Origin of the sequence: Streptomyces sp. NPDC058663, from assembly GCF_042716745.1 — a bacterium.
Classification (GTDB): Bacteria; Actinomycetota; Actinomycetes; order Streptomycetales; family Streptomycetaceae; genus Streptomyces.
In genome coordinates this window covers 90,449-135,675 of sequence record NZ_JBHXRV010000021.1, presented here as the reverse complement: position 1 = coordinate 135,675, position 45,227 = coordinate 90,449, and the positions used below count along the sequence as shown (strand labels likewise).

Sequence of the window (45,227 nt, the reverse complement as noted above, 5' to 3'; positions counted from 1 at the left end):
GTTGCACATGCGGCAATCGAACTGTCCCCCCCCGCCGCCTGCCCCGCCCGTTCCCCCCCCGGGGGCGGAACGGGCGGGCAAGGGAGCGACCCCCGGGGGGGAACGGGCGGGCAAGGGGGCGGCCCCGGGGGCGGAACGGGCGGGCAAGGGAGCGACCCCCGGCGGAGCCGAGCCCACCCGGTCCCGCCCATCCGGCGTCCCGCCCCCCTCCGACGCCCGGGCCCCGCTACCGAACCAGTCCGCCCCCGAGCCCCCTACGCCGCGATCAGCAGCGCCTCCGCCCCCACCGCCCGGTACCCCGCCGCCTGAAACGCCCGCACGCTCCGTGCGTTCCCCGGCGCCTGCTGCGACCAGACCACCTCACCCGCCGGAATCATGTGCCGCGCCGACTCCGCCAGCGCCCGCCCCAGCCCCCGGTGCCGGGACTCCTCGTCGACCTCGATCGCCGTCTCCCAGCGGCCTGCCAGGCCGCGGCCGATGACCAGGATGCCGCCGCCCTCGGACGACCAGACCCGTACGTCGTCGCGGTAGCGGCGGGCCCGCGCCACCCGCGGGTGGTCCGGGTCCTCGATCGGGGTCAGCTCCAGCGGCGGCGGGCCCTCCAGGGCAGGAGCCAGTGTGAGCGAGCCGACCGTGTCCATGCGCCGCCCGGTCCGCTCCATCAGCGCGGCCAGGAAGACCGGGTGCAGCGAGGCCGAGAAGGGGTCGGGGCAGGCGGCCTGGAGCTGTGTGCGGATCCACTCCGGGTCCTCGTCCGAGAAGATCACCGAGTGGGCGGTGAAGGCGACCACGCCGGCGTCCCGGCGGCTCGGCTGCGGAAGGACGAGCGTGCGACCGTCCGGCGGCGGGTAATGCCCCTGCGCCACCGAAGTCAAAATGTCGCACAAAGAGCTGGGCACGGAGTTCCTCTGGATCTGGTCGTAAGGCGGGCAAGTCGGAAAAACAACCTTTCCACTCTACGCGCATCAACCCCGTGCCCCGCACCGCTCGGCCGCCCGCACCCCCTCAGTGGATCTGCCGCACCACCACGTCCAGCGCCCACGGCTTCCCCGCCCCGGCAGGCTCGGACGCCTCCACCACGTGCCCCAGGTCCCGCAGCGCCTCCACCAGCCCGGCGGGGTCCTTCGGCGCCACCCCGGCGACCAGCAGGTCCCGTACGATCCGGCCCTTGGTCGCCTTGTTGAAGTGGCTGACCACCGAGCGCTTCTCCACGCCGTCCACCGTCTGGGCGTGCAGCACCCGTACCGTCGCCGTCCGGCCCGCGACCTCGCCCTTCGGCTTCCAGGCCGAGGCGTACGCGGCGGAACGCAGGTCCAGCACCAGCCCGTCACCCGCCGCGGCCGGCATCACCTCGGCCATCGCCGGCCGCCAGTACGCACCGAGCGCTCCGAGCGCCGGCAGTTTCACCCCCATCGAGCAGCGGTAGGAGGGGATGCGGTCGCCGACCCCCACCGCCCCCCACAGCCCCGAGAACACCAGCAGCCACTGCCGTGCCCGCGTGCGGGCCGCGGTGTCGAGGGAGGCCAGGTCCAGGGCGTCGTACAGCACCCCGGTGTAGATCTCACCGGCGGGGCGGGTCCCCGCGGTGAGCAGCCCGGCGTTCTTGGTGACCTCGCCGCGCAGGCCCTCGCTCAGCCCGAGCGCCTCGCGGGCCTTGTCCTCGTCGCCCCGGCACAGCTCCACCAGCTCGGCCAGCACCGCCGCCCGCGCCTGTGCGAGTCCCGGCAGCGACAGGGACTCCGGCTTCAGCGGGGCGCCGCGCCCCGAAGCGGCCTTTCCTTCGGACGGCGGCAAGAGCACGAGCACGGGGTGACTCCTCACAACGACGGGACGAACCAAACAACGGTAATCCGCCGCGATCCCCACCCGGACCACCCCCTTGCCACCCCTGCTCCTCTTGGGCTGCCGCCCCGCCGAGCCGCGGTCCCGACCCGCCCCCCCCAAGCCACCCCTGCTCCTCCCGGGCCGCCGAGCCGCGGTCCCCCACCGGATCACTCCCGTCCGCCATGCCGCATCCCCTCAACCGCCCTACGCTCGACCCATGCCCCGCCGCCATATCCATGTGACCGGCGCCGCCGAGGCCGCCCCCCTGCGGGCGGCCCTGCGCGAGCTGCGGACGACGCTCGACCTGCCCGCCGACCCGGCCGGGACCGACGCCTTCGCACCCCAGGTGCTGGCGGAGGCCCGGGAGGCCGCGCAGCACCCCAGGCTGCCCGCCGACCCGTACGACGCCACGGACCTGCCGCTGTTCACCATCGACCCGCCCACCTCCACCGACCTCGACCAGGCCATGCACCTGGCGCGGCGCGAGGACGGCGGGTTCCGGGTCCACTACGCCATCGCCGACGTGGCCGCCTTCGTCGTGCCGGGCGGCGCCCTGGACACCGAAGCACATCGCCGCGTCACCACCCTCTACTTCCCGGACGAGAAGGTTCCGCTGCATCCGCGGGTGCTCTCGGAGGGGGCCGCGAGCCTGCTGCCCGACCAGACCTGCCCGGCGCTGCTGTGGCGGATCGACCTCGATGCGGACGGGTCGACGGTCGCGGCGGAGGTACGGCGGGCCATGGTCCGCAGCCGCGCCAAGCTGGACTACGCCGGCGCGCAGCGGCAGATCGACTCCGGCACCGCCGAGGAGCCCCTCGCGCTGCTGCGCGACATCGGACTGCTCCGCGAGGAACAGGAGCGGGCCCGCGGCGGCATCTCCCTCGACGTCCCCGAGCAGGAGATCGAACTCCGGGACGGCGCCTACCACCTCGCCTACCGCACCCCGCTGCCCGCCGACGGCTGGAACGCCCAGATCTCCCTCCTCACCGGCATGGCCGCCGCCGACCTGATGACCGCATCCGGCACCGGCATCCTGCGCACCCTGCCCGCCGCCCCCGACGGCGCGGTGGCCCGGCTGCGCCTGACCGCGCGGGCCCTGCGCATCGACTGGCCGCACCACACCTCGTACGCGGAGATCGTCCGCGGCCTCGACCCGGCGGACCCGGCGCACGCCGCCTTCCTCCAGGAGTGCACCACTCTGCTGCGCGGTGCGGGCTACACCGTCTTCACCGGCGGCGAGGTCCCCGACCCGGCGGTGCACGCCGCGGTGGCCGCCCCGTACACCCACTGCACCGCCCCGCTGCGCCGTCTCGTCGACCGGTACGCCGGCGAGCTGTGCGTGGCGGCGGTGGCGGGCGAGGACCCGCCCGAGTGGGTGCTGGCAGCCCTGCCCGGCCTGCCCAAGGAGATGGCGGAGGGCACCCGCCGGCAGAACACCGTCGAGCGGGAGTGCGTCGACATCGTCGAGGCGGCCCTCCTCCAGGGCCGGGTCGGCGAGCGCTTCGACGCCCACGTGGTCGACGTCAAGGACGGCGAACCGACGGTCGGCACCGTCCAGCTGACGGGCCCGCTCGCGGTGATCGCCCGCGTCGAGGGCGGCGGCAGCCTGCCGCTGGGCGAGCGGATCGAGGTCAGACTGACGCAGGCGGACCCGGGATCGGCAAAGGTCCTTTTCGCCCCTGCCTGACCGCGTCCACGAGCCCCCGGGCGTCGTCCGCGTGGAACCGCACCGTCGTCACCGGACGCCGCCTGCCCAGCAGTGACACCGCCTCCACCGGCTCGCTCAGCTCCACGGTCACCGAGGTCTGCGAAGCCACCGCCAGCTCCAGCAGACCGTCCTGCTCCGCCCCCGGATTCAGTCGCAGCTCGTACCGAAGGGACGCGATCCGCTCCGCCGGGAGGAACAGGTCCACATGCGCCCCGGCCCGCACCCGCAGCCCACCGTCCGCGGTGACCACGTGCGGCCGGGTCACCGCCGCCGCGTGCAGCCCCAGCACGAGCACCACGGTGTACCCGTCCAGCACCAGGAACACCATCTGCACCACGGGCACCCCCGCCAGCAGCACGTGCAGCCCCACCGTCTCCACGAGGCAGACGAACGTGAACCCGTAGAGCAGCGCCGCCTGCGCCCGCGCATGGCCGAACGCGACGTCTCCCGGGCCGACCCCGTGCCTGCGCCGCGCGGCCCACCGCCCGAGCGCCGCCCACAGCCGCAGCTCGTGCCCCACGAGCCGCCGTACCGGCTCCGGCACCAGCTCCGCCACCGCCTCCCGCGCCCCCAGCCCCCGCCTCCGCAGCGTGACGAAGGCGCACACCTCCGCCACGACGACCGCCAGCACCACCGCCTCGGCCGCCAGCAGCACCGTGCCCGGCACCCGCACTCCCGCCAGCAGGCAGACCAGCAGCACCAGTTCGGCGGGCAGCGCCGCGTACGCGATCCCTCTGAGCAGCTTCATGATCCCTTCCCCTTGCGTTCCGAGACCCGCTGGACGGCCTGCCGTACGGCCTCGGCCTGGGCCGGTGCGAAGTCGGCGAAGAGGGCGCGCAGGAACGGGTGGTCCTCGTCCAGCGCCTCGGTGCCCTCCCACATGCCGTCGGGAATGCACGCGGCCAGCACCGCCGCCGCCCGTGCCACCCGCGGATCGTCGATCTCCGCGGCCACCAGCGCGTCCAGCAGGTCGTACGCCTCCTGGGCCCGCTCGGCCGCGCCGGGCAGGGCCGCCGCCTCCCGCAGGGCATCCACCATCGGCCCCCGCGCAACCTCCGGCGCGGTCGTCTCCAGCAGCGCCAGCATCTCGCGGTCCTTCGCCGCCATCGCACCGCGCGCGGGCAGAGCGCGCAGCAGCTCGCCCAGCTCGGGGGAGACGGGCCCCTCCGGCGACAGTTCCCCGTCCCTGGCCTGCGCGAGCAGCACCCCGATCCGCAAGCGGCGCTCCCGGACCGCGGCCTCCTGCCGGGCGAGGTCCTCGTCCAGCTCCTGCAGTACGACGGCCAGTTCGCGCCCCGCGTCCTCGCGGACCACGTCCCGCACCTCGTCGAGCCCGAGGCCGAGCTCGGTCAGCCGTCTGATCCGGGCGAGCACGACGGCGTCCCGAAGGGTGTACTCGCGATAGCCGTTGGGCCGCCGCTCCGGTTCGGGCAGCAGCCCGACATGGTGGTAGTGCCGCACCGCACGCGTGGTGATCCCGACGAGTGCGGCGATCTCTCCGATCCGCATGCCTCTCATTGAAAACGTTGACGCTGCGGCAAGGTCAAGCGGAACCGGGGGCGCCGCGCGCGGCGGCGGAGCCCCCGGGCCGTGCGGCCCCCCGCCCCGGGTAGCATGGACGGCACAGCAGATGAGGCGACCGGGCGGTCGCGTGGAACCCTCCAGGGGGTTCCCCGAGGAACGTCCGGGCTCCGCAGAGCAGGGTGATGGCCAACAGCCACCCGGGGTGACCCGCGGGACAGTGCCACAGAAAACAGACCGCCCGGGACGCAAGTCCCGGGTAAGGGTGAAACGGTGGTGTAAGAGACCACCAGCGCCTGAGGTGACTCAGGCGGCTAGGTAAACCCCACCCGGAGCAAGGTCAAGAGGGACCGTCGCAAGACGGTCCTGCGCGGACGTTCGAGGGCTGCTCGCCCGAGTTCGCGGGTAGACCGCACGAGGCCGGCGGCAACGCCGGTCCTAGATGGATGACCGTCTCCTCGGCGACCGCGAGGTCTCCGAGTGACAGAACCCGGCGTACAGGTCGGCTCATCTCTCGCCTCCGTCCCCGCAAGGGGACGGGGGGCCGTGTTAGGGCCCCTGACCAGGTATTTTTCCTGGTCAGGGGCCCTTTCTTCATGGGCCAGGGCATTGGAGCGGTCCCCGGTTCACCCCGGTTCAAACCGGACCGCACGGCTACGTAGGTAGCCACCAAAGTAGCCGCGAGCCGTGTGACAGGTGATGAGGCGGCGGCGCCCTCGTCTGGGCCATCTGCCGTCTGTCCTGGGCCGAGTGGGCGGGGCCGTCGTACGCGAGAGCACGAGGTTCAACCGCTGGTGCTTGAACCTCTCCGATAGCCCTGCTCGATGAGGATGGCTTCTTAGCCAGTAGCCAGTGTCCGACTGGACGCCTGGCCTGGTCCAGGGGTGAGTGCGCTTGCCCTGCTTGGCTGCCGCACCGGGACGGGGCGTAGCCCGGAGCCGGTGTACGCCACTAGACTTGAGCCCCGCCGATCGAGGCGGTGACCTCTGTACCAGGGGATGAAAGCCACAGCGCCCTGTACCAGGGAATGAAACCCACAGCCCAACGCCGCCAAGACGGCGGGGCCCATTCCCCCGGAGACACTGTGCCTGAAGCCGAGTCCGTTACGCCTGAGCACGTGCAATTCATCGTCGAGCGGCGCTCTGCCGGAGTCCAGTACGCCCTCGTCCGGTACGCCGACGGTTCCCTCGACCACCGTCCCTCCGGGGGCTACCCCGACCAGCCGCCCCACCATGTCGTGTGGAGCGGTGATCTGGCAGACCTCGGCGAAGGCTGGGAGTACACCGACGACGACAGTCGGCTGACTGACGACGACGCCGCATACGCCGCTGAACTCCTCAACGAGGACGATGGCGAGCAGTGACCCCCACCGCCAAGGGCCCCGGGAAACGGGGGCTTTCGCCCAATGGATGAGGAGCCTCATGAGCCATCACACCCACACCGACGTAGATGTCCAGCCGGGCACCGTCACGCTCTGCGTATATCACGATGAGTGGTGGGCCCATACGCCCGTAGATGCCTACCTGTGGGCACAGGCGGGGGAGGAGTCGCGGGAGGGGTGGCGGGACGTTGCCCGGCGCGCTCTCGGGGGAGCCGGGCTCCCTGTGGCTGTCGTCCGCCGTGAGGACGTTGAGCGGCCGATGGCGAGCGCGTAGCCCGAGGCGGCACGCGGGGACCGAGAAGGGCGGCGGGGCGAGACCGGTCGCCGGCCTCGCCCCGCTGAGGGTTGCCCGCTCGTTGTGAGGGCGGGCGTGACGCCCATTACGCCGCGTTGCGCACGACGGTCAGTTTCGGGCGTGCCGTCAGGCCAGCGGCTACGGCCCCGTGGGTGTCCACGTGATCCTTCAGGAGGTGGCTGTACGTTCGGCGCAGCTCCTCGACAGAGTCGCCTACCCATGCCGCCACGGTGTGCTCGGGGATTCCGTTCTGGAGGCACGTGGAGATGAAGGTGTGCCGAAGGTCGTGGAAGGTGGGAAGTTTGCCGTTCTCGTCCTTGATGCCCAGCTTCAGCAGCACGGGCTTCCACAGGTCCTCGTTGAAGGTGGTGCGGTCCATCAGGTTGTTGCGCGGCGTCCAGAAGAGGGCACGGGCCGGGGCTCTCTTACAGTCGTCGATCTTCTTCCTGTGCTCCCACACCACCGCATCTGTTACCTGAGACGGGTAGCGCTCCTGGTGCTCGGCCACGGCCTCCAGGAGGTACAGAGGCATCGGCGCCTCTTTCGAGTTGAGGCGCGGACTCGTCTTCAGGCGGTTCACCATGAGGGGCTTGTACTGGGTTTCCTTCGTCCTGAGCACCTGACGACGCACGTTGAGCACGCTTCGTTGCCAGTCGATGTCGTCGTCGCACACGCCGAACGCCTCTGCCTGCCGGTTGCCGCATCCGAAGCCGAACATGGGGATGAGCCGGTAGCGCTCAGGGAACTCGTCGTAGATCGCCCAGCACTCGTCCGGAGAGAAGACGTACGAGGTGGACTCGCCTACGTAGGGCCCCTCGACCTCGTAGGTCGGGTTGGATGCGATCTTCCCGTTCTGGAGCGCGTCCTTCATGACCATCTGGAAGACCTTCCAGTGCCCCTCTCCGGTGGAGTTGGCGACCTTCTCGTTGTCCTCAAGCTCTTGGACCCACGCTTCGACCTGGGCCTTCTTGATGGACCTGAGACGCTGCCTGCCCCAGCGGGGGTTGAGGTGTACACGGATGGCTATCTCGTACTTCTCCAGGCTGGTCACCTTCACGCGGCGTCTGCTGAGCCAGTCAGCCGACCACTGTTTGAAGGTGAGGTTCGCTTCGACGGGTTCCGGGGCAATGCCGGGAGTCATACCGTCCAGAACTGCCTGTGCCTGGGCCTGAGTCAGGCCAACCGACTCTGGGAGGGTGGCGCGGGTCCGCTTGCCCATGCTGTTCGTAAGGTTGTAGCTCCAGCTATGGCGGCAACCGTTCGGCTTCGGTCTGTTCTGGTCGGTGCACTCGCACCGCTTGTAGGGGGTGGGCTTGCGTGCCACGGGGGCGCCTCTCGCAATTTCGGAAGGTTCTCAGATGACTCCCTGGCCAGGGGAGTTGGACTGTACGTAGGCGTGTCCGTGGCTGGTCAAGCCGTTGAGCAGGGGGCGTCGCCGAAAGCGGCACGCCCCGAATTGCCGGTCATAACGCCTGTGGCAGGGAGGGGATTTCACTCAGTGCGGGCGTCGAGCCATGCTTCGAAATCGCGCTCTCGGACGCGGAGAATGCGGTCGCTGACGCGCACGATGGGGATATCCCAAGTTCTGTAGTTGTCGAGCACGGTGCGCTTTGTGAGTTCCATCCGCTCAGCGATCGTTTCGAAACTCAGCAATACGTTGGAACCACCGCGAGGCATGCTCTTCCCTGTCCACTCGTATGTGTCCCCCGGCGGACCGTTCCGGCCGGACGGAGCCGGTTTCATTCAGTCCGGCACCGGTACGTACGTGGATCACTGAAATCTGTTACACCCGCGGCGCCGTGGGCGTCTTCTGCTGGGCTGCTGCCCGGCGTTGCGGCCCAGTGGTGGGCGGGTGGCTTGGCCGCGGCGGAGCCGGGCGGGGCCGGCACAGGAGAGCTGCGGCCCTCGTGTCCGAGGTGTGGGCTACTTCTGCGCGGGGGCGGAGCGGAGCCCGGGGCGGCGGGGTGCGGGGTAGATGCGCATGACCTCTTGTGCTGCGCCCTTGCCGCGAGTGCGCAGGACTCCGCGGCGACGACCCTCGCGTACGACGCGGGCGGCGGACTCGTGGTCGCTCGCGGTGTGTCGAGCGGTGGCGTCGACGGAGATCCATTCCTCGAACGGCAGCAGCATCAGGGTTCGGTCGGTGGCGCTCGTGGGTGTGTGCATGGCTGTGGTTCCGTTCGCTTCGGGTCTCGTCGCGCCCGGTTGCTCTCCTGGCACGTGCTCGCACCATATAGCACAGCAAGCGTCACGCGGTATCGACTACTCGTTCGATGAGTCCGCGAATGACCGGATATGCTGCCTCAGCGCTGAAACGGAACATGGCCCTCCTGTGGAGAAAAAGTGAGGGAATCATGGGCTCGGCGTTGCGGCGACGATGCTGCACCCGGTTCTTGTTCTTGGGGGGACATCACGCCGTGACTGACATTCTGGAAAGCCTCGTCATCCATGCCGCAGCAGGCGGGGACGGCGCGGGCGACGCCATAGCGGCGCTGTACGACGAGCTGAACGACACGGTGTACCACTGGGTGCGCTTCTACATCCGAGATGGACACGTGGCGGAGGACCTGAGCCAGGAAGTGTGGCTCAAGGTCTCCCGGAACATCAGCAAGTACCGGCCGGGAACGAACTTCCCGGCCTGGCTGCGCACGATCACGAAGAACACTGCGCTCGACTACCTGCGCTCAGTGCAGCGCCGCCCGTCCGAAGTGCTGTACGCCGACCACCTTGAGCTTGACCGCCCACGAGTGGGTCAGGGGCCCGAGGAGTACGCCGAGAGGCGCGCTCTGGCACAGGCGGTGGAGGCGCACCTGCACAAGCTGCGATCCGAGCAGCGGCAAGTCTTGATCCTGCGGTTCTTCGACGGACTGAGTCCCACGCATGCCGCGCACATCATGGGCAAGACTGACGGTGCTATTCGAACATTGACGGTACGGTCACTTCGCAGGCTCGCCGAGGTGATGCCGGCCGGAGACTCCTCCTCACAACTGGTGGAGGAACTGCTGACGGCCGCCGTGAGCATGAGCAAGAGCAGAGTTGTTGGGGCACGGGTTGATACACGAGGAGCGAGGGCGCATGTTGCGACGCGCTGACCACAGCGAGCGCCTGGAGCGGGCGCTGGACAACGGCCCCGTTCCCCACGACGAGGAGAGCCGCCGCATGCTTGCGGCCGCGGGCGCACTCCGGCCCGGCTTCCACCGCAGCCCCGAACGGGTGCGCGCGACGAAGGAGGCGATGCTCCGCGAGTTCGAGCGTGTGCAGAACCCGCAGTCCGTACGCGAAGACGCTGGCTCGGGCGATGGCCTGGACGAGCCGGAGATCCACCGCGAGGAGATCGAGCTGCCGGACGGCGGCCATCTCGTCCTCACGGACATCGAGGCCATCACGCCTGAACGCGCGGAAGCCACGGCCGCCCGGATCTCACAGATCCTGCAAAGCAAGGAGAGGGACCGGCAGCGGTGAGCTGCGCCATACCCGACGGCCTGGAAGTCATTGTCAGCGCCCAGTTCGGCACTCCGGCCCTCTACTACGCCGACGAGGGACACGAACGCATCTACCTGCACCCCGAGCAGGACGGCTTCGCGACCTCGGTGGACCACGTCTGCCGTCATGCCTGAGCTCTCGCTTCAGCAGGCAGCGCAGGTTGTGCGCGCTCACCTTCCAGCCCTTGAAGAACGGCCATGACCCTTCCTCCCCTCCAGATCCACGTTCTCGACCCGGACGAGCACGACGGTGTTCCTCTCACGGACGTCGGTGTCGTCAACATTGACGGTGAGCGACACCTCTTCCTGAGTCCGCAGTCCTTCGGGTCCGCCGTGCGCCAGGTCAGCGCCGCTATGCCTGATCTTGCGATGGAACAGGTCGAGCGCTTGGTACGCGATCACTGCGCGGAGTTCAAGGATCTCGACGAGTTGCTGGGAGCCGAGCCCGTTCCGCCCGTAGATGTGGAACCGCTTCCGGAGGAACCCGAGCAGCCTTCCCGCCCCCGCAGCCGCGCGAAGCAGTGGGTCATTGCCGCAGCGATAGTGCCGGCACTCGCTGGGAGCTGGGCGTTGGGCCACTTCACCGGGGGTGGTACGTCCCGGGCCGCAGCAAGCGCACCGGACACCGACCCGAGCCCGGACCCGGACCATTCCGGCTCCCGTGGGGTGACTTCCGTTCAGCCGTTCGATGACCCCGAGTTCAAAGGCTTCTCCGAAGCAGGGAAGATCGACTGCCACCCGATCGACAACCTGGAAGCGGAATGCACAGACTCTGATGGCATGGTGATGGCGACGCAGGCCGCTACCGGGCCCCATTCCACCATCTTCACTTTCAGCTACGGCTCTGAGCGCATCGGGCTGCGGATCTTCGGGGACGCCAGGTACGCGGCCACGTGGTCACAGCAGGACGGCTCGAAGGTGCTGTACCCCAACATGGCAACCGTAGGCCGATACGTGCTCTGGGGCACCGACAAGGAACGGCTCAAGGAATACGTGTCCTTGCTGCGTACGCCGTCGCAGAAGACGTTCGCCGCGCACACCATGGGCAGCATGAGGGCTCTGCCGCCACGGCTCGCCGCGCTCACGCTGGGCACGCTGGGGCTCGACGAGTCGGACGTTCGGAGCATCCTGTACACGCCGGAAGACGGTTCGGTGAGCTCGCCCGTACTCATGGCCGCTCAGGCCGTTCTCGGCGTCAGCGACCCTTCCACAGCGATGCGCGCGGGCGAGGACGACATCGTGGCGCTTGCTGCGGGGATCAACCCGCCGGTGGGGATTCCGGTAGATCGCCAGAACGGCTCAGGCAGCATCGAACAGGTCATCCGTCCAAGGCCGTCGAAGGACGGCGAGACCTCAAGGCCGACTCCGAAGCCCACGCCGGTTGTGGAGAAGCCGGAAGTGCCCGAGGTCGAGCACCCTGTTCCTGTGCCGACGCCTCCCCCTGAGCCGAAGCCAGAGGAGAAGTCGCCGGAGCCGGAAGAGCCCAGTCCGCCGCCGGTCAGGCCGGTGCCGCCGGTGACTGACCCGACGACACCGCCTGTCGACCCCACGCCGCCGGTTGTCGAGCCGACGCCCCCGCCGGTAGTTCCGCCGATCGTCGAGCCGACGCCGGTTGAGCCGTCCGTCGACCCGGTAGTACCCCCTGAGCCGGTGCCGCCCATTGTGGAACCGCCGGCACCGTCTCCCCAGCCGGACGTTCCTGCACCACAACCGTCTCCGTCGGGCGACGAGCACACCAACGAATCCGTGGTGCCGCTGACGCCGGACATCGCCGATGGAGAACTGCTCATGCTTCCGCAAGCCTGGAATGCGCGCGCCGCGTAGAGGTTGAGGGAACGTAGTCGAAGAGGACGGCCGCGGAGATCCGGGCCGTCCTCATTGCGCACGGTTCTGGTGCGAGTGTCCCTGGGGACCTTGCGCAGGTCAGAACGGTGGCTGTGGGCCTGCCCACTGATCGTCCGCGACAGGACGGCCCGCAGGGGCGGCGTTGCGCTGCGTGGCGGTCCTGGTTACCTTCGCCGTCGCGTTCTTCAGGCTGACAGCGACATCGTCGACGTCGAGTTCGAACACGATGCGCTTGATGCCTTCGCGGTCCTCGTACGAGCGCTGCTTGAGGCGGCCCTGCACGACGACGCGGGTGCCACGCGTCAGGGACTCGGCGGCGTTCTCCGCCGCCTGGCGCCAGACTGCGCAGGTCAGGAACAGGCTTTCGCCGTCCTTCCACTCGTTGGTCTGCCGGTCGAAAGTACGCGGGGTGGAGGCTACGCGGAACTTCGCGACTGCTGCGCCGGACGGAGTGAAGCGGAGCTCGGGGTCGTCGACCAGATTGCCGACCAGGGTGATGACGGTCTCGCCTGCCACAGGTGCGGGCCTTTCATTGAGGGGGGTCGGCCCGCCGCCGGGGCGGGCCGACCTAGGTGCGTGGGTCAGGAGAAGAGGAGTCGCCAGGTGAGCGGGCCGGGCAGGCCGTCGGGGATGCCGCGCAGCTCGTTGCGGGAGCGCTGGAAGTCGGCGACATTCCTTCGGTCCGCTTCGCTCCACCGTGGGCCCGGACCGCTCGTGTAGTGCCGGCCGAAGCCGGTCTTGACGAGCTGAGTGCCGAGCAGGGTGACGTGGGCGTTGTTCGCGCCGGGACCGAAATAGGAGGGGCCCGGGTACGGCGGCATGGGCTTCGGGTTTCCGGTTCCGCCGGAGCCGCCGGTCAGCTTCGCCTTTACCTTGGCCAGAGCAAGGACCTTGGCGAAGTCCAGGTTGCCGGGGTCGCCGTGCAGGTTCTCCGGAACATGGGCGTGACCACACCATCCGACGAAGCGGGTCCAGGCGGAGCCCGACATTCGGGCCTTCGTGGCGCCGTACGAGGACGGGTAGGCCAGCCACGTCGACGGGCCGGCGAGCGCGACGCCGTTGTTGCGGTACTGCCAGGCCATGAACGCGGCGAGGCCGTCCAGCGCCCACTCAGGCGCGGACGGCCAGTAGATGTAGTCCTGGCCCGCCTTCGCCCCGTTCCACGTCGACTTGTACTGAGGGTCGCAGGTGCCGATCAGCTCAATCTGAATGGCGCCCTCGGTGTTCGTCTCCACACCGCCAGAGGCGTTGACCAAGGCACGGGCCGACCGGTTGAACGGGTAGTGCTGGAAGAAGTCCAGCTTCTTCTGCGCGAAATTGGGCCGCGCTGTGATGTTCGGGGCCGACGCGCCGTCCCCGTACGAAGGCAGGGACGTGCCCTCGGTGGTGTGGATGACACCGCGGCCCGGGGTGATCAGGGAACCGGTGTACTTGTTCGAGTAGTCATACGCGCGGCTGGCGCCCGGATAGTAGTTGGCGGTCACAGTGCTGCCTCCGTTGCTGGTGAGCTGGGAGGGAGCACCGTGAAGGGTGCGCGGTACTACTGTCGCGCGCTGTTCGAAGGGGGTGCGCCGGTGACTTCACCGGCGCTCTGGGGCTGCGCCGTTCGACGGCGGACGGTAGTCACAGGAGCGGCCCGCCCCTCAAGGTCTGAGGAGCGGGCCGTGGAAGAACTGTTCAGCGGGAGCGCAGTTCCTCCGCCAGCTCCTCAGCCCTTTCGGACTTACGCGTGTTCAGATTGCTGAAAAGACTCAGCAACTCCACGATCTCCGTGCGCTCAGCGTTACTGATCTCCACCACGTCCTCTTTGGCGGCTGCGGCATCCGTGCTGTAGGAGACCACGGAGGGCAGGTTGCCCGTCTGGATTACCATCCCGCCGACTGTCCCGGTGATGGAGTTGACCACGGTGCTCATGCTGTACCTCCAGAAGATCGACGTTCGATGGCCTGAAGGGTACGGTGCGGTCAACTCGCCTACGTATCAGGGGGGTTCGCTGCTGCTGGCTGTCCGGGACTTCCTGGCTTCCTCTTCCAGGCCCCTCGCGGTGGGCTCATCCCTCGACCACTTCGGCATCGACGACGCTGCCGTCCTCCAGTTCCGGCGGGTCGGGATACTGCACAGCGAACAGGCTCTGGTTCAACCGCTCGGCGAGGGCGGCCAGGTCCACGCGCTCCTCCTGCACGGGTTCGCCGCTGTCGAGGCCAGTGATCTCGACGGCCAAGGCGGCGTCCTTTCCGTAGTGGCTGCGGTGCTGCCGCTCCAGGTACCAGGCGTCGGCGCGCCAGTCCGGGGCCGTGCGGTCCTCGGTGACCTCCTCGATGATCTGGCCGGTCTCGGGATCGCGGTGCTTGCGGGTGGTGATCTTGGTGGTGATCCCACCGTCGGCGACTCGGCGGATATTCGCCATGGCGCGGGCAGCGGCCATCGCGCGGGCCGTACGGACCCTCTCGAACAGCTCGACGTACTGATCTTCCTCCGGGTCGGGCTCCTGTCCGTCCTCGCGGGCGGCAGCCTCGGCGCGTCCGCGCGCCATCCACCGCCGGTAGGTGGCACTGGAGATGCCGGCGGCCTCGGCGGCGAGTTCCACGGCGATGCCCGTACGGGAGGCGACCAGGATGCGGGCTTCGACCTCCTCGGACAGCAGGGTGGGGCGACCCGTGTTTGATCGGCGAGGCTTTCTGCGGGTGGGCACGGGGTGGCTCCTCAGCGGCCGGGAGCGAACGCGTGGCCGCAAGCAGGGCAGGAAGCCAGCCGGGCGCGTCCGTCGTCGTCGGGGCTGAACCCGTCGGCGGCGCCCGGGGCTGCTTCGTCGTCGCGGAGGTGGAGCATCGGGGCCTGGTCCTCGTGGATGGCGCCGGGCAGCGTCTCCGGGTCCACCTGGCGCAGCAGCGTTTCCAGTTCCGCGTCGGGGATGGCGAGCGAGTCGTACAGCTCGGCGTCGGCGGTCACGATGTCTTCGAGGTAGGCGGCAAGGGAGCGTGGCTTCCATCCGCCGTCGGCGCCGATCTTGTTGAGCTTGATGTTCAGGGTCTTGGCGTCGGCATCGTTGCGGGAGGACCAGCCTCGCTGTACGGGGACCAGCCATCCGCCGTCGTTGTCCAGGAGGAGCCCTGCGGGCAGGGTCTCGCCGCGGGCCTGCATCTCGATCAGTGCTTCGCGGCGCCCGTGCCCGCCCAGGATGGTGTGGGTGCGCTCGTCGGCGATGGGCTGGTCGACGAATCCGTGCGTGCTGATGCTTTCGATGATGCGCTCGACCTGGTGCTTTTTGGGGTTGCCGGGCGAGGGGGCAAGGTCGGTGAGCGGCACGTAGGTGGTGTAGCGGGGGGCAGGCACGATCTCGGTCACAACAAGGTCCTTCCGGCGTTTCGGGATGCCGGCGGTGGGCGCGTTCTGCGAGCCCGCGGACTTCAACCGCGGCGCCCCGCCTCGCAAGCGGGACATGCCGTCATGGCCGGACCGCGCTCACCGCCGGGCCGGGGCCGCCCTCGTTCCGGATGGGATGGCCCCGGGGTCCTCTTGCCTCTGGTGACGTCACGAGTGGCGCGAGGACCGGGCTGGAAGCTAGGGGGTGCGACCAGGTTGTGTCGCGCCGTACCTGCGCAGTCCCTGGGCGTGGTGCGCAATCCTCCGCTGCCTATGGGTGCCGTGCGGTCAAATGCAGGCGGCCCGGGAGGCATTCGCAGTCTGTGAGGCATCGTCACTCGCGAATGTGTGGGACCCCTTCCGCATCATGCGACGCGTGCTGTACTATTTGCCTCACGGCTGGGAGAGCGACCCAGCCGCCTGGGCCTAGGTGTAACGGATTCCGCCGGTTGACGTACTTGCTGGCAGGACCCGTTACGCACCACCCAGGACAGACCCGAAAAGCCCTGGGCGCTGCCATGGGGTGAGAAAGGACCACGATGTCGAACGACGACGCCGAACAGATTCAGGAGTCCGCCCTGTCCCTGGGCGATGCCGCGTTGCTCTCCGTTTTCGCCAAGCTGTTCAAGGAGCGTGTCGTGCCCGCGATCGACGAGCGGATTGCCGCCGTCAAGGGCCCGCTCCTCAGCGCGTACGAGGGGCCCAGCGGGCAGGGGCGGGTCGACGCCAAGGTCAACGGCTTCACGGTCGCCACCCACACCGTGGCCATCTCCAAGGACAAGTACACCGTCAGCGACGAGGACGCGTTCACCGCCTTCGCCGAGGAACACGACGAGATCGAGGCCATCATCCGGGCCCGGCCCGCGTTCCGTGACGCGATGCTCAAGCGCGCCAAGTTCGATAAGGCCAGCGGAACCATCGTGGACAAGCTGACGGGCGAGGAGATCCCCGGGATCTCGCGGACCCCCGGCGGCAAGCCCACCGGCACCGTGACCCTCTCCTGGAAGGAGGGTGGCGAGGAAGCAGTGCTGGAGGCGTACGCCAACGGGCAGTTGGACGGACTCCTGCGGGGTGTCCCGATGCTGCCCGTCGCGCCCGCCCGCGACGGCGAGCAGTAGCCGCACCTACCGCCCGCCGTACGACGGCCCGGCCGCACTCCCCGCGCGGCCGGGCCCCTGCCCCGAGGATCACTACCTTGTTCACCCGCACCGCTGACATCGTCCCGGCGCTCGCCGAAGACATATCCGACCGCGCGTTCCGCCTCTACTGCCACCTCGTCCTCGATAGCCGGGACACCTGGATCACCGTCCAAGACCTCGCCGACGCCTGCAACGTGACCAACCACCAGGCCCGCAAGCCGCTCGCCGAGCTTCGCGGCGCGGGCATGGCCGAGTCCCGGCGCGTGTACGAGATGGGCGCCCAGGGCCGCAAGACGTGGCACACCCACTTCCGGCTCCCGCTGGACACCATGAACGAGGCCACGGCGTGATCGACCGCAGTGCAGTACGAGTCAACCGCCGCGTCCACTTCGTTCAGGTCGAGTCGAAGACCGCCCGCGATACCCGCATCAGCTTCCGGGCCCTCGGGGTCCTGACGTACTGCCTCGACCAGAGCGATGGGTGGAAGGTGCGCTCGGAACAACTCTCCCGCGGGGAGGGCCGCGAGGGACGCGACGCCGTGCGCAAGGCTTTCCACGAGCTGGCAGCGCACGGCTACTACCGCCTTGAGAAGCGCCGCTTCGTCGACGGGAAGACCGCCATGGGCGCGGCCATCAGCGAGTACCCCGTCGAGCAGTGGGCCGCCGACTACGTAACCTTCGGCGGCAACCTGGACATCCCCGTCGTGGAGCAGCGAGACGGTTCGTTCCTCGTTCGATACCCCGACGACAGCTTCGGCCCGGACGGCTTCGCGCCCAACGAGGAGCCGACCGCGCCGGACACCGAACCGGCCGCGGAAGAGCCGGAGCCCGAACCGCAGCCGGAGCCGGAGCCGGAGGAGAAGCCGGTCAAGATCCCGCCCGCTGCCGCCCGCTCCGCCGCCAAGAAGCGCGCCCAGAAGGAGGAGGCACCGCAGGGCGAGACGAAGGAGCCCAAGAAGAAGTCACCCGGTGAAGAAGTCGCCTCCTGGTACTACGACCACGCCGTGAAGCACCTCGGGCCGTACGCGGGCAAGGCGAAGTCCGGTTGGTACTTCGCCCTCGTCAAGTTGAGTAAGCAGGCCCTCGACGCCGACTACACCAAGCAACAGGTCGCGAAGGCGTTCCAGCGCACCGGCGTGCACTTCCCGAGCGCGCACCAGTTCCAGCGGGCCTTGAGCGATGAACGGAACAACAAGCCGATGCCCGCCCAGTACGGAGGCCGTCCCGCGCCCTACAGCGATGCCGCCACCTGGGGAGCGGACGCCGTGGGCAGACAGTTCTCCCCGAGCACCCCCGACCACCTCGACGACGACGCCACATTCGGCATCGTCCCCGTCTGAAGCAACTAGGAGAACGAGCGGTGAGCACCATGGCAGCCGAACGCTTCATCCCCGAGCGCGAGCCGAAGCGCCTGTTCGAGATCACGGACCGGCTGCGGGCCGCCCTGGAGCGCGGTGGCGCGGACCTCTCGAAGCTCGGCGTGCCCGACCGGGCCGAAGAGGGAGCCGTCGAGCTGTGGGAGAACGTAAGCGTCCCGCAGGCGCACGCCCGCAGTCTTGCCTGGACCAACAGCATGCGCAGGGCCGCGCACGACGACTACCTGAAGTGGAGGTTCACCGACCTGGACGACCACCAGCGTCCCCAGGCGCTCCACGGGTGGCTCGACTCCCTCGTCGAAGCGAAGAAGAGGAAGGCGCGCCCGGACACGATGCACTTCATCGTGTCCGGGAACATCGGCTCGGGGAAGACCACGTCCGTGGCCGCGCTCGGTAACGAGGCCAGCGCCCGGGGACTCCTCGTCCGCTTCGTGCAGCACTCCACCTACCTCTCCTGGCGCCGACCCGAAGGCGGCCCCGACGGCATGAGCGCGTATAAGGTCTGGGCCCGGCACGTGGAAGATCCGGACTTGCTGATCATCGACGAACTCGCGGGCGAGATGGACGGCATCCAGACGGAGTTCGTCCGCAGGGAGACCACCGATCTCATCGGCTCCCGCCTCGCGTCGAACCGTCCGACGGCGTTCTCCACGAACCTGCGGCGTGACGGCATCGCCGCCGTGCTCGGCGAGCGGCTGCTCTCGCGCATCGAAGACCGCGCGTACCTGGCGAAGGTCGTCGGACCCGACCGGCGCGCTCCCAGCAAGCCGCTCGACTGGTGAACTTGCCGCCCCGACAGGGCGCATGACGCTCTGTACGGGATCAAGGGAGCGGCACGGCGAGGGAACGCTATATCGTTTGGGCAGTCCGAGGGCCGACGAGCATAGGTCCCCGGTAAGACCCGAACGAAAGGGACGAGCCGTGCCCAAAATACCTGCGCTGCGAGCAATCACCCAGGGCGAGCGGGAGCTACGCGACTGGCACCGCAACCTCCGGATCGGAGCTGCGGCGGCGGGCTTCGGCATGATGCTCGCCTCCCTCTACCAACTCCACTGGGCAGGGACCCTCATCGGTTTCCCCACCCTGGCAGCCGCGGCCATGGCCGGATCGCTGGAACTGCTCCTCGCGTTCAACGCAGGAGCGGTCACATCGATCCGCCGGCGCACTGAGACGGGCACCGAGGGCAGCTACTACTGGTCGCTGTGGCTCATCTTCGCGTTCCTGCTGTGCATCTCGATCGCCGCGAACGTCGGCCACGCCATGGTCGCGCTCAGCGAATGGTTCAGCTCAGGCGGTGCCCCGGCCGTCATGGTCAAGAACCAGGTCTACGTGTACGCGATCGGCAGCGCCGTGGCCGCCATGGTCCCCCTCGGCGGCAGCTTCGGACTGCACATCTCCGGATTCGTCCGAGCCCGGGGAGCAGGCTCCGACTGGGTCGACGAGGACGGGACCGGAGCACTCCTCGACACGGTCGCATCCGCTTCGGCGACGTCACCAAGGACGGTTCCGACCGCGTCGCGCCCCGTGGCGAAGGGCGCCGTCCCCCGCTTGGCCCCGGCGACCGAGCGACCGCGAGTCGACCTGGTCAAGAAGCCGGTCGAGGTCCCGAAGGCCGATGAGCCGCAAGCACCCCAGGGGGGCGTGCCGGAGATTGAGCCAGTGGAGGCCGTACCCGAGGAAGTCCTCTACGCCACGTTCAAGAAGGCTAAGGACGCAGGAGAGCAGCACCGGTTCGGCACGCGTGGCGACCTGAATCCCTCTCAGCTTGGCCGCCTTCTGGGGCAGACTCCGCAGAACGGCCGGAAGAACGTCGGCCCGCGCTTCGAAGCCCGCTACCGGGCGGAGAAGCAGGCGGAGCGCGGCGACGGCGTGGACATAGACGGACTTGAGGCCGGTAACGAGGCGACTCAGGCATCCTGACGATCCGCACCTGCACGACCATGCGGCGGGCACCCGAAAACCGGGGTGCCCGCCGCCGGCACGATCGGACCCGTCATGACACCGGAGACCCTTGCCCGGATCGCCGCCGCTCGCGCCTGCCGCGACTTGTCCGACCTCGCACGGCAAGCAGTTGGCGACGCTGGCTCGGCATCCGGCCCGCAGGAACGGATCGAGGCTGCACGACGGCTTCGCGTCATGGCCCACGAAGTGGTCGACCTGGTGGTGCTCGGCGAGGCCCTGGGCGGGACGCCATGGGGGGCGATCACGAGGGCGCTGCACCGCAGGGAGACGGCGACGGTACAGGCCGAGTACCAGCAGGGGGTCAACGAGTGGCGGGCCGCTCCGGCGCCGGGGTGCGTGATGGTCGCGGCGGATGCCCAGGCACTGGACGCCTGGTATCGGCAGCACCGCGAGGACACCGACCTGGCGACGGAGAATCCGGTCTCTGACCTGCTCTGAGTGGGTTGATTCGCAGCCCAGACGCGCTAAAATAATACAGCGGACGTCAGGGGGAGAGGTTAAGGCCCCGTACGCCGCAGCATCCGGGAGAGCAACCCGGAAGACCCGAAGCGAAAGGCCCCCCGTGGCTGGAACCACTGCGCCCCAGCGGCCCCGTACGAGCCGCAAGCCCACCGGCAGGCCGAACCCGCCGATCGTGCTGCTCACCGGCCCGGAGAAGTCCGGAAAGAGCTTCGAAGCCGCACTCGGCTCCGGCTCCAACCTGATCGGCATGACGTACTGGATCGAGATCGGCGGCAACGAAGGGACCGCCGACTACTACGGCCGTGTACCCGGGGCCCGGTACGAGATCGTTCCGCACGACGGCTCCTACCAGGACATCCTTGACGCGATCCGCTGGGTGAACGCCCAGCCCCGCATCGACGGCAAGCCCAACATGCTCGTCGTCGACTCCATGACGTCGCTCTGGGACATGCTCAGCGACGAGATCGCCATGTACGCCCGCAACCGCGCTATCCGCAAAGCGCAGCGAAACAAGTCCCGCATCCCCACCCTCGACGACCCGGTCGTCATCGACTCCGACCTGTGGAATCGGGCCAAAGACCGGTGGGGCGAAGTCCTGTGGCTCCTCCGCCGACACTCCGGCCCGTGCCTGCTGATCGCCCGACAGGAACTCGTCGTCGCCTTCGAGAACGACAAGCCCACCAAGTCCACCACCCGCAAGGTGAAAGCCGAGAAGAACCTTCCCGCCGCGGTCGACGCAATCGTGGAACTCCACGCCATCGGTGAAGCCTGGCTCACTGGGGTGCGCACCCTGCACATGGAGATCCAGCCCGGCGAAACCCAGCGCTTCCGGGACTTCAGCGTGGACACCCTGCTGCGCAAGCTCGGCCTTCAGGACGCGGTCGAGAACCGCTCGACGTCCGAGCTGCGCCCCGACAGCGAATTGCAGGAACAGACGCAGCTCTCGCAGGGCACCCCGGCCCCGGCCTCCACCCGGCAGGCCCCGACCTTGGGCAGCGAACAGGCCGCCAAGCTCATCCGCGACGCCCTGATGCACCCCTCCGAACCGGAGGACGCGCTGCGCGACGTACGCGCGGAGTACGGCCGACGCGCGCTCAGGGCCGTGCAGACGAAGACCGGCTGGGGCCAGATGAGCGCGGACGACCTGATCACCAAGTCGCTCGACCACCTGAAGGAGAAGGCGAAGCAGGCCCAGGCGGACGCGACCGGCGAGCAGCCCGGCGAGAATCAGGACACGTCCGGCCAGCAGCAGGGCAACCAAGAGCCGACACCGGCCGGAACGCCCGACCCGGACGACCACGAAGTCCCGCCGAGCCTGGAGGAAGAGCCGCCCCCGCCGGACCCCGAGGAGGAGCTGCCCGCGCTGGAACAGCCGGAGGAGATCAGCGAAGCCGAGGAGCCGCAGGACCTCCCGCGGCCCCGCCCCGCCCAGACGCGAGGAGTCGACAGGGTGATGGCGGTGCTGCTCACCGAGGCGGAGGTCCAAGCACGGGTCCTGGGCACGACGATGAATGAACACCTCGCACCGATCGCCGGTCCTGACGAGGGCACGCCGCCGCCCATGACCAAGCTCCGGACGTACGTGATTGATCACCGCAGCATGGTGCTCGCCCTGCTGGAAGAGCGGGGCGAACACGAGGTGGCCAACGCCTACCGACGCGCGGGCAAGCCGGAGCTGAAGATCGCCCAGATGTTCGCGCCGCTCTTCAGCGACCTGACCACCGTCGGCGAGGTGACGTGATGTGACGTCCTGCGGGCGCGCCTGAACCTGGCCGAAAGGAGGGCGCGGACGCGCCTGTGGCGTCACGTCACGTCACCTGCCGAAGGCGCGCCCGCGCGACGTCAGCCACCGCACCGGCGCGCCACCGGCGCGCCCAAGCGCGCGCCTCCCGGTATCGGTGGCGCGCCACAGCGGCAGGGGCGCGCAACTGGCCTCGGGCAGAGGCGCGCCCGTCGACGCTCCATCGAGTAGCGCGCCCGGTCCGCGCACCTTCCAGGCGCGCCCTCCCGACCCCGCGCGCTCGGCCGGGCGCGCTACCAGGGGGTTGCGGCGCGCGCTCCTCAGCAGGCGCGCCCACCGGGAGGCGCGCGCGCCCACAAGAGGCGCGCCATGCTCTGACCTGCGGTTTCTCATGGCGCGCCCTACACGGGCGCGCCTATCCGGCAAGCGCACCCGCTCCTCGACCGCTCTCCGGCGCGGGCGCACCCGCCTTCCACGATGGCGCGCCGCGCCCTCTACCGTGGCGCGCGGCGCGCTCGGACATGAGGAAGGGCGCGCCCTCGGCGGGCGCGCCCCTACGTTCTGGTGGTCTCGTCAGCTCGACGGGCGCGCCTGGTTGCGGCGCTCGAACCGCCGCTGCCGGCGCACCTCCTCGCGCGCCTTCCGCGCATCCGTACGCACTGCGTTGAGCAACTGGGAGAACTCCTCCGGATGCTTCTCGGCGAGCAGCCGCATCGCCTGAAGGCGGTGGTTCGGCGCGGACGGCATCCGGCCCCAGCGTGCCGTCGAGTAGTTCAGCGTGTACTGGAGGAACCTCAGCTCTGCCTCCAGCCGTGAACGGATCTGCGAGACGCGCGCCTCGCGCGCCTTGGGCCGCTCACCGGCCACGTCGGGCAGGTACTCCTCCGGAGTACGCATCATCCGAATGGCCAGAGCCTGGGTGCGAGGAGCGACCTCGGACGACCGGAACGCGAGGCCCTGGACGTAGTTGTGCCCGGCCCGCGTACTGCTGCCAGCAGCCTGTTGGACGAACGCCGACCATTCCGCCGCGAACGCCTCGTCGTCGAGCTGTGCCAGGTACTCGGCCTCGTCCACGGCCAGGTCCTCCACCGCGGTCACGATGGGAAGCCGCGCCGCCTGGAGCTGCGCACGGAAGACCTTCGTGCGGGCCTGGTACTGGGCCTTCGACTCACCCTCGCCGCGCGGGAGGACTTCCTTGAACTCGCGGGAGGCACGATCGGCTGCCAAGAGAGTGCGGGTGGCAAGATCCGGTGACCGGAAGGCAGCCGCCTGTACGTCCCGTGGGGTCCGCCGATCGACGCCGCCCTGCACGTACGTTGTCCATGCCTCGAAGAACGCCTTGTGCGACATCTCCTTGAGGCGTTTGACCTCTGCCGTGACCTGCTCGGCAGGTGGCTGCGCGTCGGCCATCGCCGCGGTTCCTCCTGGTCGTCGCGGCTCGCTGCTCACGAGCCGTGGTGCCGCTTGTTGCGACCGGTACGTAGACGGTGGCCGCTTCGCAACCGAACCCACCCCGTGTGCCGGGTCATCGCAGGAGCAACCACTCTCCGGCCCTGGGCGCTCTGCACGCGCGCAGTTGTCTCGGGCTGTGATCTGCCAGCAGACCCAGGAGGAAAGGGAATCCCAAACTCCCGGAACCAGCAGCAACCCTCAACGCAGTGAGTTCGGCGGCGAAGCGGCCACCTTGTGCGGATGATACCCGCCGGCATCCCGGCGGGTATCCGGCCGGAGGGTTAGCCGGCCTGCTCCGACGTGTCCTCCGGCTCGCCCTGTCGCTTCGGCGTGGTCGCCGACTCGACAAGCGGGGCGATCTTGCTCGGCTTCCAGAACAGGTCGTAGGTGGTCTGCGAGGCGGCGAGAACCGCGGTCAGGGTGGCGAAGGTGAGCGCTCCGTGCTGGAACTGTCCCCAGCCACCGGAAGCTGCCACGGTGACGACACCCGCCACCAGGGCCAGGATGACCGCCACCCCCTTCTTCACCTCCGCGGACCAGGACGGGCGCTGCACGATCGCGGTGAGCAGCGGGAGGAGGGCGCCGACCTGGGCGCCGGTGGTGAGGGAGTCGATTGTCGACATGGGGGTTGTGCCCTTCTGCTGGGTGTCGTGGAAGGGCAGAGCGTGCAGGTGCCGACGTGCTTGTGTCGTGCGCTGCGCTACGCCGCGTCGCGGCGCTCAACGTCGGCGGCGATCTCCTCGGGCGGGGTGGGAGCCGGCCGGTGCAGAGCGTTCTGGACGAGGTCACGCAGGTCGTGGATGTGCTCGATCGCGGCTGCCTTCCAGCGCTTCCACTGCCGCTGCTCCTCCTGCATGTGCTCGATTCGGCGCTCCAGGTCGCTGTACTTGGCTTCCAGGGACGTCATCCGCTCCAAGGTCTGACTTGTCGCTGCCCGCTGCTGTTCCAAGAGGCTCGTGAAGCCCTCGGTGACGGTGCGTACCGCCGAGACCTGGGCGTCGCTGTCGTTCTTGCGTTTGGCCTGCCGGTACACCAGCCAAGCGCCGCCCAATACGCCGAACATCCCGAAGAGCGGAGCGAGAACGGGAGCCAGAGCGGGGGCCAGCGAGACGAGTCCATCCACTGGTGCTCCCTCGGTCGTTGGGTCAGGGGTGCGCGGGAGCGGAAGCCCTGGTGAGAGGGCTACCGCTCCCCGCGGGGCGTACGGTGCAGTCCGCGGGGGGCTTGTGTCGCGCGGTCAGCCGGAGGAGGACGCCGCAAGGGCACCGATGTCCCCGGCGGCAAGGACTGCTTCCAGGGGGGATGGCGCACTGAGCGGGTGCCGGTCGGGTGGAGGACCAGTGCGTCATGGATCTCGTGCAGGGGCAGGGGGAGCTATCTGCGGCTCCGATCAGTCCCCGTCGATCAGCCGTTCGGCGAGGAACGGCGAGAACGTGCCCGCCGGCACGTCCGGAGCAATGCCGCACATGCCGTCGGAGTCACCCGGAACCTTGATCCACAGCAGGTACTCGGCCCCGCCCACGCCGATGCTGCTCGGCACCCCTAGGCGCCGCCCGGCAGGGTTGCAGTAGTCGACGTGCTGCCCCGCTGCGTCCATTGCACCGTTTCCGTTGCGGGCCGTGTCGATGACGAACCGCACCCCAGGAACGCCCAGCCCCGCCAGTGCCTGGGAGACCTGGGTGCCATACGTCACGCTGATGTCCGTGGCGTCGAAGTTCGAGACCCCCACCGCGAAGCCCTTCGTCGCGGCGACTCCGGCAGCAGCCAGCCGTGCAGCCATCTCCTGCGGCTTGATCCACGTTGCGTTGCCGCCATCGAGGTAGGCCCGCACGTGCGGCAGCTTCCCCAGCGCCTGGGCGGCGTAGTCGATCAGGCTCAGCCGTTCGGCCCGAGCGGCGTCATCCCGCAGGCCCTGGATCTGGGCGAGCGCGTCCGGCTCGACGATCACCAGCGCTGGACGGTCTCCGATGCCGGCTGCGACGGCATCAACCCACGTGCGGTACAGCTCTGCGGACTTCGCGCCACCGTGGCTCTCCCCGCCGTTGTCGCGGTTGAACACGTTGTAGACGGCGAGGATCGGCAGCAGCCCGGCCGCCGCTGCGGCGGACACATAGGCATCGACGTCCGTCTTCACGTCCTTGTTCCAATCGCCGAACCACTTCGCCGTGGGGCGCCGCACCAGCCCGCGTGTGATCTTTGCGGCCCGCTGGTCTTTCGGATTGGCTCGCACCCACTTCGCCGCGTTCGACTCCGGGTCGACGAAGAACCCCTCCCGCGGGGTGGAGCACGTCAGGCGGACCTCGGTCAGATGCACGGTAACGCTGGTGCCCTGCCCGATCTGAAAGCTCACCTGCCCGACGGGGGTGTCGAGTTCGGACGTGAACGAGTAGTAGAAGTGCCGGTTGACCGCGGACAGGGTCACTGTCTTGTCGAGGGCGTTGGTCCAGGGGTCTGCGCCCAGGCCGACCTGGGCGCGTAGCGCGGTGCCCGGCTGGCTGGCCCGTGCGGTGAACGAGAACGTGTACGTGCAGCCCTTCCGCAGCACGATGCCGTCCTGCCCGAACGGGGCATCCCACAAGTTCACAGCATCTGTCGTGGCGGTGGCCTCTCCGCCGGAGTCGGTGGCGGTGAGCGTCACCATCGCGGGGTCGCCCGCCCACCAGCCGGTGGTGCCGTTGCTGAAGTTGGAGTTGGAAACGAGATCCGCGTACACGGCGGCCATCAGATGCTCTGCTTTCTCAGGGGTTACTTGACGAACGTGACTCGCAGCTGCGGCGGGTGAGCGGAGCCCACGCCGTCGAACTTGCCGTAGAACGTCCTGTTGGTGGTGTTGGGGTCCAGGGAGATCCCCCGGAACGTCTTCGGGTCGAAGATCGACGTGATGTCGACCCATTTCCCGCTGGAGCGCGCCCAGTTGCCGACGGTCTTGGCCGCGGCCTGGGTAGCGAACTTGGCAGGCCGGGCGCCATGCGTGTGGGTCCTGACGACTGCGGTGCCACCGGATGCGAGGTACCAGTGGTTCGCGTACAGGTAGACCTCCGCCTTGAGGACCTTCGCCCCTGCAAGGTCTCCGGCGATGTTCCCCGCGAACCCGGCGAGGGCGGCTTGGATGCCGTTGTTCGTGGAGTAGAAGCCGGCGGCCAGGGCATTGCCGTGGTAGGCGTTGAATCCGGCCCGGTTCGCGTAACTCCCGGACCAGGCGGCCTTGTAGGCGCGGGTCATCTTCACCGGGGAATCGGGGACGACCGCGCCACCCGTGTTGTACGCTCCGGTCTCCGGAATCCGCTCACCGACGTCTTCGACCGTCAGATGCCCCAGGCGGCCCGAGGCGCCGGTCAGGGTGACCTGCTGTCCGGCTGGTGCGCCGCTGTCGGACGTGAACGTGAGCAGCAGCCGGTTCCGGCCCGGCCTCACGTAGTCCTCCGTCCCGCAGTGACTGACCAACCTCAGCTCCACCTGCCGGCGGGTTGTCTGCGTCAGCGGGAATCGGGCCTCCTGGATCTGCGGTGACGACACCAACGGGGCGCCCTCGTACCCCGACCGCAGCCGCAGTACGAGCGACCCGCCCGCGGCCGTGCACTCGGCGGACCCGTTGAACTCGATCCGGTACATGCGATCCGGGGAGGCGTCGAAGGCCAGTTCGACGTACCCCATTTCGGTGCCCGTGGTCGTCTTCACCGGGGTGGCCATCCAGTCGACCGCGAGCATCCCGCGGGGCCCGTTGTACAGGGACGACAGATCATCTCCGCCGATGCTGAGCGTCCCGGCGACGGCCAGGTTCTGGAACGACGCATCCCCGGTCGAGCCGATCGCGGCGACACGGGCGGTCCCATCGCGGAACGTCAGCGCGTTCGGTTGCCCCGACAGCAACGACACGACCTCGTCACCGTCGTCGTCGAACAGCCGCATACCCCGGGGCCCGATCTCCGCCCTCGCCCCACCCGTGGCGTCGCCGAAAATGGTGTGACACTCAGCATTGTCAAAGACGCACCACCCGCTGGTCGCGGCGGACGCCTCCAGGAACAGCACCACCCGAGTCGTGCCCTGGGGGGCTGCGACCTGCCCCGATATGCGCCGCCACTCACCCGCCACGTACTCGGCGGTCTCCGCGACCCCGTAGCCCAGCACGTTGCCTGCGGAGTCCTCCCACCTCGCGAGGATCTTTACCGCCTCCGCTACGAGGTCCTGCGACGTGAGGATGTCCACCCCCAGGAACAACTGGGAGGCGGCAAGGATCGGGGCCGTCGCCATGGGCAGCGTGAAGTAGGACGGGCTGTCTGCTGTTGCATCGACTCGCACCCCCACACCGGTGCGGTTTCCCGGAGCGAACGACCAGGCGGAACCGGCGGCGGCCAGGCTGTTCGCCGTGCCCGCTCCTTCAAAGCCCGCGTCCGGGATCAGGTTGGTGCCTTGCCCGACAGAGAGCTGGTCCGGGGTGACGGACCCCACCGCGATGTGTGCCGTCTCGATTGCCCCGGCCGCGATCTTCCCCGCCGTCACCGCGTTTGCCGCGAGCTTGTCCGTCGACACTGACAGGGCCTTCAGCTCCCTGCCGGTCACGGTCTCGGCGGCGATCTTCCCCGCCGACACCGAGTCAGCGGCCAAAGATCCGGCCTGCACCGCACCGGCGACCAGGTGGGCAGCCTGTATGGACCCGGCAGCGATGGATCCCGCCGTCACCGAACCTGCGGACAGGGCGTTCGCGGTGATGCCGCCCACGGCGATCTGCGCGGCCGTGATGGTGTTCACGGTGATCTCCCGCGCCGACACCGCCCCCGCAGCGATCTTCCCCGCCGTGACGGCATCAGCGGCCAGAGCCGCCGTCGTGACCGCTCCCGACACCAGGTTCGTGCCGTCGACGACCCCGGTCCGCAGCGCCTCCACCGTCACCAGGTCGACCTGCATCACCGACGGTGCGCCCGGCACGTCGGCGGAGACGAAGTTCAACCACAGGTAGGGGCTGATGAACCTGACGTCCTGGTGCACCATGCCCGGGGCGCGGGCGTCGGGGTTCGGGCCCGCCGACCCCAGGCCGCCGGCCGGGGCACGGTCCTTGAGGTAGCCGACGATCGTCACCCACCCGTCCGCCGCCGCGATCGTCCGCCCCGACGCCCCCACGTAGTAGTGGCCGGACGCCGAGTTCACACCCTGCCGGTTCACCAGCGTGGACTTGTCCGCACCCAGACCCAGGACACCGACGTACACGTTGTCCGGGCCCGCCGTGGGCTGGACGGTGGCCCGGATGCGGGCACTGACCCGGTACAGAGTTCCCGGCTCGTAGGGGATCAGCGTGTTGCCCCGCACCCGTATGTGGCCGTTGGCCTGCCCCACCGTCTGCCCGGTCGGTGCGTCCGTCACCCCGGATCGGTGTGCCCAGGAGGCACCGGTGCCGGTCTGGACGACCTGCCATGCAGCGGCATCGCCCATAGCGTCCGTGTACCGCTGGACGGCACTGTCAGAGAGGGCACCGCCCAGGGTGCTCAAGTCGACGGCACCGGCGGCGATCTTCCCCGCCTCGACAGCCTTCTGCCCGATCTTCTCCGCCGTGACCGCACCCGCCGCAAGAGCGTTCTTGTCGATCGCGGCCACCGCCACCTTCGCCGCCGTCACCGCCCCCTCGGCGAGCTTCGTCTCGTTGACGATGCCGTCGAGCAGGTCCTGGGAGACGGCCCGCCGTGGCGTGCCCTCCACGGCGGCCGATGGCGAGCCGGTCACCACCGCGGTGTTCTGGCCAACCAGCCGCACCCACACGGAGGCGTAGCCCTCGACGGCGATGGACACGGTTCCGCCGGGCCGCGAAGTCAACGTGGCGACCTGCGTGCTCGTATTCGGAGTGAAGTCCGCGGTGGGCCCGATGTGGACCTGGGTGAGCGCGAAGTCCGAAGGTGTTTGGTATGCGTCGTCCCACTGACCGTCCCAGCGCACCAGGAGCCCGGCGAGGACCGGTTCAACGGTGGGTGCCGTGGGCGTGGGGGGCGGCTCCGTATTGACCGGTACGAGTGCGACACCGCCGTCCGGCTGGACGCCGACGCTGCCCTTCAGCGAGCCGTCTTCTGCGTAGATATCGAGGCTGCCACCCGCCTCGATGCTGGTGTATCCGGCCTGGGTGCTGCGTTCCAGCGCCTGAATTCGGCGTTCATAGTCGGCGAGGAGGGCGGCGAAGCGCTGTGCGTCCGTGCCTGTATCGAGAAAGTTCGCCATGGGCGCGGATGGTGGAGGAGACGGACTGCTTGCGTCTTGTGGTCCGTTCCCCTGGGGAACAGTCCTTCCGTCTGGGCCTGGCCCCGGGTTCGCTGATGGTGTTCCCCAGGGGAACAGGCATCGGCGGCTCAGTAGGTGAAGGCGTCGCTGCGCTTCAGGGTGAGCACGACCAAGCCGTCGGCGCTGATCTCGTCGGAGATGATCCGATGCCACACCGCTACGTCGCCGACCCAATCGACGTGGACCTGGACCAGGATGTCATCGCCGAGCTGCCATGAGCCAAGGGGTGCGTTGGGGTGGTCGATGATCTGGATGGCGGGGATCTGAAGGGCGTTCGTGCGGCCGGCCAGTTCCTGCTCGCCACGGGTACGGAGTGAGCTGGCGGAGCTGAGAGTTTTGTCCGTCACGGTGGCGACACGGCGCAGGCGCCCGTCGTACCGGTGGACCTGTGCTCGTGTCATCTTCTGGCCCTCTCCTTTGCCCAGGACCACGATTTCGTTCGCGAAGGAGTCGCCCATTCCTTCGGGTTTGGCGATGGCGGCGACATTCTCGCCGTCGGCGAAGCGGAGGTCCGTGCGCCGTCGACCGAGGCGCGGTCGCCCCAGGGTGATGTGGTGGGAGATGGTGTTGCCGTTGTCGGCCCAGGCGTGGTTCTCGACCCAGTCGAAGGGGGTGTCACGCGCCAGGGAGTCGAGCGACTGGCCGCAGTCGGGGTTGTTCCACCAGGCGAGTTCCCAAGGATCGCTGCCGTCTTTGGCGCCGAGGAGTACCCCCAGTTTGTGGCTGTCGATGGTGAGACCGATATTCCCGTAGGGGCGGGTCTGGACGTGTTTCCAGATTTCCCTGAACGCGTCGAAGGTGTCGATCCGCGCCCCGCCGTAGGGCTTGGGTGGGGGCGGGACGCGCTTCTTCCCTTTCTGGCCGTCTATCCATCCGTCGTGGTTCTTGTCCCGCCCGGCGTATGGGTCTTTCGGGGTGATGAGGGGGCCGGAGACGATGCGGCCCTCGAAGGGGATGCCCTGCGCGTAGGCGGTGAAGCCTTCGCAATTGACGGTGCATTTCGGGCCGTCGTAATGGGTCTTGGTGACGATGCCGCCCCACCGGATGCGCCCCTCGATCTCCAGGTACAGCATCGTGTTCCAGTCCTGGAGGATGGGCTCGCCGTCATCGCTGATCATGCGTGCGTACTCGGGCTCGATCGTCCCGGCCATCGACCCGGGCCCTGAGAGGTCCCGCTTGGGGTTCGAGGCCAGGGCGAGGGGCACTTCCCAGTCGACGATGGTTCCCGAGAGAGCCCGCTGCGCGATGAAGCGCCAGCCTTCAGGCATTCCGATACTCCTCCTCGTCCGGAGCCTCCACGAATTCCACGTCCGCGACGATCGAGGTGCCTCCGTCCACCGAGAGGTCGCCCGAGCTGCTCTTGGGCATGTAGGTCTGGAGGTAGAGGCGTTGCGTTGTCCCACGTAGGGCTGCGGCAATGTAGAGGTTGTCGGCCAGGACTATGGTCTGGCGTCGGGTGCCGGTGCCCGAGTCGTCGTCGATGACGGTGTCCTGGCCCGTGATCGACCCGAAAACGTTTTGCATCGACGCGAAAATATTGGCCCTGGTCATGCGCAGGCCCGCCAAGGTCGTGACGATCTTTACGCGCGTCGCCCAGGTCGGCACGTCGATGTCCCATCTGGCTGGCTCTGCGGGCCAGTTGTGCCACTTGTTGTCCGAGTAGGTGAGCGAGGAGAGCGCCGGAGGGAATCCCGTGAACAGGCGTCGGTCGCGACGTGGGCTCACCATCGACCGCAAGTCTTTGATCATGGCCGCAGTGATCGCGGTGGTGTTGGCGGGGATGTCGATGCGGGCCAGGGCAATGGCCGAATCCGAGGACCGCACCTGACTGACCCGGGTGGTGGTCTTCGGGACGTTGCTGATGACCCGGGTGAACACGTAGGGGCCGGTCCGCGGATTGGCCGGGTTCGGCCAGGTCTCACCGTAGGAGTTCGGGTTCTCGATCCTGGCCACGATGAGGTCGGACCTGGCCGCAACGCCGGTTGCCGCAATGGGTACCTGCTCGGCGACGGGCATGCGGGCCGCGTACGACTGATACGCCGACCCAGAGGCGCGGTTGGTGATGGCGCAGGCACCGGAGTAGATCTGCACGGCGGACCCTGGAGTGGAGAGTGCGCGCACCTGGAGGTCGGCGCTGCCGACGATGCCTTCGGCGCCCCCGAAGGCCGCGTAGGCCAAAAGCCGGGCCACTTCGGAGGAGTGCTCTGCGCCGCCCTCGGTGAACCACGGAACGCTGTCCCAACCCATGAATGATCTTCCTCCGCTGCTCAGGGCGATGAGCGGCGAACTGTTCCCCCGGGGAACAGCTTGTGTCTCGGGCTGCGGCCTGAGCGTGTCTGCTGTTCCCCGGGGGAACAGCGGTCAGAGGTAGGCGTACGCGTCTCTCCACGCCACCGTCATGTACGCCGTGCCCGTCGCGTCGATGCCACGGAGGACTACGTCCTGGCGGCCCACCGGCAGCCGCATGTCTGCCAGCCGGGGTGACCCCCGGTACAGGGAACCGGCGACGGACGCATTGCCGTTGCGCAGCACAGTGCGTGCCCAGGGACGAGGGTCGATCACCACGCGTTCCCCGGCGCCCAACGTCAAGTTCAGGCTTGCCTTCCAGCGCCCCACCACTTCGCACACGGGCTGAGTGATGGGGCCGTAGATCGTGATGACCGGCCACGCCGCTTTGGTGCCGCCCACCACCGCATCACCGGTGGGGCGGGATGCGCTCTCGCCGACCATGGTCAGCGGTGTCCTCAGCGGCCCCACGAGGCCGCGGTGCGGCGGCGGCACAAGGTCCACGCGCAACCGTTGCTCCACGTCGTCGTAGGCGGTGTCGTCGACGCAGACGAAAGTCGCCACGACCGGGGTGTACCCCTGGCGGGTCAGCCGGCTGGCGGTCGGGGCACATTTACGGGGGCGGCCGTAGAAGAGCCGGGCCCGGCCGCCCTGCACGGTGCGCAGGACGGCAGGCGTCGCGAATCGTCGCCGTACGGCCTCGGCGTCCCACGCCTGGACCATCGCGGACACGGCGTCCAGATTCGCCGCGTGCCGAGCGAGCACGGTCCGGGCGGCGGACACGGTGTCCACGCCCACCTCGAACGTCAGCGTGGACTGGCCCCGGTAATCCTGGCCGAACCGGGACCCGTCTTCACGAGGCATCGGGACATCGCCGGCGTCTCCGTCTCCAACCGTGATCTCGTACGGCTCCAGCAGGTAGTACCCGGTGCGGAACGACCCGAAATCGAAGTCGGCCCCGGGATGGACCCCGTTGGCCCCGTACGAGAGGTTCCACTCACCCTCAGCCAGCGGCATACGCACCTCCGCGGCGGATGCGGCGCAGCTCGAACATGGCGTCGGTGAGCGCCTGGCTGGGGCTCATCGGCGCACCGGTCATGGTGAGGTTGAGGTCGCCGCCGATGAGTGCACCGTTCCCCGCGGGAACACCCGGCTGCTGAGGTGTGGAGGCGGTTGCAGCGGTGGCGGTGCCTCGGTAGAGGGGCATGGCGCCCTGGGCCTGTTGTCGCAGCGCACCGTTGGCGAAGTAGACGACCCGGCCGCCGAAGGATTTGGCGACCTGGTCGAGGATCGCCGCACTGCGTTTGCGCTTGCCGGGCGCGAGCGGGATGTACGCCTCGCCCCCGGTCTCGGGCTCGGCCCACAGCCGCCATTCGCCGGGCCGGGCGATCTGGGCGATGTGCTTCTCGGAACCGGCGGCGAATGCCTTGACGCGGTCGGCGGCCCGCCGGATGCCGCCGTCCGCGTACCGCAGGATGCCGCCGTTGGCCTGCTCGTTGACGTACGGCTTGCCCTGCGTCGAGTACTTGATGGTGACGTGAACGGTCTTGCCGGTCAGATTGTTGATCTTGTTCTGGATTGACTGGACCTGTTGAAGGGGGGTTCCGGTCGGGGCGGTGATCTTGACCGTCTTGCCGCCGCTGCCGTCGACCTTCTCGATCTTGAACTTCAGGTCCTTCAGTGCGGCTTGCGCCGTCTGCGTGGGGGCCTTGATGTCGATCGACTTGCCCGGCGGGATGTCCACGACCTTCCGCTGGACGTCCTTCAGCTCGCCGGCCGCCTGGTTCACGATGGCATTGACCGTGACCGTCTTCCGATTCGGTGCGTTGGCGATGTCCGCAGCCAGGGCGGAGAGGTTCGCGCGGGCGCTGCCGGTGGGTGCCGAGATCTCTACGTACTTGTTGCCCGGCAGCATGGTCACCTTGTAACCGAGGGCTTCCAACTGCCCGATGGCGCCAGAGGTCGGAGCCGTGATCTGGATGGCCTTGCCCTTGGTGACCGCGGACAGCTTGCTGTTCAGGCTCAGGACCTCGGCGGTGGCCTCCGGTATCCCCTGGGTGGTCATCAGCGTGGTGATCGTGGACGGGATGAATCCCATCTGGTCGGCCAAGGCCCGCGCCTGGGCTGCCGGAATACCCATGTCCATCGCGAGCTGGATGGCCTTCGTACGGGCCTGTTCCATCGCTCCTTGCGACCTGGTCATGGCCTCCGACATGGGCAAGAGGCCCTGCTCTGCCGACGCCATGGAGCTGGTGGCGACCCCGAGCATCGCGTCGCGCATCTCGCCGAGCTGGGAGTTGAGGGCCTGCCCGTTCCTGGTGGTGGTGTTGACCATGCCGTCGGTGGCGACGAGCGACTGGCCCCAGCCGTCGGACTTGGCGATGTTTCCCTTCATCGTGTCGCCGACCTGGAGCATGACCGCGTTGAGGCGGGTCTCGGCATCGTGCAGGGACTGTGTGTTGCCGCTCAGGGCGTCGAGCGCGGCCTTAAGGGAGTCGACGCGCTGGTCCGCCGCCTGGGTCTTGTCGCCGAAATTCTTCACGGCGGCCTGAAGCCTGTCGTAGGCGGTGGTCCCGACGGTGGCGCCGTCGTTCATCGCCTTGGCGGCGTCGGTGGCATCCTGCTTGCTCTTCTTCAACTCGCCGTTGAGGCTCCCCAGGGCGTCGGCGGCAGCCTTGTACTTCAGGCCCTGCTCGTCGTAGCGCCGGACGGTTGCTCTGCCCACCTGCGTCAGGGGCTTGTTCGCCTCGGCGAGGTCCAGGAGCTTCTGCTTCAACCCGTCGACGGAACCACCCTGTTCGAGGTAGGCGTCGGTGAGGGTCTTGAGGCTGACGTCCGCGTCCCTCATGACGTCGACGAGCCGCTTGTTGCCGTCGGCGAGCTGGGTGTCCTGGAGTAGTTGCACCGTGCGCGCGCGGACGTTGGCGTCGATGGCGCCGCCCGAGTCGGCCAGAGCCCGCGCGAGGGACTGCACGCGCTCGCGGTGCGCCTCAGCAGCTCGGGCGCTGTCCTGCTGCTTGGAGGCGAGGAGGCCCAGCCCGATCGTGACGCCGGCAATGGCGAGCCCGAGGGGGCCGCCGAGGGCGGACATCATGCCGCCCATCGCGCTGCCGACCGTACGGTTCGCAGCACCGATTCCGCGCAGGGTGCCGCTGAGCCGCCCGCCTTCGGCAGAGGCGGTCCGGTACGCACTTGAGGCGCGTTGCCACAGCGTGGCCTGCGGCCCGATGACACCAGGGCCGACGCCCCGCATGGTCGAACCGAGGGCTGTCAACGACGTACCGGCTGCGACGACGGACGTCCCGAAGCCGCGCAGCATGGTGGACACGGCCGTGATGACCTTGAGGGCGAGCAGCGTGCCCAACAGGGTCGCCAGGGCAGTGTTCGCACCCGGGACCACGGTCATGATCGTGTTGAAGACGGCCACCAGGCCGTTGAAGGCCATGAGCAGGACACCCAGCCCAGTACCCGCAGCAGCCAAGTGCCCTACGGCGGTCGCGATGTTGGAGATGACGCTGACGACGGCCGGACCGATGCTCTGGCCGATCGCGGAGAAGAAGGTGCCCAGCGCGGGCATGAGCTGGGTACGGATCTGACGAATCAGGTCGGTGACCCCGTTGTCCTTCATCGCGCGGCCCATGCCGCGCACGAAGTCCCCGACGAGCGCGTTCAGTTCGGTGAACGCCGGTGCCGCGCCGGAGAAGAACTCCTTGATCCCCTCCTGGCCCGCCTTGCTGTTGGCCCAGCGCTCGAAGCGCTTCATGGTGCCTTCGAGACCGTCCAGCAGGGCGTTGCCGGTCTCCATCGAGGCGCGGCCGACGCCGCCCAACCCCTTGATCAGGGAGCCCGTGGAGCGGCCGAGCTGTGCGGCCTTGTTCCCGGCGTGATCCAGGAACTTGGCAAGGGAGCCGGTCTCGCGCCCGGCCTTAGCCGAGGCACGGACGTACGCGGTGAACCGCTCACCGCCCTTGGCGATCCGCTCGACAAAAGGGCCGGACGCCACCAAGTAGTCGAGGCTGGCGCGGCCCAGGTTGCCCAGGCTGCCCGTCAGGCTGCCGATGACCTTGGAGTTCGTCCCGGCGATGGTCTTGAAATCCTTGCGGAAGACTCCCGACCGCATGAACTTGGCGCCGCGTTCGGCGAAGGAACCCATCTGGTCCGCGCTGTCGCCCAACGCGTCCTTGAACAGGGGCAGGACCGCTTGGGACAGGGGCTTGATGTCATCGGCGATCCGCGCGAAGAAACGTTCCTGCACGGACCGTTTCATCGAGCCCCACGCCTTGGCGAGGGAGGTCACGGTCTTCACCGAGGACCGGGCCGACGTCGACAGCTTCCCGAGCGCCTGATTCAGCTTCTCGGTCTCGCCCCTGGTGAGCTTCCCGCCCGCGGCGAGGGTTTCCTGCGCCTTGAGCGACTGCTTCATCGCCTCCCCGAAACCGGAGAAGGCGACCTTCGTGCCGATCGCAGCCGTCGCCGTGCCAGCGATCAGCCCGGGGATGGCGCCGAGCACGCCGACCGCGGGAGCGGCGGCCGAGACCAGTGCGGTCAGCCCGGCCGCGTACTGGCCGAGTGCGGCCACGGCGGGCTGCGCCAGGGAGATGAGCGCGCCCATTCCGAGCATCCGCAGCGAGCGGCGCCCCCGGGGCATGCTCATCTTCACCGGCACGCTGACCGGGTTGTTGTCTGCTTCGCCCTGGGCGCCGCGGAGGAGACCGCGCAGGCTCCCCATGAGTCCGCCGGACGGGCCGTCTCCGTCGGAGTCGGCCCTGACGGGCAGGCTGATGTCGGCCCCGGCGACGCTGCGCCGGATACCTTCGACTTCGCTGCGAAGCCGGTCCTGGTCGACCTTGATGCGGATCTTGGCCGTGACGCCCTTGGACGCCTCCTTGACCGCCTCCTTGAGACGGCGGCGGAGGCCCTTGGCGTCGACCTCGATCTTCACCTTGACGGCCAGACCTTCGGCCGCCGCCTCGACCTGGGTGCGCAGCCGTTGTGCGAAACCTGCTAGGTCCGCGACGACCGGTACGTCGAGACGGCCGGCCTGTAGGCCCTCAGCCACTGCGGACCATGCCTTTCTGCATGGCGGCCATGAGCATCTGCCGGTGACCGGCCATGTGCGGGGCCGCCTGCTCCGTCGCGGCCTGCTCGGACGGGGCTCGCTGTGAGCCGCGGGATCGTTTCTGCGAGCGGGTGGCGGAGCTGTACGGGCGGGGGATGGTCTTCGGCTCCTCACGGCGCTTCTCGGCCGCGAGGATGCTGATCTCTTCGACGATCTGCGCCAGCAGCTCCGTGGACGTCGTCCACCCAGCGTTGGCCGCGGACTGGACCCGGGATTCCTCCGGCAAGCCGTCGAGAAGGGAGGTCAGCCGCCTCAGACCGATGAAGCCGGGCTGACCGGGTCGGAGCCAGACGCTTCGGGCGTCGAGTCCGTAGTGGTGCCAGAGGTCGGACTCGACGTCGCTCCATCGCTCGCGGAGGAGTCGCCCGACTTGAAAAGCCGTCCCATCTCTACCCCGTAGACCTTGGCCAGAGCGACGGTCAGGCGGACGAAGTCCGGGACGGACGGCCGTGCCTTGGCGAACGTCTTGTACTGCTCCTCACCGAGGAGGATCGCGTAGGTCTTCCGGACGGCGCCGAGGAACTTCAGCGGGAGAGAGGGGCGCCGGAACAGTGCAGCGACGATCTCAGCGACACCTGCCTCACCATCAGACGATTCGAGGACTTCACCGAGGAGCGCGACCAGGCCCAGGTCCTCCGAGAGCAGGGGGTCCAGGGCGTCGACGGGAAGCTCCGCCGGGAAGATCAGGTCCTCGCCATCGAACAAAACGGGCAGACCGTCGGGGTAGCGGATTTCGCGGCGGGGGGCGTCCAGGTCAATGACGTACGACGACATAGGGGTGTGACCTCTCGGGTGCGTGGCTGAGTCGCGGGGTGCGGCAGCACGCGGACACTGGCAAGCCGTCGGGCTTTGTGTCGCGTGCTGCCGCCCGGAGGTCACGCCGCGGGGGCGAAAGCGGGGTCGTCGGTCAGGACGTACCAGGCGTCAAGATCATCGCCGCCCTGAACTGCAAGCCTCAGCGGGAGAACCGCTTCCTTGGCCTTGGCGAGGTCCTTGCTGACGCCTTCCATCTGCATCGTGCGGGGAATCACGTACCGGTAGTGCCGGCCGCCGTCGATGACCTCGATGACAGCGGCGATCTCGCCGCGGCTGCCGATGCGGGGCGGGGTGAATCGGTACTGCTTCGGGGTCCCAGTCTGAGCCCCGGCCACGGTGACTTCGGTGATCTCGCCGCCGCCGTACACCGCCCGGAAGTTCCGTCCCGACCACTGCTGCAGATCGACCTCAAGCGTCGACGCGTCCGAGGTCTGGAAGGTGCGGGTGGGGTGCGAGGACTGGGCGCTGCGCACCTGCTCGAAGTTGGGCTCCGAGTTGAACTTGAGGCTGTCTTCGGTTGTGAAGCCCACGCTCCACCAGCCGGTGGGCATCGGTGTAGTCGCGTCTGCCGGGGCTTTGGTGCCCAGCGCGGCCAGCCAAATCCTGGTGATGGAAGGGACAAGGATCTCGTTGTTGTTGGCGTTCTCGCCTGCCATGACGGGGGTCTCCCTGGGGTCCGGTGATCGAGCCCCGGAACCATGGGGAGAGGGGTGACTTAACGTCGCGTGCTGAGGGGAGAGCTATGGCGTTTCCCAGAGAGTCCGCGCGGTGTGCTCGGTACCTCGTGGAGTACGGGGGCGGCTCTGGCAGTGCCAGCCGCCACGGGCCGGGCGCTGTGCGAGGACCCGCCATCCAGCGCCGCGCAGGCTCGCCCCGGTCTCCCCGTCCTGGGTGTAGGTGATCAGCCGCGCGTACCCCAGGGCCTGCGCCGCCCGCCAGGAAGCCCCGTAGAGCATGCTGTTGGCATTGCGGACGCCATCGGTTGCAGTTCGGGTGACCTCAAGGGTTTCGCCGTTGTCCAGGTGACGTGCGACGGGACGGCCCACGATCGCCACGGCGCGCAGAACCCCGAACTGGTCGGCAGCACCGACAGTGAAGACGGCGCCGAGCGGCGGACGATGGTGGCGGTGCCATTGGGCGACGAACTCCTTGGCCTGCTTCTGCCGCAGAGGCACGAGGTGCAAGCGCACCTCCGTACCGACGTCTGACACGACCGGACCTTTCAGTTACGGGTGAAGGGTGACCAGGAGGCCAAGGAGCCAGCGTGGTTGGCTGTCGACGAGCGGTGACCACAGGAGCGTGCCGGACGGCCGAATCCCGTTGATGACGGGTTGGCCGGGCGTGTGCGGAGCCTCCGGCATCTCCGTCGCGGCAGCCGCGCAGACGAGGATGATCCGCCGGAGCTCGGCCTGCCCCGGCCAGCCGCCGGGATCGCCGTACGCCTCCAGCGTCACCTCCGGGGTCGTTGCCCAGTTCAAGCCCCGGAGGTCACCGCCAGCCCCGTGGGTGACACGCAGATGAGGCCAGGGCGTCTCAGCGATCCCGGATACGCGGCCGGAACCGCCGAGAGCCTTGGTGACCCTGGGGTGGTTCTGGAGCCAGGCGAGGACCGCCGAGACCGGATCGGCGTCGGCGAGTTCGTACGGTGCGGCCATCAGGAGCGGGCAACGTAGCCCTGGCGGCGCAGGCGCCGGGCGTAATCGGTGGGCACACGGACCTTCGAGCCCGGCGGGTAGTCGGTGCCGCCGATGGCGAGGTGATGCGACAGGGTGATGGTTTCCGTCGGCACTCCCGTGTCGGCAGGGGAGGCAGAGGCGGCCTTGGACCCGGAGGGGGTGGCCTCCGGCTCAGAGGTCGTGGAGAGGTTCTTCGTAGTCATGCCGGGCACTGTGAGCGCGCGGCATTGCTTGCGTCGCGTCCTGCGCGAGAGCGGGGCGGCGGCTGTGCGTTGCCTCTGTCAGCTCCGATGGGCCTGCTCGTGCCAACGGGAAGCCCCAACCACACCTACAGGAAACGCCCGGACCGTTAGGCTGCGGCCACCTGCTCATCTGCCAGAAGGGGGACTGATGGATACGCTGCTGGACTTCGTTGAGACATGTCTCGATGCCGATGAGGCTGAGATGTTCGGCGAGCCGGGCCCTCACCGCGCGGTGGCCGACGGCGACGCTCTCTTGTCGAGCGACGACTGGAAGGCCATTACCTTCGGGTGCGAGCCCGCGCCAACGGCTGAGTACAGGGCCACCATTCAGGCCAGACGCCGGGCCTTGCAGTGCCATGAGTACTGGTGCGACGGAGACTGCATGGGCGCCCTCGGGCCGGACCCGTCGTACTACGAGGCAGTCCGGGTTGTGGCGTGCGCCTACACGACCCGGCTCGGCTTCGACGAACGGTGGCGCATCGGAGTCCGCGCACGTAGGGCCGGTTCCCGGGCGTCGGGCCAGTTCGGCGAGGTCAGCTGAAGGCCACTGCTTCTGTCGGTGGACAGCCGTCCTCAGGAGGAACCGGACTCAGCTCCGAATTCAGCGACGGGCGGCAACCGCCGCTGTGGCGCGGGCCATGAAGTGTGTCCCGTTGGCTGCCAGTTGTCCGGGGTAGACCGTGCCCACTTCGGCCTCGACCACCATCGGAGCGCGCGCGGTGACGGTCACGGTGATCTTCTTCCCGGTGATGACCGGCTGGCCGGTGCTGATGTTGCGCGCGATGCCGTCGGGGTCGACGGCTGTGGTGCACCGGCAGTTCCGGAGATTGGCGACGGCCCGCGATGACTGGTCGCGGGGCTGGAGCATGTACGTGTTGGCGCCGACGCCCCGGTGCTTACGGTCCCAGTCCATGCTGTTGAGCGTGAAGCGGAGGTTCCCCGGTACGACCTGGCCGTGGGCCTGAACATGGGTGGGGCGCACCTGGTCGTCGGCCACAGTCACCCACCGTTTGGTGGGCGGGGCGAGCCGCCGGGCCTCCACTTCGACCTGATGGGCGATGCGCTGGACGTGCGGGGCGATCATCTGCGCGAGCAGTGACTCCAAGGCCGGGTTCGGCGTGAACTTCGGCATGTCAGGGCACCTCCGGCGGGTTGCGCGTCGCGGTGACCTGCACGTAGTCCACGGCCGCGCAGCCCGGCACGCGGTGGATGCGGGCGGTGGTCGCAGTCCACGTCGTGCCGTGCTCGTCGGCGACAACGTCGCCGGTCTTCACTGGCCAGGCTTCTGGGGCAAGGCGCAAGGACCAGATGCCGTCCGGCTGCTCCAGAACGGCCCCCGGCCACGTGCCGCGCAGCTCGGCTCGCCGGTTGGGGTCGGGCGGGACGGGGACTCCGTTCGCGTCGCGGGCCCACGGGTGTTCCAGCGGGTAGAGCGTCAGCCGCCGGTTCGGGAGGACAACCGCCAAGGCGCTTCGCCTCCTTCAGCGCCGCAGCCGCGTACGGCTGGACGAGTAGGGCCACGGGGCGCGGGGCGGACGGGACAGCGGCTCGAACACGAGACGGCGGAGCCGGTTGAGGCTGTTGATCGTGGGCAGGGCCCCCGCCTGGCCGGTAACTGGCGCGGCATCGTACGAGACGGACTGGCCTTCGGCGCTCACCGAGGAGATCCGGCGTCCCGGCCCGGCGCCCTGGTCGTTGCGCTGCCGGACCGATTCGGCTGCGTGCGCGACGACGTAACGCACCACGGCCTCCTCCTGGGCGCCGTTGAGACCGATGAGGAGGTCCACGTCGTACGTGCCGCCGGGCTGGGCGCGGTAGGACACGACGCTGGCGAAGTCGTCGATGTGAAGCGGCCAGGCGTCGATGTCGTCGAGTGCGTCGTTCGTACGGGGCGTCACTCCCCGCAGCGTCCTCGCGGTCGGCACGAGTGATCGGTTGAGGTAGGCGGCGACGTCGGCCTGCGCGTCGCGGATCGCTTCCTCGTACGTGCTGCGTTGGGCAGAGGTCAGCGGAAGGGCGGTGCCGAGGGCGTCGGCCACGGCCTCGGGTGAGCCGACGAGGCCCTGGCCGAGCGGCAGGTCAAGACGCACCGACGTGTCCGTGACGGGCTGCGCGCCCTCGTGGGGGGTAAAGGTCACCGCGCCCCAGTAGCGGCCGGGGGCAACGTCGTGCACGTCGAACCGGTATACCCCGGCCCGCATGCGCGACGCAGGTACGGCCGACACGACTACCGGGCCGTCGCGCCCGGGTGTGGCGTACAGGTCGAGGCGGGATACTTCGCCGCCGGCGTGGGCCGGGTCGCAATGCGCCCCGGCCCACATGGGCTTGTGGTCGTAGACCGACACCCCTTGTCCCCTCTACTTCAGGTTGCGGCCGGTGGTCGCGGCACCTGCGGTCAGGCGTTCGCGGATGCGGGCGGCGATCGACTCGGAGACCACGGCCCCCTTGGGCTGCAGGAGCCGGGTGACGGGGCTGTGGTGGGGGCCGAGGAACGTGCGCTCCACCAGGCGGACGGTGCACTGGAGGGTGGAGCCGAACGGGGTGAGCGGCACGAAGACGCGGTCGATGTCCGTGGGCGGCTCGCCGGTGGCGTCGTCGAGGATGACATCGGACAGGTTCGCGTCGTCCGGTATGACCTCGGTCGGCGTGACGTACGGGCTCGGGGCCGGGGGCTCAGGAGCTTCATCGACGTGCGGCGGCTCCAGCGGGGCAGCTTCCGGCGCAGTGGGGCGCGTGGCCGTATCCGGGGTGGTGGGTTCGGAGGTAGCCGTTTCGCCCTCGGTGTTTTCGGTGGGTGCCTTGGGTGTGGACTTGCGGGTGCGGGCGGTGGTGGCCATGGTGCTCCTCGTGCGGTGTCGGTCCGATCGCGGGCACCTTGCACGAGGGGTGGGGCTTGTGTCGTGGCGTCGCGAGGCGGACATCGAGGGTGGGCTTCGGGTCTCAAGGCGGCTCTTGTCGAGCCGACTTCGCCGGAGGGCTCCGCAGTTCGCGCGGGCCCTCCTGGCGTGGCAGTCCTATGTGCCGGACGGCGCTTCGTAGGTGAACCCGTTGGACTTGGAGACGGTGCTGTGGTCATCGGCGAGTGCGACGACCACAGCACCGGCCGTTCCGGGTGGGGTCTTTACCGTGAGCTCACCGGCCGAGATGATGTTGAGGCCGGTGCCGGGCTTGCCTCCGAAGGTGACCGCGGTGACCCCGTCGAGGCCGCTGCCCTTGATCGTGACGGTGGTGTTGCCAGCCGCCGGGCCCTTGACCGGGCTGACGCTCGCGAGGGTCGCCGCAGTGAACATCCGGTCGACCGCGGAACGTACGACGAGGGTTCCGGCCGGGTAGAGCAGGAACAGCTTGGACCCCTCCGGCTTTCCGTCGCCACGTCCGTACGGTTCGGAGACGTAGACGTCCTCCGTGACGCGTACGGGCGGATCGGTCAGCAACTCTGCGGGGAATCCTGCCTTCGTGATGCGGGTGCCGTCCTGGCGATACAGGCCCATGATGTCCTTCCTCCGGGTTCGGTGTTCGGGGAAGAAGAGTGCGGGAGCCGAGGGCCTTGGGTCGCGTACTACCGGCAAGGGGAACGAGCCCATAGGAGGGTGGGGCCGTGGGCTACAGAAGCCGAAGGTGGTCCCAGCCGTCCGGGCCGACGCTGAACACGAGCAGCCCGGATGACGAGACTTCGCCGGAGCGCGCGGTGTACCAGTCCGACCCGTTGTCGAGCGTGGGGGCCTGGATGTGCAGCCTGCCCGCGCCGAGTTGGGTGGTCCGGAAGTGATGGAAATGCCCTGTGATCAGAATGGAGGCGTCAGCGATGGCCTGGCGGCCGAAGCTCTGCGAGCGCCACCAGTCACCGGCCTTCTCCGGCCGCGCGTACTGGTGTCCGTGGGCGAGTCCCACGGTGGTTCCGGCGATGTCCAGGCTCACGGTCTCCCGCCACTTTTCCGGCACCACGAACGACACATGCCCGTAGGCGTCCGCGTTGCGGGCGTACGCGTCGGCGATCTGTGACAGGACTTCGATGCCCCAGTCGTCGCTGGGCGGGCCGACAGCTTCGCGGCCCCGACGGACCCTGCCGTGGTTCGAGCCGCACGTCGCCGCGACGACGCGGTCGAATCGGCCGGCCAGGCGGTCCAGACCCTCGAAAGTGATCCGTCGGTGGACCCGGACCATTTCCGTCATCGTCAGATCGTTGGTGTGCGCCTGCTGGGCAGTGTTCTCCACGTTCTCGACGCAGTCACCGGCGTCCATCCAGTACGCGGCCGTGGGGCCCTGCCCGAGGGCCTTGAGATCCCTCACGTGATCTTCGAGCCGGTCGAAGCGGTCTGCGACACGGCTGACCAGCTCGGGGGTGCCGCCGCCGCTGCCGACCTTTCCGGCCTGGGCATCGGCGTACACCACGACGAGGGCGCGCTCCGCAGAGTCAGCGGTTTTGCGGGGTGGGCGGCTGCGTCGCATCGCATCGCGGACCAGGGCGTCGACGTCACCCGCGGACAGCCAGGCGGGAGAGGCCGGTTCGATCACGTATCGGCAGCGCCAGACGGGATGGGTGACGGCGTCCTCGCCGTGTGCGCCACGGTGCCACGCTGCCGGATCGTGGCGGGCCTCGACGAGACGCACCCTCCAGCCCTCGGGAATGGCGAGTCCGAGTTCTTCAACGCGCTCACGCCAGTCGGCTTCGCTGGTCGGCGGCTGTTCTGCCGCTGGGGCGGTGACGACCATGGAGCCGCCCGGCTCGTAGCGCACCCCGGCCTCCCAGCCCCGGGGCGCAGGGGCAGGCGTGCGCAGAACCTCGTTGGGCTGCGACTGGGCGGCAGATGCGGGCCGGAGCAGCGCTTCCAGGTCGTTCGTCAGGGTCATCGGGCGCACCTGCAACCGGTGGGCTGACCGCGGCGGCGATGGCGGCCCACGGTGTAAGCCGTGACCGATCGGCCATGCTGCTTGAGGACTTCAGCGATGGCTGCCGAGGGAACGGTGCGGGTGTCGAGGATGCGGCGCAGCACGAGCGCGGTCTCCTCGTCGACCGCGGACAGGGTCGCCCCGACATTGCACAGGGGACCCTTTCGTGCGGCTGGAGCGTGGATCAACCCACCCAAGTCCGCAGCAAGACCCGTGGGTTGGTTGTCAGTCACCGGCGTTTCTCCGTATCAGGTCGTACAGGAAAGGGGACCCCGGGTGAGGGGGCGGCCCCGGGGGGGGGGCCGCCCCCCCCCCCGGCGACGCCCGGGGGGGGGGGGGGGGGGCCCACGAGAAAAACAAGCGGGGCCGGCGGTGCAGCGGCCCCCC

The 45,227-nt window shown here is 69.0% G+C and carries 45 protein-coding genes, 1 other RNA gene and 1 pseudogene; 15 read left to right on the top strand and 32 right to left on the bottom strand.

Annotation, left to right across the window (positions count from 1 at the left end):
* Positions 1-254: 254 nt before the first annotated feature.
* Positions 255-899, bottom strand: coding sequence for a GNAT family N-acetyltransferase (locus tag ACFWVV_RS17755; protein ID WP_384351237.1), 645 nt, complete (start codon positions 897-899; stop codon positions 255-257).
* A gap of 106 nt (positions 900-1,005) precedes the next feature.
* Positions 1,006-1,806, bottom strand: coding sequence for a peroxide stress protein YaaA (gene yaaA, locus ACFWVV_RS17750; protein WP_384351234.1), 801 nt, complete (start codon positions 1,804-1,806; stop codon positions 1,006-1,008).
* A gap of 235 nt (positions 1,807-2,041) precedes the next feature.
* Between yaaA and ACFWVV_RS17745 the strand changes: the two genes are divergently transcribed.
* A complete protein-coding gene (locus ACFWVV_RS17745) occupies positions 2,042-3,511 on the top strand; it encodes an RNB domain-containing ribonuclease (protein ID WP_384351231.1) in 1,470 nt (489 codons plus the stop codon).
* On the opposite strand, the gene ACFWVV_RS17740 is transcribed toward ACFWVV_RS17745, so the two are convergent.
* Positions 3,456-4,280 carry a hypothetical protein gene (locus tag ACFWVV_RS17740; protein ID WP_384351228.1) on the bottom strand — a complete coding sequence of 275 codons (825 nt, stop codon included), beginning with the start codon at positions 4,278-4,280 and terminating at the stop codon, positions 3,456-3,458. The genes ACFWVV_RS17745 and ACFWVV_RS17740 overlap by 56 nt on opposite strands.
* Positions 4,277-5,041: a MerR family transcriptional regulator gene (locus ACFWVV_RS17735; protein WP_384351225.1), complete on the bottom strand. Its 765-nt coding sequence runs from the start codon at positions 5,039-5,041 to the stop codon at positions 4,277-4,279. Before ACFWVV_RS17735 ends, ACFWVV_RS17740 begins: the two co-directional genes overlap by 4 nt.
* Before the next feature lie 122 nt (positions 5,042-5,163).
* Between ACFWVV_RS17735 and rnpB the strand changes: the two genes are divergently transcribed.
* Positions 5,164-5,567: RNase P RNA component class A (rnpB, locus tag ACFWVV_RS17730), an RNA gene on the top strand.
* 603 nt (positions 5,568-6,170) lie between these two features.
* Positions 6,171-6,416, top strand: coding sequence for a hypothetical protein (locus ACFWVV_RS17725; protein ID WP_384351222.1), 246 nt, complete (start codon positions 6,171-6,173; stop codon positions 6,414-6,416).
* 398 nt (positions 6,417-6,814) lie between these two features.
* Here the strand turns inward: ACFWVV_RS17725 and ACFWVV_RS17720 are convergent, their stop codons facing one another.
* Positions 6,815-7,870, bottom strand: coding sequence for a tyrosine-type recombinase/integrase (locus ACFWVV_RS17720; RefSeq protein ID WP_384351219.1), 1,056 nt, complete (start codon positions 7,868-7,870; stop codon positions 6,815-6,817).
* Between the two features lie 782 nt (positions 7,871-8,652).
* Positions 8,653-8,895, bottom strand: a complete 243-nt coding sequence (locus tag ACFWVV_RS17715) for a hypothetical protein (protein ID WP_384351216.1) — start codon at positions 8,893-8,895, stop codon at positions 8,653-8,655.
* Between the two features lie 251 nt (positions 8,896-9,146).
* Here ACFWVV_RS17715 and ACFWVV_RS17710 point away from each other — a divergent pair, with 251 nt between their 5' ends.
* From ACFWVV_RS17710 to ACFWVV_RS17695, 4 genes are all read left to right on the top strand, one after another.
* On the top strand, positions 9,147-9,821 hold the full coding sequence (locus tag ACFWVV_RS17710; protein WP_384351213.1) for an RNA polymerase sigma factor: 675 nt from the start codon (positions 9,147-9,149) through the stop codon (positions 9,819-9,821).
* Positions 9,805-10,191, top strand: a complete 387-nt coding sequence (locus ACFWVV_RS17705) for a hypothetical protein (protein WP_384351209.1) — start codon at positions 9,805-9,807, stop codon at positions 10,189-10,191. The genes ACFWVV_RS17710 and ACFWVV_RS17705 overlap by 17 nt, the downstream gene beginning before the upstream one ends.
* Entirely contained in the window at positions 10,188-10,346 is a 159-nt protein-coding gene (locus tag ACFWVV_RS17700) for a hypothetical protein (protein WP_384351206.1), read from the top strand. Before ACFWVV_RS17705 ends, ACFWVV_RS17700 begins: the two co-directional genes overlap by 4 nt.
* A gap of 63 nt (positions 10,347-10,409) precedes the next feature.
* Positions 10,410-12,035, top strand: coding sequence for a hypothetical protein (locus tag ACFWVV_RS17695; protein WP_384351204.1), 1,626 nt, complete (start codon positions 10,410-10,412; stop codon positions 12,033-12,035).
* A gap of 168 nt (positions 12,036-12,203) precedes the next feature.
* On the opposite strand, the pseudogene ACFWVV_RS17690 reads toward ACFWVV_RS17695, so the two are convergent.
* The 5 genes and pseudogenes from ACFWVV_RS17690 to ACFWVV_RS17670 form a co-directional block, all read right to left on the bottom strand.
* Positions 12,204-12,572 (bottom strand): annotated as a pseudogene (locus ACFWVV_RS17690) (single-stranded DNA-binding protein); the annotation flags it as partial.
* 65 nt (positions 12,573-12,637) lie between these two features.
* Positions 12,638-13,540, bottom strand: a complete 903-nt coding sequence (locus ACFWVV_RS17685; RefSeq protein WP_384351201.1) for a peptidoglycan-binding protein — start codon at positions 13,538-13,540, stop codon at positions 12,638-12,640.
* Positions 13,541-13,733: 193 nt separating this feature from the next.
* The gene (locus tag ACFWVV_RS17680; RefSeq protein ID WP_384351199.1) at positions 13,734-13,970 is read right to left on the bottom strand and encodes a hypothetical protein; all 237 of its coding nucleotides are present in this window, start codon (positions 13,968-13,970) and stop codon (positions 13,734-13,736) included.
* A 136-nt stretch (positions 13,971-14,106) separates the two neighbouring features.
* The gene (locus ACFWVV_RS17675) at positions 14,107-14,748 is read right to left on the bottom strand and encodes a hypothetical protein (RefSeq protein WP_384351196.1); all 642 of its coding nucleotides are present in this window, start codon (positions 14,746-14,748) and stop codon (positions 14,107-14,109) included.
* Positions 14,749-14,759: 11 nt separating this feature from the next.
* Positions 14,760-15,401 carry a ParB N-terminal domain-containing protein gene (locus ACFWVV_RS17670; RefSeq protein WP_384351193.1) on the bottom strand — a complete coding sequence of 214 codons (642 nt, stop codon included), beginning with the start codon at positions 15,399-15,401 and terminating at the stop codon, positions 14,760-14,762.
* A 557-nt stretch (positions 15,402-15,958) separates the two neighbouring features.
* On the opposite strand from ACFWVV_RS17670, the gene ACFWVV_RS17665 reads away from it, so the two are divergent.
* The 7 genes from ACFWVV_RS17665 to ACFWVV_RS17635 all read left to right on the top strand — a co-directional run bounded on the left by ACFWVV_RS17665 (position 15,959) and on the right by ACFWVV_RS17635 (position 22,098).
* Complete coding sequence (locus ACFWVV_RS17665; RefSeq protein WP_384351190.1) at positions 15,959-16,537, top strand: hypothetical protein; 579 nt, start codon at positions 15,959-15,961, stop codon at positions 16,535-16,537.
* Between the two features lie 77 nt (positions 16,538-16,614).
* Positions 16,615-16,908 (top strand): hypothetical protein, encoded by a 294-nt coding sequence (locus ACFWVV_RS17660; RefSeq protein ID WP_384351187.1) that lies wholly within the window; start codon positions 16,615-16,617, stop codon positions 16,906-16,908.
* Positions 16,905-17,897, top strand: coding sequence for a hypothetical protein (locus tag ACFWVV_RS17655; RefSeq protein WP_384351184.1), 993 nt, complete (start codon positions 16,905-16,907; stop codon positions 17,895-17,897). Before ACFWVV_RS17660 ends, ACFWVV_RS17655 begins: the two co-directional genes overlap by 4 nt.
* Before the next feature lie 20 nt (positions 17,898-17,917).
* Positions 17,918-18,715, top strand: coding sequence for a hypothetical protein (locus ACFWVV_RS17650; RefSeq protein ID WP_384351182.1), 798 nt, complete (start codon positions 17,918-17,920; stop codon positions 18,713-18,715).
* Between the two features lie 139 nt (positions 18,716-18,854).
* Positions 18,855-19,853: a hypothetical protein gene (locus tag ACFWVV_RS17645; protein WP_384351180.1), complete on the top strand. Its 999-nt coding sequence runs from the start codon at positions 18,855-18,857 to the stop codon at positions 19,851-19,853.
* Between the two features lie 216 nt (positions 19,854-20,069).
* On the top strand, positions 20,070-20,333 hold the full coding sequence (locus tag ACFWVV_RS17640) for a hypothetical protein (RefSeq protein WP_384351177.1): 264 nt from the start codon (positions 20,070-20,072) through the stop codon (positions 20,331-20,333).
* A gap of 124 nt (positions 20,334-20,457) precedes the next feature.
* A complete protein-coding gene (locus ACFWVV_RS17635; RefSeq protein WP_384351174.1) occupies positions 20,458-22,098 on the top strand; it encodes a hypothetical protein in 1,641 nt (546 codons plus the stop codon).
* Positions 22,099-22,671: 573 nt separating this feature from the next.
* Here the strand turns inward: ACFWVV_RS17635 and ACFWVV_RS17630 are convergent.
* The 15 genes from ACFWVV_RS17630 to ACFWVV_RS17560 all read right to left on the bottom strand — a co-directional run bounded on the left by ACFWVV_RS17630 (position 22,672) and on the right by ACFWVV_RS17560 (position 39,911).
* Positions 22,672-23,508 carry a hypothetical protein gene (locus ACFWVV_RS17630; RefSeq protein WP_384351171.1) on the bottom strand — a complete coding sequence of 279 codons (837 nt, stop codon included), beginning with the start codon at positions 23,506-23,508 and terminating at the stop codon, positions 22,672-22,674.
* Between the two features lie 323 nt (positions 23,509-23,831).
* Entirely contained in the window at positions 23,832-24,173 is a 342-nt protein-coding gene (locus tag ACFWVV_RS17625) for a hypothetical protein (protein WP_384351168.1), read from the bottom strand.
* A 77-nt stretch (positions 24,174-24,250) separates the two neighbouring features.
* A complete protein-coding gene (locus tag ACFWVV_RS17620; protein ID WP_384351166.1) occupies positions 24,251-24,673 on the bottom strand; it encodes a hypothetical protein in 423 nt (140 codons plus the stop codon).
* A gap of 267 nt (positions 24,674-24,940) precedes the next feature.
* The gene (locus ACFWVV_RS17615) at positions 24,941-26,272 is read right to left on the bottom strand and encodes a glycoside hydrolase family 6 protein (RefSeq protein WP_384351164.1); all 1,332 of its coding nucleotides are present in this window, start codon (positions 26,270-26,272) and stop codon (positions 24,941-24,943) included.
* 23 nt (positions 26,273-26,295) lie between these two features.
* Positions 26,296-29,751, bottom strand: a complete 3,456-nt coding sequence (locus ACFWVV_RS17610; RefSeq protein WP_384351162.1) for a hypothetical protein — start codon at positions 29,749-29,751, stop codon at positions 26,296-26,298.
* 128 nt (positions 29,752-29,879) lie between these two features.
* Positions 29,880-31,079, bottom strand: coding sequence for a hypothetical protein (locus ACFWVV_RS17605; protein WP_384351159.1), 1,200 nt, complete (start codon positions 31,077-31,079; stop codon positions 29,880-29,882).
* Positions 31,072-32,058, bottom strand: a complete 987-nt coding sequence (locus ACFWVV_RS17600) for a hypothetical protein (protein ID WP_384351156.1) — start codon at positions 32,056-32,058, stop codon at positions 31,072-31,074. The genes ACFWVV_RS17605 and ACFWVV_RS17600 overlap by 8 nt, the downstream gene beginning before the upstream one ends.
* A 114-nt stretch (positions 32,059-32,172) precedes the next feature.
* Positions 32,173-33,114 carry a hypothetical protein gene (locus tag ACFWVV_RS17595; protein ID WP_384351154.1) on the bottom strand — a complete coding sequence of 314 codons (942 nt, stop codon included), beginning with the start codon at positions 33,112-33,114 and terminating at the stop codon, positions 32,173-32,175.
* Entirely contained in the window at positions 33,101-37,156 is a 4,056-nt protein-coding gene (locus ACFWVV_RS17590) for a hypothetical protein (protein ID WP_384351151.1), read from the bottom strand. The genes ACFWVV_RS17595 and ACFWVV_RS17590 overlap by 14 nt, the downstream gene beginning before the upstream one ends.
* Entirely contained in the window at positions 37,149-37,442 is a 294-nt protein-coding gene (locus ACFWVV_RS17585) for a hypothetical protein (RefSeq protein ID WP_384351148.1), read from the bottom strand. The genes ACFWVV_RS17590 and ACFWVV_RS17585 overlap by 8 nt, the downstream gene beginning before the upstream one ends.
* Before the next feature lie 26 nt (positions 37,443-37,468).
* Positions 37,469-37,990 (bottom strand): hypothetical protein, encoded by a 522-nt coding sequence (locus ACFWVV_RS17580; RefSeq protein ID WP_384351145.1) that lies wholly within the window; start codon positions 37,988-37,990, stop codon positions 37,469-37,471.
* 101 nt (positions 37,991-38,091) lie between these two features.
* Positions 38,092-38,688 (bottom strand): hypothetical protein, encoded by a 597-nt coding sequence (locus ACFWVV_RS17575; RefSeq protein ID WP_384351142.1) that lies wholly within the window; start codon positions 38,686-38,688, stop codon positions 38,092-38,094.
* Between the two features lie 84 nt (positions 38,689-38,772).
* On the bottom strand, positions 38,773-39,222 hold the full coding sequence (locus tag ACFWVV_RS17570; protein WP_384351245.1) for an XF1762 family protein: 450 nt from the start codon (positions 39,220-39,222) through the stop codon (positions 38,773-38,775).
* A 36-nt stretch (positions 39,223-39,258) separates the two neighbouring features.
* Complete coding sequence (locus ACFWVV_RS17565; RefSeq protein WP_384351140.1) at positions 39,259-39,687, bottom strand: hypothetical protein; 429 nt, start codon at positions 39,685-39,687, stop codon at positions 39,259-39,261.
* A complete protein-coding gene (locus ACFWVV_RS17560; protein ID WP_384351137.1) occupies positions 39,687-39,911 on the bottom strand; it encodes a hypothetical protein in 225 nt (74 codons plus the stop codon). The genes ACFWVV_RS17565 and ACFWVV_RS17560 overlap by 1 nt, the downstream gene beginning before the upstream one ends.
* A 187-nt stretch (positions 39,912-40,098) precedes the next feature.
* Here ACFWVV_RS17560 and ACFWVV_RS17555 point away from each other — a divergent pair, with 187 nt between their 5' ends.
* Positions 40,099-40,491, top strand: a complete 393-nt coding sequence (locus ACFWVV_RS17555; RefSeq protein WP_384351134.1) for a DUF6221 family protein — start codon at positions 40,099-40,101, stop codon at positions 40,489-40,491.
* Between the two features lie 60 nt (positions 40,492-40,551).
* Here the strand turns inward: ACFWVV_RS17555 and ACFWVV_RS17550 are convergent, their stop codons facing one another.
* From ACFWVV_RS17550 to ACFWVV_RS17525, 6 genes are all read right to left on the bottom strand, one after another.
* Entirely contained in the window at positions 40,552-41,082 is a 531-nt protein-coding gene (locus tag ACFWVV_RS17550) for a hypothetical protein (protein WP_384351132.1), read from the bottom strand.
* A 1-nt stretch (position 41,083) separates the two neighbouring features.
* Positions 41,084-41,416 carry a hypothetical protein gene (locus tag ACFWVV_RS17545; protein WP_384351129.1) on the bottom strand — a complete coding sequence of 111 codons (333 nt, stop codon included), beginning with the start codon at positions 41,414-41,416 and terminating at the stop codon, positions 41,084-41,086.
* A gap of 15 nt (positions 41,417-41,431) precedes the next feature.
* The gene (locus tag ACFWVV_RS17540; protein WP_384351126.1) at positions 41,432-42,295 is read right to left on the bottom strand and encodes a hypothetical protein; all 864 of its coding nucleotides are present in this window, start codon (positions 42,293-42,295) and stop codon (positions 41,432-41,434) included.
* Between the two features lie 12 nt (positions 42,296-42,307).
* Positions 42,308-42,787, bottom strand: coding sequence for a hypothetical protein (locus ACFWVV_RS17535; protein WP_384351124.1), 480 nt, complete (start codon positions 42,785-42,787; stop codon positions 42,308-42,310).
* Between the two features lie 177 nt (positions 42,788-42,964).
* On the bottom strand, positions 42,965-43,441 hold the full coding sequence (locus ACFWVV_RS17530; protein ID WP_384351121.1) for an IPT/TIG domain-containing protein: 477 nt from the start codon (positions 43,439-43,441) through the stop codon (positions 42,965-42,967).
* 112 nt (positions 43,442-43,553) lie between these two features.
* Entirely contained in the window at positions 43,554-44,801 is a 1,248-nt protein-coding gene (locus ACFWVV_RS17525) for a hypothetical protein (protein ID WP_384351119.1), read from the bottom strand.
* Between the last annotated feature and the right edge of the window lie 426 nt (positions 44,802-45,227).

Coding starts and splice junctions, on each gene's coding strand:
- ACFWVV_RS17745 (WP_384351231.1), top strand. CDS start 2,042: ATGCCCCGCCGCCATATCCATGTGACCGGCGCCGCCGAGGCCGCCCCC.
- ACFWVV_RS17740 (WP_384351228.1), bottom strand. CDS start 4,280: ATGAAGCTGCTCAGAGGGATCGCGTACGCGGCGCTGCCCGCCGAACTG.
- ACFWVV_RS17735 (WP_384351225.1), bottom strand. CDS start 5,041: ATGCGGATCGGAGAGATCGCCGCACTCGTCGGGATCACCACGCGTGCG.
- ACFWVV_RS17720 (WP_384351219.1), bottom strand. CDS start 7,870: ATGACTCCCGGCATTGCCCCGGAACCCGTCGAAGCGAACCTCACCTTC.
- ACFWVV_RS17715 (WP_384351216.1), bottom strand. CDS start 8,895: ATGCACACACCCACGAGCGCCACCGACCGAACCCTGATGCTGCTGCCG.
- ACFWVV_RS17705 (WP_384351209.1), top strand. CDS start 9,805: ATGTTGCGACGCGCTGACCACAGCGAGCGCCTGGAGCGGGCGCTGGAC.
- ACFWVV_RS17695 (WP_384351204.1), top strand. CDS start 10,410: ATGACCCTTCCTCCCCTCCAGATCCACGTTCTCGACCCGGACGAGCAC.
- ACFWVV_RS17680 (WP_384351199.1), bottom strand. CDS start 13,970: ATGAGCACCGTGGTCAACTCCATCACCGGGACAGTCGGCGGGATGGTA.
- ACFWVV_RS17665 (WP_384351190.1), top strand. CDS start 15,959: ATGTCGAACGACGACGCCGAACAGATTCAGGAGTCCGCCCTGTCCCTG.
- ACFWVV_RS17640 (WP_384351177.1), top strand. CDS start 20,070: ATGGCCCACGAAGTGGTCGACCTGGTGGTGCTCGGCGAGGCCCTGGGC.
- ACFWVV_RS17630 (WP_384351171.1), bottom strand. CDS start 23,508: ATGGCCGACGCGCAGCCACCTGCCGAGCAGGTCACGGCAGAGGTCAAA.
- ACFWVV_RS17625 (WP_384351168.1), bottom strand. CDS start 24,173: ATGTCGACAATCGACTCCCTCACCACCGGCGCCCAGGTCGGCGCCCTC.
- ACFWVV_RS17615 (WP_384351164.1), bottom strand. CDS start 26,272: ATGGCCGCCGTGTACGCGGATCTCGTTTCCAACTCCAACTTCAGCAAC.
- ACFWVV_RS17610 (WP_384351162.1), bottom strand. CDS start 29,751: ATGGCGAACTTTCTCGATACAGGCACGGACGCACAGCGCTTCGCCGCC.
- ACFWVV_RS17605 (WP_384351159.1), bottom strand. CDS start 31,079: ATGCCTGAAGGCTGGCGCTTCATCGCGCAGCGGGCTCTCTCGGGAACC.
- ACFWVV_RS17600 (WP_384351156.1), bottom strand. CDS start 32,058: ATGGGTTGGGACAGCGTTCCGTGGTTCACCGAGGGCGGCGCAGAGCAC.
- ACFWVV_RS17595 (WP_384351154.1), bottom strand. CDS start 33,114: ATGCCGCTGGCTGAGGGTGAGTGGAACCTCTCGTACGGGGCCAACGGG.
- ACFWVV_RS17580 (WP_384351145.1), bottom strand. CDS start 37,990: ATGTCGTCGTACGTCATTGACCTGGACGCCCCCCGCCGCGAAATCCGC.
- ACFWVV_RS17575 (WP_384351142.1), bottom strand. CDS start 38,688: ATGGCAGGCGAGAACGCCAACAACAACGAGATCCTTGTCCCTTCCATC.
- ACFWVV_RS17565 (WP_384351140.1), bottom strand. CDS start 39,687: ATGGCCGCACCGTACGAACTCGCCGACGCCGATCCGGTCTCGGCGGTC.
- ACFWVV_RS17560 (WP_384351137.1), bottom strand. CDS start 39,911: ATGACTACGAAGAACCTCTCCACGACCTCTGAGCCGGAGGCCACCCCC.
- ACFWVV_RS17555 (WP_384351134.1), top strand. CDS start 40,099: ATGGATACGCTGCTGGACTTCGTTGAGACATGTCTCGATGCCGATGAG.
- ACFWVV_RS17550 (WP_384351132.1), bottom strand. CDS start 41,082: ATGCCGAAGTTCACGCCGAACCCGGCCTTGGAGTCACTGCTCGCGCAG.
- ACFWVV_RS17535 (WP_384351124.1), bottom strand. CDS start 42,787: ATGGCCACCACCGCCCGCACCCGCAAGTCCACACCCAAGGCACCCACC.
- ACFWVV_RS17530 (WP_384351121.1), bottom strand. CDS start 43,441: ATGGGCCTGTATCGCCAGGACGGCACCCGCATCACGAAGGCAGGATTC.
- ACFWVV_RS17525 (WP_384351119.1), bottom strand. CDS start 44,801: ATGACCCTGACGAACGACCTGGAAGCGCTGCTCCGGCCCGCATCTGCC.